The organism is Klebsiella planticola (genome assembly GCF_000783935.2).
Taxonomy (GTDB): Bacteria; Pseudomonadota; Gammaproteobacteria; order Enterobacterales; family Enterobacteriaceae; genus Klebsiella; species Klebsiella planticola.
In genome coordinates, this window is the sequence record NZ_CP026047.1 from 975743 (window position 1) to 1033413 (window position 57671).

54 protein-coding genes, 1 pseudogene and 1 riboswitch (2 of these 56 running past the window's edge) are annotated in these 57671 nt (G+C 56.3%); of the genes and pseudogenes, 24 read left to right on the plus strand and 31 right to left on the minus strand.

All coding sequences use genetic code 11. The features are described from left to right. Both MC50_RS04645 and MC50_RS04650 read left to right on the plus strand, forming a co-directional pair. Positions 1-683: the end of a pyridoxal-phosphate dependent enzyme gene (locus tag MC50_RS04645; protein ID WP_181950508.1), read on the plus strand. The gene continues 694 nt to the left of window position 1, outside the view; only the last 683 of its 1377 coding nucleotides appear in the window; the start codon falls outside the window, past its left edge; the stop codon is at positions 681-683. 9 nt (positions 684-692) lie between these two features. Next, the gene (locus tag MC50_RS04650; RefSeq protein WP_047663505.1) at positions 693-1838 is read left to right on the plus strand and encodes a trans-sulfuration enzyme family protein; all 1146 of its coding nucleotides are present in this window, start codon (positions 693-695) and stop codon (positions 1836-1838) included. A 226-nt stretch (positions 1839-2064) separates the two neighbouring features. Here MC50_RS04650 and MC50_RS04655 read toward each other — a convergent pair whose 3' ends face one another. Next, a complete protein-coding gene (locus MC50_RS04655; RefSeq protein WP_046853448.1) occupies positions 2065-2955 on the minus strand; it encodes a LysR family transcriptional regulator in 891 nt (296 codons plus the stop codon). Positions 2956-3054: 99 nt separating this feature from the next. Between MC50_RS04655 and MC50_RS04660 the strand changes: the two genes are divergently transcribed. Then, positions 3055-3657, plus strand: a complete 603-nt coding sequence (locus tag MC50_RS04660; protein ID WP_032690716.1) for a short chain dehydrogenase — start codon at positions 3055-3057, stop codon at positions 3655-3657. Positions 3658-4335: 678 nt separating this feature from the next. Further along, complete coding sequence (locus MC50_RS04665; protein ID WP_032697571.1) at positions 4336-5739, plus strand: purine-cytosine permease family protein; 1404 nt, start codon at positions 4336-4338, stop codon at positions 5737-5739. A gap of 180 nt (positions 5740-5919) precedes the next feature. Here MC50_RS04665 and argE read toward each other — a convergent pair whose 3' ends face one another. The 5 genes from argE to MC50_RS04690 all read right to left on the minus strand — a co-directional run bounded on the left by argE (position 5920) and on the right by MC50_RS04690 (position 10739). Continuing rightward, positions 5920-7071: an acetylornithine deacetylase gene (argE, locus tag MC50_RS04670; protein ID WP_047663506.1), complete on the minus strand. Its 1152-nt coding sequence runs from the start codon at positions 7069-7071 to the stop codon at positions 5920-5922. Next, positions 7064-7738, minus strand: a complete 675-nt coding sequence (locus MC50_RS04675; protein ID WP_032690712.1) for a DUF1028 domain-containing protein — start codon at positions 7736-7738, stop codon at positions 7064-7066. Before MC50_RS04675 ends, argE begins: the two co-directional genes overlap by 8 nt. 9 nt (positions 7739-7747) lie before the next feature. Then, entirely contained in the window at positions 7748-8170 is a 423-nt protein-coding gene (locus MC50_RS04680; RefSeq protein WP_004867660.1) for a RidA family protein, read from the minus strand. 29 nt (positions 8171-8199) lie between these two features. Further along, complete coding sequence (locus tag MC50_RS04685) at positions 8200-9465, minus strand: flavin-containing monooxygenase (RefSeq protein WP_032698775.1); 1266 nt, start codon at positions 9463-9465, stop codon at positions 8200-8202. Positions 9466-9809: 344 nt separating this feature from the next. Then, positions 9810-10739 (minus strand): LysR family transcriptional regulator, encoded by a 930-nt coding sequence (locus MC50_RS04690; protein ID WP_047663507.1) that lies wholly within the window; start codon positions 10737-10739, stop codon positions 9810-9812. Positions 10740-11277: 538 nt separating this feature from the next. Here MC50_RS04690 and MC50_RS04695 point away from each other — a divergent pair. The 4 genes from MC50_RS04695 (at position 11278) to MC50_RS04710 (ending at position 15038) form a co-directional block, all read left to right on the plus strand. After that, positions 11278-12768 carry an aldehyde dehydrogenase gene (locus MC50_RS04695; protein WP_047665416.1) on the plus strand — a complete coding sequence of 497 codons (1491 nt, stop codon included), beginning with the start codon at positions 11278-11280 and terminating at the stop codon, positions 12766-12768. A gap of 48 nt (positions 12769-12816) precedes the next feature. Further along, a complete protein-coding gene (locus tag MC50_RS04700) occupies positions 12817-14199 on the plus strand; it encodes an aspartate aminotransferase family protein (protein WP_046853446.1) in 1383 nt (460 codons plus the stop codon). 135 nt (positions 14200-14334) lie between these two features. Further along, complete coding sequence (locus MC50_RS04705) at positions 14335-14667, plus strand: hypothetical protein (protein WP_032698771.1); 333 nt, start codon at positions 14335-14337, stop codon at positions 14665-14667. A gap of 182 nt (positions 14668-14849) precedes the next feature. Then, on the plus strand, positions 14850-15038 hold the full coding sequence (locus MC50_RS04710) for a hypothetical protein (RefSeq protein WP_032690707.1): 189 nt from the start codon (positions 14850-14852) through the stop codon (positions 15036-15038). A 163-nt stretch (positions 15039-15201) separates the two neighbouring features. Here MC50_RS04710 and MC50_RS04715 read toward each other — a convergent pair whose 3' ends face one another. The 3 genes from MC50_RS04715 to MC50_RS29115 form a co-directional block, all read right to left on the minus strand. Beyond that, positions 15202-16383: an aminotransferase-like domain-containing protein gene (locus MC50_RS04715; protein ID WP_032690706.1), complete on the minus strand. Its 1182-nt coding sequence runs from the start codon at positions 16381-16383 to the stop codon at positions 15202-15204. 100 nt (positions 16384-16483) lie between these two features. After that, positions 16484-18355, minus strand: coding sequence for a bifunctional glutathionylspermidine amidase/synthase (gene gss, locus MC50_RS04720; RefSeq protein ID WP_032690705.1), 1872 nt, complete (start codon positions 18353-18355; stop codon positions 16484-16486). 75 nt (positions 18356-18430) lie between these two features. Beyond that, positions 18431-18565 carry a hypothetical protein gene (locus MC50_RS29115; protein ID WP_306417341.1) on the minus strand — a complete coding sequence of 45 codons (135 nt, stop codon included), beginning with the start codon at positions 18563-18565 and terminating at the stop codon, positions 18431-18433. 69 nt (positions 18566-18634) lie between these two features. On the opposite strand from MC50_RS29115, the gene MC50_RS04725 reads away from it, so the two are divergent. Next, a complete protein-coding gene (locus MC50_RS04725; RefSeq protein ID WP_004867687.1) occupies positions 18635-19195 on the plus strand; it encodes a DsbA family protein in 561 nt (186 codons plus the stop codon). A gap of 116 nt (positions 19196-19311) precedes the next feature. Continuing rightward, positions 19312-20178, plus strand: a complete 867-nt coding sequence (yghU, locus tag MC50_RS04730; protein WP_032690704.1) for a glutathione-dependent disulfide-bond oxidoreductase — start codon at positions 19312-19314, stop codon at positions 20176-20178. Positions 20179-20212: 34 nt separating this feature from the next. On the opposite strand, the gene MC50_RS04735 is transcribed toward yghU, so the two are convergent. Continuing rightward, complete coding sequence (locus tag MC50_RS04735; protein WP_032690703.1) at positions 20213-20500, minus strand: DUF2623 family protein; 288 nt, start codon at positions 20498-20500, stop codon at positions 20213-20215. A gap of 77 nt (positions 20501-20577) precedes the next feature. Beyond that, the gene (gene yghX / locus MC50_RS04740) at positions 20578-21465 is read right to left on the minus strand and encodes a YghX family hydrolase (protein ID WP_047665418.1); all 888 of its coding nucleotides are present in this window, start codon (positions 21463-21465) and stop codon (positions 20578-20580) included. A gap of 147 nt (positions 21466-21612) precedes the next feature. On the opposite strand from yghX, the gene mgrA reads away from it, so the two are divergent. Continuing rightward, complete coding sequence (gene mgrA, locus MC50_RS04745; RefSeq protein WP_032697563.1) at positions 21613-22653, plus strand: L-glyceraldehyde 3-phosphate reductase; 1041 nt, start codon at positions 21613-21615, stop codon at positions 22651-22653. Positions 22654-22692: 39 nt separating this feature from the next. Here the strand turns inward: mgrA and MC50_RS04750 are convergent, their stop codons facing one another. The 3 genes from MC50_RS04750 to exbB all read right to left on the minus strand — a co-directional run bounded on the left by MC50_RS04750 (position 22693) and on the right by exbB (position 24485). Then, positions 22693-23187, minus strand: coding sequence for a TIGR00645 family protein (locus tag MC50_RS04750; RefSeq protein WP_032690698.1), 495 nt, complete (start codon positions 23185-23187; stop codon positions 22693-22695). A 134-nt stretch (positions 23188-23321) separates the two neighbouring features. Beyond that, positions 23322-23747: a TonB system transport protein ExbD gene (gene exbD / locus MC50_RS04755; protein ID WP_032690697.1), complete on the minus strand. Its 426-nt coding sequence runs from the start codon at positions 23745-23747 to the stop codon at positions 23322-23324. Positions 23748-23753: 6 nt separating this feature from the next. Beyond that, positions 23754-24485, minus strand: coding sequence for a tol-pal system-associated acyl-CoA thioesterase (gene exbB, locus MC50_RS04760; RefSeq protein ID WP_032690696.1), 732 nt, complete (start codon positions 24483-24485; stop codon positions 23754-23756). Between the two features lie 251 nt (positions 24486-24736). Here exbB and metC point away from each other — a divergent pair, with 251 nt between their 5' ends. Together metC and yghB are read left to right on the plus strand one after the other, a co-directional pair. After that, positions 24737-25924, plus strand: a complete 1188-nt coding sequence (gene metC, locus MC50_RS04770; RefSeq protein WP_032690695.1) for a cystathionine beta-lyase — start codon at positions 24737-24739, stop codon at positions 25922-25924. Between the two features lie 130 nt (positions 25925-26054). Then, positions 26055-26714, plus strand: a complete 660-nt coding sequence (gene yghB, locus MC50_RS04775; protein ID WP_032690694.1) for a DedA family general envelope maintenance protein YghB — start codon at positions 26055-26057, stop codon at positions 26712-26714. 62 nt (positions 26715-26776) lie between these two features. Here yghB and MC50_RS04780 read toward each other — a convergent pair whose 3' ends face one another. Then, positions 26777-27676, minus strand: a complete 900-nt coding sequence (locus tag MC50_RS04780) for an AraC family transcriptional regulator (protein WP_032690693.1) — start codon at positions 27674-27676, stop codon at positions 26777-26779. A 196-nt stretch (positions 27677-27872) separates the two neighbouring features. Between MC50_RS04780 and yqhD the strand changes: the two genes are divergently transcribed. Continuing rightward, complete coding sequence (gene yqhD / locus MC50_RS04785; RefSeq protein ID WP_032690692.1) at positions 27873-29036, plus strand: alcohol dehydrogenase; 1164 nt, start codon at positions 27873-27875, stop codon at positions 29034-29036. Between the two features lie 144 nt (positions 29037-29180). Continuing rightward, on the plus strand, positions 29181-30008 hold the full coding sequence (gene dkgA, locus MC50_RS04790) for a 2,5-didehydrogluconate reductase DkgA (protein WP_032698769.1): 828 nt from the start codon (positions 29181-29183) through the stop codon (positions 30006-30008). 114 nt (positions 30009-30122) lie between these two features. Here dkgA and MC50_RS04795 read toward each other — a convergent pair. The 6 genes and pseudogenes from MC50_RS04795 to MC50_RS04820 all read right to left on the minus strand — a co-directional run. Beyond that, positions 30123-32374, minus strand: a pseudogene (locus tag MC50_RS04795) (YgiQ family radical SAM protein); the annotation flags it as partial. A 33-nt stretch (positions 32375-32407) separates the two neighbouring features. Next, positions 32408-33820, minus strand: coding sequence for a cell division protein FtsP (ftsP, locus tag MC50_RS04800; protein ID WP_047663508.1), 1413 nt, complete (start codon positions 33818-33820; stop codon positions 32408-32410). 85 nt (positions 33821-33905) lie between these two features. Next, positions 33906-34643, minus strand: a complete 738-nt coding sequence (gene plsC, locus MC50_RS04805) for a 1-acylglycerol-3-phosphate O-acyltransferase (protein ID WP_004867743.1) — start codon at positions 34641-34643, stop codon at positions 33906-33908. Between the two features lie 321 nt (positions 34644-34964). Beyond that, complete coding sequence (gene parC / locus MC50_RS04810) at positions 34965-37226, minus strand: DNA topoisomerase IV subunit A (protein ID WP_032690689.1); 2262 nt, start codon at positions 37224-37226, stop codon at positions 34965-34967. 121 nt (positions 37227-37347) lie between these two features. Beyond that, complete coding sequence (locus MC50_RS04815) at positions 37348-38217, minus strand: AraC family transcriptional regulator (protein WP_047663509.1); 870 nt, start codon at positions 38215-38217, stop codon at positions 37348-37350. Between the two features lie 72 nt (positions 38218-38289). Beyond that, positions 38290-38697, minus strand: coding sequence for a YgiW/YdeI family stress tolerance OB fold protein (locus MC50_RS04820; protein ID WP_032690687.1), 408 nt, complete (start codon positions 38695-38697; stop codon positions 38290-38292). 151 nt (positions 38698-38848) lie between these two features. On the opposite strand from MC50_RS04820, the gene qseB reads away from it, so the two are divergent. The 4 genes from qseB (at position 38849) to MC50_RS04840 (ending at position 41881) form a co-directional block, all read left to right on the plus strand. After that, on the plus strand, positions 38849-39508 hold the full coding sequence (qseB, locus tag MC50_RS04825; protein WP_032690686.1) for a quorum sensing response regulator transcription factor QseB: 660 nt from the start codon (positions 38849-38851) through the stop codon (positions 39506-39508). Then, positions 39505-40845, plus strand: a complete 1341-nt coding sequence (gene qseC / locus MC50_RS04830; RefSeq protein ID WP_032698766.1) for a quorum sensing histidine kinase QseC — start codon at positions 39505-39507, stop codon at positions 40843-40845. Before qseB ends, qseC begins: the two co-directional genes overlap by 4 nt. 104 nt (positions 40846-40949) lie before the next feature. Continuing rightward, positions 40950-41531 carry an NAD(P)H-dependent oxidoreductase gene (locus MC50_RS04835; protein ID WP_032690684.1) on the plus strand — a complete coding sequence of 194 codons (582 nt, stop codon included), beginning with the start codon at positions 40950-40952 and terminating at the stop codon, positions 41529-41531. A gap of 35 nt (positions 41532-41566) precedes the next feature. Next, positions 41567-41881, plus strand: a complete 315-nt coding sequence (locus tag MC50_RS04840; protein WP_004867760.1) for a putative quinol monooxygenase — start codon at positions 41567-41569, stop codon at positions 41879-41881. A 70-nt stretch (positions 41882-41951) separates the two neighbouring features. Here MC50_RS04840 and parE read toward each other — a convergent pair whose 3' ends face one another. From parE to nudF, 5 genes are read right to left on the minus strand one after another with little or no spacing between them, the layout of a single operon-like run. Then, the gene (parE, locus tag MC50_RS04845) at positions 41952-43847 is read right to left on the minus strand and encodes a DNA topoisomerase IV subunit B (protein ID WP_004867763.1); all 1896 of its coding nucleotides are present in this window, start codon (positions 43845-43847) and stop codon (positions 41952-41954) included. A gap of 30 nt (positions 43848-43877) precedes the next feature. Further along, positions 43878-44453, minus strand: coding sequence for an esterase YqiA (yqiA, locus tag MC50_RS04850; RefSeq protein ID WP_004867764.1), 576 nt, complete (start codon positions 44451-44453; stop codon positions 43878-43880). After that, positions 44453-45280, minus strand: a complete 828-nt coding sequence (gene cpdA, locus MC50_RS04855) for a 3',5'-cyclic-AMP phosphodiesterase (RefSeq protein ID WP_032697553.1) — start codon at positions 45278-45280, stop codon at positions 44453-44455. Before cpdA ends, yqiA begins: the two co-directional genes overlap by 1 nt. Before the next feature lie 24 nt (positions 45281-45304). After that, positions 45305-45727: a DUF1249 family protein gene (locus MC50_RS04860; protein ID WP_004867771.1), complete on the minus strand. Its 423-nt coding sequence runs from the start codon at positions 45725-45727 to the stop codon at positions 45305-45307. Further along, complete coding sequence (nudF, locus tag MC50_RS04865) at positions 45724-46356, minus strand: ADP-ribose diphosphatase (protein WP_032690681.1); 633 nt, start codon at positions 46354-46356, stop codon at positions 45724-45726. The genes MC50_RS04860 and nudF overlap by 4 nt, the downstream gene beginning before the upstream one ends. Positions 46357-46551: 195 nt before the next feature. Between nudF and tolC the strand changes: the two genes are divergently transcribed. The 3 genes from tolC to MC50_RS04880 all read left to right on the plus strand — a co-directional run bounded on the left by tolC (position 46552) and on the right by MC50_RS04880 (position 50033). Further along, positions 46552-48024 carry an outer membrane channel protein TolC gene (gene tolC / locus MC50_RS04870; RefSeq protein WP_032690679.1) on the plus strand — a complete coding sequence of 491 codons (1473 nt, stop codon included), beginning with the start codon at positions 46552-46554 and terminating at the stop codon, positions 48022-48024. Between the two features lie 171 nt (positions 48025-48195). Then, entirely contained in the window at positions 48196-48867 is a 672-nt protein-coding gene (locus MC50_RS04875; RefSeq protein ID WP_004867777.1) for a DUF1190 family protein, read from the plus strand. 5 nt (positions 48868-48872) lie between these two features. Next, complete coding sequence (locus MC50_RS04880; protein ID WP_032690677.1) at positions 48873-50033, plus strand: glutathionylspermidine synthase family protein; 1161 nt, start codon at positions 48873-48875, stop codon at positions 50031-50033. Positions 50034-50081: 48 nt separating this feature from the next. Here the strand turns inward: MC50_RS04880 and ygiD are convergent, their stop codons facing one another. Then, positions 50082-50873, minus strand: coding sequence for a 4,5-DOPA-extradiol-dioxygenase (ygiD, locus tag MC50_RS04885; RefSeq protein ID WP_032690676.1), 792 nt, complete (start codon positions 50871-50873; stop codon positions 50082-50084). A 194-nt stretch (positions 50874-51067) separates the two neighbouring features. Between ygiD and zupT the strand changes: the two genes are divergently transcribed. Further along, positions 51068-51838 carry a zinc transporter ZupT gene (gene zupT, locus MC50_RS04890; protein ID WP_032697551.1) on the plus strand — a complete coding sequence of 257 codons (771 nt, stop codon included), beginning with the start codon at positions 51068-51070 and terminating at the stop codon, positions 51836-51838. Positions 51839-51895: 57 nt separating this feature from the next. On the opposite strand, the gene ribB is transcribed toward zupT, so the two are convergent. Beyond that, complete coding sequence (gene ribB / locus MC50_RS04895) at positions 51896-52549, minus strand: 3,4-dihydroxy-2-butanone-4-phosphate synthase (protein WP_032690674.1); 654 nt, start codon at positions 52547-52549, stop codon at positions 51896-51898. Positions 52550-52654: 105 nt separating this feature from the next. Next, a riboswitch (FMN riboswitch) is annotated at positions 52655-52806 on the minus strand. A gap of 120 nt (positions 52807-52926) precedes the next feature. On the opposite strand from ribB, the gene ubiK reads away from it, so the two are divergent. Then, a complete protein-coding gene (gene ubiK / locus MC50_RS04900; protein ID WP_004867791.1) occupies positions 52927-53196 on the plus strand; it encodes a ubiquinone biosynthesis accessory factor UbiK in 270 nt (89 codons plus the stop codon). A 31-nt stretch (positions 53197-53227) separates the two neighbouring features. On the opposite strand, the gene glgS is transcribed toward ubiK, so the two are convergent. The 3 genes from glgS to glnE form a co-directional block, all read right to left on the minus strand. Then, positions 53228-53437, minus strand: coding sequence for a cell surface composition regulator GlgS (gene glgS / locus MC50_RS04905; RefSeq protein WP_046853439.1), 210 nt, complete (start codon positions 53435-53437; stop codon positions 53228-53230). 262 nt (positions 53438-53699) lie between these two features. Next, entirely contained in the window at positions 53700-55133 is a 1434-nt protein-coding gene (hldE, locus tag MC50_RS04910; RefSeq protein ID WP_015585701.1) for a bifunctional D-glycero-beta-D-manno-heptose-7-phosphate kinase/D-glycero-beta-D-manno-heptose 1-phosphate adenylyltransferase HldE, read from the minus strand. A 58-nt stretch (positions 55134-55191) separates the two neighbouring features. Continuing rightward, positions 55192-57671: the 3' portion of a bifunctional [glutamate--ammonia ligase]-adenylyl-L-tyrosine phosphorylase/[glutamate--ammonia-ligase] adenylyltransferase gene (gene glnE / locus MC50_RS04915; RefSeq protein WP_165457258.1), read on the minus strand. It continues 358 nt past the right edge of the window; 2480 of the gene's 2838 nt are visible here — the last part of the coding sequence; its start codon lies off the right edge, out of view; the stop codon is at positions 55192-55194.

Here is a 57671-nt window from a genome sequence, read left to right on the forward strand (position 1 = left end):
GGATTGGCGAAGACTTCATTCCACCGCTGGCCCATCTGGACGGCGTCAGAGCGGCCTATCGCATCAGCGATAGCGAAGCGTTCGCGACCGCCCGCCAGCTCTTACAAAGCGAGGGCGTGCTTGCCGGTTCGTCAACCGGCACCTTACTGAGTGCCGCGCTGCGCTACTGCCGGGCGCAGACCACCGCGAAACGAGTGCTCACCTTCGCCTGCGACAGCGGCAACAAATACCTCTCCAAAATGTTTAACGACGACTGGATGCGCCAGCAGGGCCTGTTGAGCCGGCCGACACGCGGCGATTTAAGCGATTTTATCGCCCTGCGCCACGATGAGGGAGCCACCGTTACCGCCGCCCCGGATGACACCCTCGCCGCCATTCTCGCTCGCATGCGTCTGTATGACATTTCACAGCTGCCGGTACTGGAAAACGGCCGCGTCGTCGGCATCGTCGACGAGTGGGATCTGATCAGCCACGTCGGGGGTGACAGCCGGCGCTTTTCACTGCCCGTTGGCGAGGCGATGACCCGCAACGTAGAAACGCTGGATAAACACGCGCCGGAAAGCGCATTGAAAGCCATTTTCGATCGCGGCCTGGTGGCCGTTATCGCTGACAACGAACGCTTTTTGGGTCTCATCACCCGCAGCGACGTGCTGACGACCTGGCGCAACCGACTTGAACACTAAGGACGAAAGATGAAAAATTTGCATACGTTGAGCGTACATAGCGGCATCTTTAACGACGGGCACGGCGCCGTTATGCCGCCGATTTACGCCACTTCCACCTTTGCCCAACCCGCGCCGGGGCAACATACCGGCTATGAATACTCGCGCAGCGGCAACCCGACCCGCCACGCGCTGGAGACGGCGATTGCCGAGCTGGAGAGCGGCGCCCGCGGCTACGCGTTTGCATCAGGGCTGGCGGCGATTTCCACCGTCCTCGAGCTGCTGGATAAAGACAGCCATCTGGTGGCCGTCGATGATGTCTACGGCGGCACCTGGCGGCTGCTCGAAAATGTCCGCCGTCACAGCGCGGGGCTGCGGGTCAGCTGGGTCAAGCCCGACGATCTGGCCGGCATTGAAGCGGCCATTCGGCCGGATACGCGCATGATCTGGGTCGAAACCCCGACCAACCCGCTGCTGAAGCTGGCGGATCTCAGCGCCATCGCGGCGATTGCCCGTCGGCACAATATTATCAGCGTCACCGATAACACCTTTGCCTCGCCGGTCATCCACCGTCCCCTCGAGCTGGGCTTCGATATCGTGGTCCATTCGGCGACCAAGTACCTGAACGGCCACTCCGACGTTGTCGCCGGGCTGGCGGTCGTCGGTGACAATCGCGATCTGGCGGAGAAGCTGGGCTATCTGCAAAATGCGGTGGGCGGCGTACTTGACCCGTTCAGCAGCTTCCTGACGTTACGCGGTATCCGGACACTCGCGCTGCGTATGGAGCGTCACAGCAGCAATGCGCTGGCCCTCGCCGAATGGCTTGAACAGCAGCCGCAGGTGGAAAAAGTCTGGTTCCCGTGGCTGGCATCGCACCCCCACCATCAGCTGGCGCGCCGGCAGATGGCCCTCCCCGGCGGGATGATTTCCGTGGTGGTGAAAGGCGATGATACCTATGCGCAGCAGGTCATCAGCAGGCTGAAGCTGTTTACGCTGGCAGAGAGTCTGGGGGGCGTGGAGAGCCTGGTCAGCCAACCGTTCAGCATGACCCATGCTTCGATTCCGCTGGAACAACGGCTGGCCAATGGCATCACGCCTCAGTTGATCCGTCTCTCCGTCGGGATTGAAGATCCGCAGGATCTGATCGCCGACTGGCAGCACGCTTTAGGCGACTGAAAAAAAATCCGCCGCCGGAATCATGCTGGCCACCGCAGGCCAGCAGATTTTTCACGGCGTATTGGGGATTTGCCGAGACATGCCGATGTCGGTCACGGTAGTTTGGGAGAAGGAACGTTTTCTGGCGCGGGTTCTGCGGAACGTGCCAACGTGGCCTGACAGGCCGCACGCAGGTGCGCCAGCTTTCGCCAGGCGGCCTTAAAATAGCCGTCTCGCTGACCGCCGTTCATAAATAGCGTTTTCCCTCTTTCAGCACATGCTCTACGAAGCGGGTCAGCTTCGGCAGCGGGCGAAGATCCTGACGCCAGAGTAAATGTACCGGACGCGGATGGGGGGTATAGGCCTCCAGCACCCGCACCAGTTTGCCGCTGGCCAGCGCCTCGCTCAGTAAAACCTCCGGCTGGAGCAGCAGCCCGGCTCCGGCTATCGCCGCCATGCGCAGGCCGTAACCATCATTGCAGCGCAGAATCGCATCGCGCTTCCAGCGCACCGTGTCTTGCGCGCCCGGCAATGTCCACTCATTGCGCGCCGTCCACACCGTATGGGACAGACAACGGTGATCGACCAAATCCGCCGGTACGACTGGCGTACCGTGACGAGCCAGGTAAGCGGGCGCGGCGCAAATCACCATCCGATAAGGACAGAGATATTTCGCCACCAGATCGGTGTGGTGAATATCACCAATACGGATCGCCAGATCGAAGCCCTCATCGACGAGATCGATCATCCGGTTAGTCAGATCCAGTTCGATGCGAACATCCGGCCACGCCTGTAAAAACGAGGCGGTCAGCGGCGCAATCACGCAGGCGCCAAAAGAGGTCGGCGCGCTGATGCGCAGCGTCCCGGCCGGCGCCAGTCGCAATCGTTCAACCGAGCTTTCGGCAATCGCGACCTGTTCAAGTACCCGTTTGGCCTCTTCATAATAGACGCGCCCGGCATCAGTCAAACTCTGGCGCCGGGTGTTGCGCTCAAGCAGTCGGGTGCCAAGCTCTCGCTCCGTCAGGGCGATATATTTACCGACCATGACCGCCGACATCTCCAGCCGCGATGCCGCGTCGGTAAAACTGCCGCACTCCACCACGGCAATAAACGTCTCCATTCCACGTAGCTTATCCATATTACAAACCTCTGGTTAGCAATCATCTAACTTTTAGCCAGTTTATCCGATAACTGTTTCATTAAAGAATAGAGGCTCACAACCGATCAGGAGTCAGCCATGAAAATCGTCGTTATTGGTGCCAGCGGTACCGTCGGGCGCGCCGTCGCCGAAGAACTGAGCCGTCAACATCAAGTCATTCGCGTAGGTCGCACTCAGGGCGATCTTCAGGTGGATATCACCTCTCAGCCGAGCGTCGAAGCTCTCTTCGAAAAAGTCGGCCGGGTCGATGCGATTGTCTCGGCTACCGGCAATCTGTTCTTTGGCCCGCTGGCGTCCATGACGGACCGGGATTTCAACCAGGGCCTGCAGGACAAACTGCTGGGGCAAATCCGCCTGGCGCTAACCGGGCAGCATTATCTCAATGAAGGCGGTTCGATTACGCTTATCAGCGGCATAGTGGCCCATGAACCGATTGCCCAGGGCGTCAACGCCACAACGGTGAATGCCGGGCTGGAGGGCTTTGTCCGCGCCGCCGCCTGCGAACTGCCGCGTGGGATCCGTATCAACCTGATAAGCCCCACCGTACTGGCGGAGTCGCTCGCCGCTTATGGCGGTTTCTTCCCCGGCTTCACCAGCGTCCCCGCTGCCGCCGTTGCTCAGGCCTATCGCCGCAGCGTGGAAGGGATACAGAGCGGCCGGGTGTACACCGTCGGCTACTGACCGCTGAGAGCACAGACAGCCTCTGCCCGGTCAGAGGCTGTTATCCCCGGCACAATAGCGGGGGACGATAGCCGTTTCCAGCCGCGATATTCGCGACAAAATAAAGAGAAAAGAGAGTACCAGGTGTTGTAAATATTGATCTGCTGCACACTCCCGATAAATGCATTTCATTGTGAAGCGCCACGGACAATTTATTGCCCTGGGCCATCCTTTCAACACCTCAATCACTGTATACCACGGTGTAACAGACTGATTTTCAGAGTGTAAGTACTATTCCCTCATAAATATCATTGCTTAATACCAGGATGATCGCTTTTCCACATATTTAGCAGGCCTTTCTCATTCAACTGTACAACCAATCATTCCAGGCAATGGCCATCGCTACGGAGTTTTATCTGTCTGAAAATAACCTTCCAGCGGGTTAATTATTAAATATCAATTAAAGCAGCATAAATCGCTAAAAAATAGATTTAACGGTTTATTCAGCGCGTTGATTCAGGATCGAGGACGCAGGTAAAGCATTTTTTTTATATCGACGTTCGACATTTTTAATAATTTATAAAATGATGCGAGATTGTGACAATAGTAAACGAAATGTTATGATGAGTAGATTAGCTGTACTCCTCATTGGAATATCCATCTAACGCTGATTTAGCCCTACAGTGATGAGAGAGCACCATGACTAAACCTCAATCCGTTCATGTTGAAAACCTCGAAAGTAATACCATAAGACCTATTCCTCTTAATATGCGACACGGTAAACCTGGCGATCTTTTTACCATTTGGTTCGGCTCGAATATCATGTTATTAACCGTGATCACCGGTGCCATGTCGGTGACCATTTTCCACCTTTCTTTTTTCTGGTCCGTGATTGCCCTGCTGATCGGCAGCCTGGTTGGCGGTCTTTTTATGGCATTACATTCGGCGCAGGGTCCGAGGCTCGGCGTGCCGCAAATGGTGCAAACTAAGGGACAGTTTGGCTCCTACGGGTCGGTACTGGTGGTATCGATCGTGGTATTAATGTATATCGGATTTACCGCCTCCAGCCTGGTATTAGGCGGGCAGTCAATGCACGCTATCTATAAGCCGATGAACGCCGACGTCGGGATTATTATCGTCGGGGCGCTCAGTTTATTCGCCACCATCTTTGGCTATAAAATCATCCACTCCTACGCCAGAATTATGTCGTGGATTTCCGGTATTGTACTGGCCGCCACATTTCTGTGGATCGTGTTTGTGCATGGCCTGCCGGTTGATTTCCTCGATCGCGGCGGCTTTAACAAAGTTGGCTTCCTCGGCGCGGTATCCATAGCGGCGCTGTGGCAACTGGCCTATGCCCCCTATGTCTCTGACTATTCACGCTATATGCCCTACAGCACCAACGATAAAAGCGTTTTTTATGCCAGCTATTTTGGCTGCATTTTAGGATCCTACCTGCCGATGGTCCTCGGCGTGCTGGTGGCTATCTGTATTAGTAATGATGATATTATTCAAGGCATTATAGATCTGACCGGTGGAATGGGCGCCCTGGTCATTGTGGTACTGGCACTGGGGATCGCCGCCACGAACTCCATGATGTTGTACTGCGGGGTTCTCTGCACCTTGACCCTGGGCCAGACTTTTATTGATGGCTGGTCGCCGATGGCCCGCGCCAGAATAATTACCGCCATCCTGACGATGATTCTCGAAATATCGCTGGCGATCTATGGTCAGGAAAACTTTTTATTAATCTACACCAACTTTATCACCGTGCTGTTATACGTGCTGGTGCCGTGGACGGCGATTAATCTGGTGGATTACTATCTGGTCGCTCATGGCGAATATGAAGTTGAGTCCTTTTTTAAACGCGATGGCGGAATCTACGGTTATTTTAATACCACGGCTATTTTCTGTTATTTACTGGGAATCGCCGTGGAGGTGCCGTTTATGTCGACGGCGATCTACAGCGGACCTGTTGCGCTGTCATTTGGCGGCGCTGACTTATCATGGATTATTGGTTTGCTGGTTGTTTCTCCTGTCTATTATTATCTCTCCAGAGCGAAGACGGTCAAGAAGATGGCCTTTGTGAAAGAGAAAATTTAAAGCCACAGATTCCCTCAGTAATCATTTAGCTCCGGACAGATTCCGGAGCTTTTTTTATTGCTGGCGGGCAACAGGAAACGACCGCGGAGAATTAAAGAACGGCCTGAGCGAAAATAGAGAGCGGAAAAAATGCGGGAACAGAGGATGACGGAAATGCGCCCGGCCCCGGGCGCAAAAGATTCAGGAGGCCGCCATCCAGCGGCGCAGGTTATCCAGCATCGCCAGACATTGATCCAGCTGCGTCAGGGCAATAAATTCATCCGGCTTGTGCCCCTGCTCCATACTTCCCGGCCCACAAATCAAGGTTGCCACACCCGCTTCGTCAAACAGCCCGCCTTCAGTGCCAAAGGCGACGGTGGAGAACGTATCATTTCCCGCCCATTGCGCCAGCCAACCGGCAAAGGCCGACTGCGGATCGCTCAGCAGGCCGGGATACTGGCTGAGCGGCTGAAAGCGGATCGTTGCCTCCTCCGCCACCGCGCGCATCGCCTGCTCCAGTTCATCTTCGGCATACGCCTGCAGTCCGGAGAGCGTCTCAGCGAGCGACACATCCGGCAAATGGCGGATTTCAAAATCGAACTGGCAGCGCTCAGGCACAATATTGAGCGCCGCGCCGCCCGTAATCAGCCCCACCTGTACGGTGCTGTACGGCGGGTCGAAGCGCGCATCCTGCCTGAGCGCCAGCTTTTCACCCAATACGCCTAAGCGGGTAATCAGCTTCGCCGCATACTCAATGGCATTCACGCCATCGGGAGCATAGGCCGAATGGCAGGCCTTACCGTGAATATGGCAGCGCATGGCTAGTTTGCCTTTATGGCCGTAGACCGGGCGCATCTCCGTCGGCTCACCGATAATGCACAGCGCAGGCTTATCCTTTGAGGCTTTGAGATGGTTCACCAGACTGCGGACGCCGAGACATCCCACCTCCTCATCATAGGAAAAGGCCAGATGCAGAGGCATGCTTAACGGTTGTGCGAGGAAGGCGGGAACAGAGGCCAGCACGCAGGCAATAAAGCCCTTCATGTCGGTGCTGCCGCGCCCGTAGCACAGGCCATCGCGGAGGGTAAGTGCAAAAGGAGGGACCGTCCAGCGCTGGCCGTCAACCGGCACCACATCGGTATGGCCGGAGAGCATTACCCCCCCTGGCCCCGGCGGCCCCAGGCGGGCGTAAAGATTGGCTTTTTTGCCGTCGTCATCGTAGAACAGCCGGCATTCAATGCCAAAACCGCTCAGAAAGCGGTTTATGTAATCGATCATCTCGAGATTGGATTCGCGACTGGTGGTATCAAAAGCCAGTAGCGTTGCCAGTATCGACTGCAGCTCATTATTCATCGCCCGGTACTCCGTAACTGGGGGCCTCCCGCGGGTCGAGCGCGCGCGTGATATAGGCCTGCATCTGCGGCTCATAGGCCTGCCAGAGCGCGGCCAGCTCGCCGATGGGATCGTCCTCGCTCCAGTCAATGCGCAAATCCACCAGCGGCCACGAATAATCATCCACGACCTTCACCGCCGCAGAGTGGACCGGACCGGCCTCACCGCCGCAGGCCAGACCGGCCTGTAGCGCGGCCAGCAGGCGCAGCGCCATTTCGCCTTCGCTCTGTTGAAACCCCGCCACCATCGCCTCAATAACCGCCGTGCTGGCCAGCATATTTCCAGCGGCAATACAGTTTTCTCCTTCGGCAACATGATAGATACCGAGGGTTTTATCGCCGCTGAAGGCGGCGGTTTGTCCATTGGCGTCGATGGCGATAATCTGCCGGTAGCGGCTGAAATCATCCTCCGCCAGCGCCCTGCGCAACGCGATATCCGGCGCTAGTCCCTGTTCCAGCTGCGCTAACGCCAGCTGACCCAGCGCCGGTAAGGTGATGTTCTGACTGGATACCGCCCCCACCCCGGCCTGTAGCCAGGGACAGCGGGCGCCGACGGCAATGCTGGAGGAGCTGAGCGCAATCCCAAACTGCCCGCTTTCCGGGCAATATGCTGCGATAGAAAAGGTCATCGTCGCTCCTTACTTCACGAAATCATCGGGAATGACGGCAATCACATCGATCTCCATCAGCCATTGCGGCTGCGCCAGCGCGGAAATCACCAGCCCCGTGGAGATCGGGAAAACCCCCTTCAGCCATTTCCCCACCTCCTGATACACCGGCTCACGATAACGCGGGTCAATGATATAGGTCGTGGTTTTCACGATGTGCGACAGGTCGCTTCCGGCCTCTTCCAGCAGCTGTTTGACGTTTTTCATCGCCTGCTCGGCCTGAGCCTGCGGGTCGCCCAAACCGACCAGGTTACCGGCAAAATCGGTTCCCACCTGACCGCGCACGTAGACGGTATTCCCGGCGCGAACCGCCTGACATAAATCGTTATCCAGGCTCTGATTGGGGTAAGTCTCTTTAGTATTAAACATGCGAATACGGGTATGCGTTGGCATCTTTTTTATCCTGTTTAGTGGGCGAACGTTCAGCGCCGATCGGCGGCCTGGTACTGGCTGTACTTACGCTGGGTGGCAATATGGTCAGCAATGTGTTTCGCGTCATGCCAGACGCCCCAGATGAAGGTAGATCCCCGGCGTGACAGCCACGGCAGTCCGAGAAAATAGACCCCGGGTTCACTGGAGACGCCGCGTTGATGCTGCGGACGGCGTTGCTCATTAAAAGCATTCACGTTGAGCCAGCTGTAATCCACGGCGTAGCCGGTCGCCCAGATAATGGTGGTGATCCCCGCCTCCGCGAGATTCAGAGAGAGGATCGGCGAAGTCATACACGACGGGTCAGGTAAAAACTCGCGGGCGGCAGGTTCTTCCGGCAGATCCAGACCATTGGCCGCAATGTAGGCATCTGCGGCATCCAGCAGCGCCAGGTAGTTCTCATCTCCGCGTCGGATGTTGTCGCACAGGTCCGGCTGAAAGGTCGCCGTCCCGGATTCAAAGGCTTTCGTCAGCCCGACCAGGGTGATGCCACGATGCGCCAGCTCGCGGAAGTCCACGGTGTGCCCGCCATGAGCGCCGCTGACGGCGATAGTGACATGCTCTTTGCCCGGGGCGCTGGCGGGGGCATCCCACATGCCCAGCACTCCCAACCACCAGCAGAAGTCCCGGTTGCGATATGCGCGCGGCGGGCGGTCGTGCGCGCCGACGGATAAATAGACCCGACGGCCGGCACGCTGAAGCTCGTCGGCAATCTGCACGCCGGAAGAGCCCGCGCCAACGACCAGCACGGCGCCCTCAGGAAGCTGCTGCGGGTTGTAGTATCGGGCGGAGTGGATTTGATGAATGCTGCCCTCTTGCGGCGCAATCGGAGGAATGACCGGTTTTTGAAACGGCCCGGTCGCGGCAACAATACGCTGGGCCTCAATGACGCCCTCCGTGGTCTCAATGGTAAACCCCGGTCGCCCGCTGTTGCGCACCGCGCTTTTGACTTCAACGCCGGTACGCACCGGCAGATTGAAGGCCCTGACGTAATCTTCAAAGTATTCCGCCACATCGTCTTTGGGAATGAAGCTGTCGGGATTTCCCCCTTTAAATTCCATCCCCGGAAAACGGTCATGCCACGCCGGACCATTTGCCACCAGCGAGTCCCAGCGCCCGGTTCGCCAGGCTTCGGCGATGCGGTTTTTCTCGATAACCAGATGTGAGATCCCCAGCGTTGTCAGATGCTCACTCATGGCAATACCGGCCTGACCCCCGCCAACAATCAACGTATCAATGTTCGTTTTTTCTACGGTCATAAATGTGTCCTTCGAATGGTGTTCAATCGCCAGGAATAAACCACTGCGCAGGACCGAGGTTAATAAACCGTAACAAGCAGGTAAATTATTATAAATTTAGAACCTGAGAATAAAATAGTGATGCAGAACGCAGTATCTTGAATCTACTGAATAAAAATATTATTCCCGGTAGATTACCGATAAAAGATAATCCGGCGAGCGCCTGATTATTCATAAAAAATAAATCGCAAGCCATCAAGCCTATTAAAAATATATTCAGAGGCTCGTTTTTTTATATTTAACATCACCGGCAGAGACTGATACGGCCCGCAACAGGGCGAGCCGTCTCTTATTCTCCGCTGAATTTACGCCACCCGCGTATCAATGTCCGCCGGGCTGAGCACCGCATGGCGACAATATTCCATAAACAGTTTAGTCGGTTTGGTCGGCTCGCTACTGCGCAAGTGTGCCATCACCAGCGTCGAGTTCGTCATCTCGTCCTGAATTTCCACGCAGCGCACCTGCTGGCCATCGTAGGTCATGTCGGAAACCGGGCGGGTTACCAGCACGGAAAAACCCAGCCCCTGGCCGACCATACAGCGCACCATCTCAATAGACGGCGAGCTATAGGCAACCTGAGGGTTATACCCTTTATCTTTGAAAATACTGATGAAATAGTTTCGACTTGGCACCACGTCCAACAGGACCATCGGCAGGTTATTGAGCTCGGAGAGTTTCACCGTCGCCCGCTGCGCCAGCGGATGATGTGCCGGCAGCAGGGCATAAGGCTTCTGCGGCGCATTGAGGCTTTCGGTGTGAATCGCGCTATCCAGCTCAAGATCATAGAGAAACGCCAGATCGAAACGACCGCGGTGCAGACCGTGAGTAATTTCATGCTGCTCCCCATCGCAAATTTTGAGGGTTATATCGGGATAGATTTTTTTAAATCCGGCGATCAGCGAAGGTAAATAGAGCGGCGCCGCCGTTTCAAAACAGCCTAATGAAATAATGCCGGAGACCAGTTCATTATCCGCTTTTGAATTTTGCTCAAACTGATACGAAAGCCGCAGCAGCTCTTTCGCTTTTTCATAAAAGCGTTGTCCGCTGGGGGTCAGCGAAACCCCTTGCGCATGGTGGCGAATAAAGAACTGCTGTTCAAACATATCTTCCAGGGTTTTAACCGCAATGGAAATTGACGGCTGGGCGATATGTAACTGTCTGGAGGCTTCCGCAATACTCTCTGCTTCGACAACGGCAACAAAGTATTTGAGCTGCTTCAGGGTGAAATGGGGCATGGGACACCTTATTTTTTATTCTCAGAGAGATAAGCTAAATAGCTTTAAACGATGCTCCCCGTCGCCGGCAACCCCGCCAGCGGAAAAAGATCAACAATCCGACTCGGGTCGTATTTTTACAGAAAATTAACAGGCAAAGCGCAGGAAAGCTGCGAGCCAACGACAAGCATGCGGCATCCGATCGCAAGGAATGAGGGTCATTCATCTTTTTTTCATTGCCTGTTATTAAATCAAACAATATTTAATGTATTTAAAAGGCAGCGGGTGCTGTGCTCATAAAAGCGAAGCATAAAAATAATATCCTTTTAAATACAAAACATTAAAAATTCATCCGCGTAAATTTTATGAATACCGTCACAGAAATAACCGCGCCTCACGCCCCGGAGAATTATCCCCTTTCCGGGACTAGCTACGTTTTTTATAGAGGTTAGCTAGATTTTTAGTCCTTTCTCGTCGCTGCCCCCTCCTGCATCATGAATCAATAGCAACAAATCAATAACAAATAAGCAACACATCAAGGGAGAGGCGCATGTCTGGTATGTCTGATCGAAATTTTTGGCAGGACAAACTGCGGGAGCAACGCTTTATCAGCCACGCGATCGTTGATGGTCGTCCCTACCTCGCCATCAGCCGTAAAGTCTGTCCGGCCATCAACCCGGCAACCAATAACGTGCTCGCCGGGGTGACGGCGCTGCAAGCAGACGATATTGATATTGCAGTAAAATCATCCCGCGCCAGCTTCGCCTCCGGCGTGTGGTCCGCTCTGGCGCCGCAGGAGCGTAAAACCGTACTGCTCAGGCTCTCCGCGCTGATTCTCGAACACCGTGAAGAGCTGGCGCTGCTTGAAAGTGCCAGCATGGGCAAACCGGTCAACGATGCGCTGCATGTTGATATTCCCGGCGCGGCGCACGTCCTGGCCTGGTACGCTGAAAGCGTCGATAAAATTTACGCCGAGGTCGCCCCCACGCGTAACGGGTCGCTCGCTACCCTCACTCGTGAAGCGGTCGGCGTGGTGGCGGCAATCGTACCGTGGAACTTTCCGCTCGATCTGGCCTGCTGGAAACTCGGGCCGGCGCTGGCCGCCGGGAACAGCGTGATCCTCAAACCCTCAGAAAACTCGCCTTTTTCGGCACTGCGCCTGGGTGAACTGGCGCTCGAAGCGGGTCTCCCGCCAGGCGTGCTGAACGTGGTGACCGGTCTCGGCACCGAAACGGGCGCCGCGCTTGGGCTGCATAACGATATTGATGTCATCACCTTTACAGGTTCGACCGCCGTCGGCAAGGCCTTCATGACCTACTCCGCGCAGTCAAACCTGAAACAGGTCTGGCTGGAGTGCGGCGGTAAAAGCGCCAATATCGTCTTTGCTGACTGCCAGGATCTCGACCTGGCGGCGGAGAAAGCCGCTTTCGGTATCTGTTTTAACCAGGGCGAAGTCTGTTCCGCCAACTCACGGCTGCTGGTAGAACGCGCGATTTATGCCGACTTTATCACCCGGGTAGAGGCCAAAATGAAAGCCTGGGCACCGTCTCACCCCTTTGATCCAGCAGCCAAAATGGGCGCGATGGTCAGCGCGGCGCATGCGCAAAAGGTCATACGCGCGATCCGTTCTGCCGAACAGGCCGGCGCACGCGTGCTGACCGGCGGCCGTGAGGTCGAGATTGAAGGGATCGCCAACTACGTTCAGCCCACGCTGCTGGATGGGGTGCACGAAGAGATGTCGCTGTGGAAAGATGAAATTTTCGGCCCGGTGCTTGCCGCTATCCCTTTTGATGATGAACAGCAGGCCATCGAGCTGGCTAATAACCATATTTATGCCCTCGCCGCGTCGATCTGGACAGACGATCTGCACCGCGCGCACCGCGTAGCCGGACGGCTTAACGCCGGCACGGTATCGGTCAATACCGTGGATGCGCTGGACGTCACCGTGCCGTTTGGCGGCAATAAACAGTCTGGTTTTGGTCGGGATTTGTCGCTGCATGCCTTCGACAAATTCACCACCCTTAAAACGACCTGGTTCCAGTTTCGCTAGCAGGCAACGGCCTTGCCTTGCCCTGATTCCGCTTACAGGAGAGATAACATGACTTACCCGATTCACCCGACGCGATCCACCACCGAGTATCAAAGCGGGGATGCCGCACACCATATCCACGCGTTTCTCGACCAGAAAGCGCTGAACGCTGAAGGACCGCGCGTCATGGTACGCGGCGAAGGCCTGTACCTGTGGGACAATGACGGCAACAAGTATCTGGACGGTATGTCAGGACTGTGGTGTACCCAGCTGGGCTACAGCCGCCAGGATCTGGCGGATGCCGCGGCGGCGCAGTTCGCGAAGCTGCCCTATTACAATATGTTCTTCCACACCACGCACCCGACGGTGATTGAGCTGTCCGAACTCCTTTTCAGCCTGCTGCCCGGGCACTACAGCCACGCCATTTACACCAACTCCGGTTCTGAATCGAATGAAGTGCTGATCCGCACCGTGCGTCGCTACTGGCAGATTCTCGATAAGCCGCAGAAAAAGGTGATGATTGGCCGCTGGAACGGCTACCACGGCTCTACCCTCGCCGCCACCGCGCTCGGGGGCATGAAAGCCATGCATGCCATGGGGGGGATGATTCCCGACGTGGCGCATATTGATGAGCCCTACTGGTATATGCACGGCGGCAACCTGACGCCACAGGAGTTTGGCCTGCGCTGCGCCCGCCAGCTGGAAGAGAAGATCCTGGAGCTCGGCGCGGAGAACGTCGCGGGCTTTATCGCCGAACCGTTCCAGGGGGCGGGCGGGATGATCTTCCCGCCGGAGAGCTACTGGCCGGAGATTCAACGCATTTGCCGCAAATACGACGTGCTGCTGTGCGCCGATGAGGTGATTGGCGGCTTTGGCAGAACCGGCGAATGGTTTGCGCACCAGTATTTTGGCTTTGAGCCGGATACGCTCTCCATCGCCAAAGGGCTGACCTCCGGCTATGTTCCGATGGGCGGCCTGGTGCTGAGCAAACGGATGGCCGAGGTGCTGGTTGAGAAAGGCGGCGTCTTTGCCCACGGTCTGACCTATTCCGGCCACCCCGTCGCTGCGGCCGTCGCCATTGCCAACCTGAAAGCACTGCGCGATGAAAACCGGGTCACCACCGTACGTGACGATACCGGCCCGTATCTGCAAAAAACGCTGCGTGAAGTGTTTAGCCACCACCCGATGATTGGCGAAATCCAGGGCACAGGCCTCGTGGCCGCTCTGCAGTTCGCCGAAGATAAGTCGACCCGCAAACGCTTTGCGAATGAAAACGATCTGGCCTGGCGCTGCCGGACTATCGGCTTTGAAGAGGGGGTCATTATCCGCTCTACGCTGGGGCGTATGATTATGGCTCCCGCGCTGATTGCCAGCCACAGCGAACTGGATGAGCTGGTCGAGAAGACCAAACGCGCTATCGACCGGACCGCAAAAGAGAGCGGTCTGTTATAGCTCTTTTACCGTTAGCGCATAACCGCGCTAACGGGACCTGTCCCGCTCGCCCGGAGGTAAAAAAGACCTCCGGGATGTCATCCCGTTTGCGCAGCAGGTACACTACGCCCCCTGTTTCCTCTCCCTGACTAATCCATGCTGAAGAAATTACCGCTTATTATTCCGCTGCTGGCGCTCATCGCGCTGCTTGTCTGGTGGTTTACGCCCCGCTACTCCGAAGAAGAGATGGCCTGGTACCGTTCGGTTTTCTGTGTCATCGACCACCGGGATAGCCAGGCGTTTCTTCGCGATATGGAAAATATTGTCGAAGGCGGCAATGCCGATTACGCGCTGCACAAAAACCACTATATCCCGGCACTTGGCGAACGTATGCGTCAGACCTGGCTGCAGCTCAGCCAACAAGAACAAGAGAGTATTGGTCAGGATCAGCAGCGCTGCCGCCAGCTGATGAGCGAAAAACAGCGTTAACGCTGCTTTTGAAATCACAGGCCAGACGGCAATGGGCGGCACCCTGTCCCGCAATGGTATTCTGCCCGCGCTGTCCCTTTAAAAAATAAGGAAAACAGATCTTACCGGTGGCGATAAAAAAGAGTTGATCTGATATGCACAAGCTCTTACTTTGCTAACCAGTTTTCACACGAGATAAGACGATGCCGACAATAACAGCAAGTAGTATGCAAGAAGCGAAAGAGTTAATTCACTGCGGGAAATACAGGGAAATCGTGCTGAATTTTGATATTGATGCTGATGATTTCTTCACGCTCGCCACCTCCCAGTCCGCGACGAAAGTCACGATGATCAACAGAAACAATCACTCACCGGTAAAAGCAGAAAAATAATAAAAAACCTCTGAGGTATTCTTTATGTGGCTATTTATTGGCACACTCGGCGTTGCATTTCTCTCCTCACTGATGCTGATTTGGCTCGATGACCGCATCGCCGAAAGCGATTAAACCAGATTAACACTCCGTGCCGCCCGGCGGCGCGGAGTGATTTATATAGCTACAGCGATTTCGCCAGACGTTCAACGGCCGTCATCAGCCCTTCTTCCGAGACCGTAGAGTAGGACAGACGCAGCGTACGGGTATCCGGATTATCGTGATAGAACGCTTCGCCAGGGACAAACACCACGCCGTTTGCCAGCGTTTTCTTCATCCATTCCATGGTATCGAACGAATAGCGGAAGCGAGCCCACAGGAACATCCCGCCTTTTGGTCGGCTGAAGGCAATGTGCTCCCCGAGTCGCGACTCCAGCGCATCCGCCAGCGCCACACACTTCTTACGATAATCCTCACGGATCAGCGCGATCTGGTTATCCAGGCGATTCATCGCCAGATATTCCGCCGTGATCACCTGCGACAGCATGTTGGTATGCAGATCCGCCGCCTGCTTGACGATCACCGTCTGCTGCGCCAGCCAGTCCGGCATCACAATCCAGCCGATACGCATCCCCGGAGCGAGAATTTTGGAGAAGGTGGAGGTGTAGACCACCTGATCTTCACAGCCTAGCTCAACCGCGTGCTGATACAGCGGACGGCGGACTTCATCGGTAAAGCTGATTTCGCCATAGGGGTCGTCTTCGATGATGACAAAATCATGCTGCTTCGCCAGTTCCACCAGACGGCGGCGGCGATCTTCGCTCAGGGTTTTTCCGCCGGGGTTGCCGAAGGTGGGCACCAGATAAACCGCTTTGACGCGGGTCGTTTCCAGCAGGTCGGCCAGCTGTTCGACCAGCATCCCGTTATCATCAGTATCCACGCTGAGAATATTGGCCTGCGCTAACTGGAATACCTGCAGCGCCGCCAGGTAGGTCGGGCGCTCAACCACCACCGCATCGCCCGGATCGAGCAGCGTACGGGCGACAATATCCAACGATTGCTGAGAACCGGAGGTGATATAAACATGGCTGGCCTGGCAGTCAACGCCGCGCGCCTGACACAGTTCGCTCACGGCCTGACGCAGCGGCGGGTAGCCTTCGGTCAAACCATACTGAAATGCATCGTTGAAGCGCCCGCTCATCACCTGTTGCACAGCCAGATTCAGACCTTCGGTATCAAACAGCTCCGGAGCCGGAATCCCGCCGCCCAGAGAGATAACGCCGGGCAGTTTACTGTGCTTAAGAAGTTCGCGGACGGCGGAGGGCTTGAGTTCACCCGCGCGGGCGGCGAGTCGCCTGTCGTGCATATTATTTTCCTTTTCTGTCTTGTTGTTGTCTTTGTGACTTATCGTGTTTGCAGGATTTGTTGCCCGGACAGGTCGTTTACGGCGCTGTCCGGGCTGCCGGCTACCGGCCGTCGCTGTCTTTCAGCACAATTAACGGTTCGATATCACTCTCTTTTTTGACTACCAGCGAATCATCGCCGCGCAGACAAGTACCGCCGTAGTTGCCGCCGACGGTAAACGTACACACCTGAATGTATTTACCATCCACTTTCGGCAGGCACCAGAGCTGCTGGTAAATATTTTTACGATCGACAAACTGCCCGCTGGTTTTATCCAGCACTTCGTCTTTCGGACCAATCAAATCAATGTTGCTGCCGCAGCGGCCAGAGATAGGTTTCACCGCGTAACCGGTTTTCGCCAGCTCGTCGTTGACCACAAAATCGGTATCCAGCAGATAGCGGTGGTTCGGGAACAGCGACCACAGTACCGGCAGAATGGCCTTGTTACCGGGGATCACCGTCCACAGCGGTTCGAAGACCAGCACTTCCGGACGCAGCAGCACGTCGATCAGCCGCACGGCGTTTTGCGGATGTCCGGTACGGATCGGCACGGCGGCGTACTCATCGGCGCTGACTTCACGCACCTGCTCGATGGCGGTTTCCCAGGCCCAGGTTTTCCAGACGCAGTTCACCAGACGCCCGTCGCCGTCGATCAGCTGCCCGGCGGCATCCCAGTGCAGCTCATCAAGGCCAAAGAGGATCTTACTTTCGAACCCCGCCTGCGTGAGCGAGCGCTGGATAAACAGCGCGTGGTAGTTCTCCTCCAGATCCTTGTCCTGCATGATATGCACGAAAGGACGGGCGCGGCTGTGTTTCCAGGCGCCCGCCAGCTCATCAAGCAGATTTTCCGCCGGGTTGTGTCCGCTGCCGTAGTAGCCCTGCTTCAGCCACTGTTCGAGGATCAGCCCGCCTTCGGTATGACAAGAGGCGGAGTCGGCGTTGTATTCATAGACCTTCAGCCCGCGCTCATCCATACAGAAATCCATGCGGCCGGTAATCATATGATGACGGCGTCGCTGCCACGAGAGGCGCAGGCGCGGCCAGAGAATTTTAGGGATATCAAACAGCGCCAGCAGGTTGTCATCTTTCATCACCTTATCGGTGGCATGCAGGTACATCAAATGCAGCTCGTTGGTCGCTTTGATTAGCTCCTGCTCGGCGCTTTCGGTAATGGTGAAGTACTGATAGGGATCTTGATTGATGAAGTGACCGTTGGCGGCCACGTAGGCTTTCTGCAGCGAATCTTTCTCGTTCAGCCAGTTACCGCGGAACTGGCCTTTATTCGGCAATCTCGCGCCCTGAATCGCCATCGCTTCACCCGGCAGCACCGGCTGCGGCAGGCTGTGCTCGGTATCGGCGGTCTGAATCATCCAGCCTAATATTTCCGTATCGGCAAAGGTATCTTTGATGGTGTAGAAACCGTCTTTCACTTCCAGCGTTAATTCGCGGGTCCATTGCTGGCCCTGCGGCAGCGGAGCGTGAATCACGTTTTGCTCGGCGATGCGGACCTTATTGCCGACCAGCTGCGTAATCACCGCAACATGGCCGGTATGCTTGAACTCACCGCCCTTTTGCCAAATCAGCAGCGAACCGGCCATCGGCGGACGGCGGGCGCCGTTTGCGAAAGCCTGCAGCGGCAGAATATTGTCATTGACCACTTCACGCAGAAAACGCAGGGAGAAGATTTCATAGGCCATGCCGACATCGGTAAAGACAAAGCCGTAGGTGAGAAACAAAAAGCGGCGCGCGAATTCAACGCACTGCCATTTATGCCCCATATACTCACTGCCGATGTAGCTGCGGAACGTCGCGTCATCCGGATAGTCGCGCGGATTTAAACTGCTGTAATTCGATGAATAAATTGCTACGCCCCCCGGCGCGTAGCCTAACAATGTACCAAAAGGGGCATCACTACTTGTCGATCCTTTGCTCATTAGCCTGACCTCAAATTAATGCAGCCCGGGCAGTTGGCGGAACAAAACTCCCTCTTCTTATCCTGCCACAGGCACTTACCAGACAGAGGTGAAATGATGATACCACTCATTGGATTCAGCGATCGTGCCCTGCGGGAAAATAACCCGGCGCCTTTGGGTAAAAGTGATATCGTTATTTGTAATATCTCCCCGTAATACTTCAGGTTGCATTGCCGTTGACAACAGCCCGGGTGATTCAGGGAATCATAACGAAGAATGAGACAACGTCAGGAGTTGATTATGAGCGCACAACCGCATCTGCAGGCTCAACCGCTGGTCTGGGGCCACGGCCCACGTACTTTTGAGGTTTTCCTTGAGCCAACCTGCCCGTTTTCCGTCCGGGCATTCAATAAGCTCGACGAGCTACTGGACGAAGTCGGCGCGGATAATGTGACCATCAAGATTCGTCTGCAGTCGCAGCCATGGCATCTTTTCTCCGGCGTCATCGTGCGCTGCATTCTTGCCGCCTCGACGCTCCCGCACGGCAGAGAGCAGGCGCACAGGGTGTTAAAAGCCGTCGCCGACCATCGCGAAGAGTTTGAATTTACCGACCATTGCAGCGGGCCGAATATGGAGACCACGCCGCAGCAGATTATCCAGCGCATTGAGCGCTATAGCCAGGTTCTGCTCTCTACGGCCTTCGCCCGCCCTGAGCTGCAGGCTGAAATTAAATGGCATTGCAAATACGCGCGACAGAACGGTATTCATGTCTCGCCTACCTTTATGGTCAACGGTCTGGTGCAGCCGGACCTTGGCAGCAGCGACGATATCAGCGTATGGGCCGCGCGGATTATGGCCTGAGTCCCTCTCGCCCCGGTTGCGCGACGCTGACCGGGGCCAATAAGCCTCACACGGTTAAACCTGCTTAGCATCTCCTGCTACACTCCCTCAACGGCTCACTAAAAAGGCAGGTCCTCATGTCAGAGAATAACTACCAACCACCTAAAGTGTGGGAGTGGAAGCAAAACAACGGCGGCGCGTTCGCCAACATCAACCGTCCCGTCTCCGGCGCAACCCATGAAAAAGCGCTACCGGTCGGCTCACATCCGCTGCAGCTCTACTCCCTGGGCACGCCAAACGGCCAGAAGGTGACTATCCTGCTGGAAGAACTGCTGGCGCTCGGCGTGAGCGGCGCGGAATACGATGCCTGGCTGATTCGCATTGGCGAAGGCGATCAGTTCTCCAGCGGTTTTGTTGAGGTGAACCCCAACTCAAAAATTCCCGCCCTGAGCGACCACTCCACCACCCCGCCGACGCGCGTATTTGAGTCCGGCAGCATCCTGCTGTACCTCGCTGAGAAGTTTGGTTTCTTCCTGCCTAAAGATCCCGCCGGGCGGACCGAAACCCTTAACTGGCTGTTCTGGTTACAGGGCGCAGCCCCGTTCCTCGGCGGCGGTTTTGGCCACTTCTTTAACTATGCGCCGGTGAAAATCGAGTACGCGATTGACCGCTTCACGATGGAAGCCAAACGTCAGCTCGACGTGCTGGATAAACAGCTCGCCCGCAACCGCTATGTTTCCGGGGAAGAGTACACGATCGCTGATATGGCTATCTGGCCGTGGTACGGCAATGTGGTGCTGGGCGGGGTGTATAACGCCGCTGAATTCCTTGACGCCGGCAGCTATAAAAACGTCCTGCGCTGGGCGCAGGACATCGGCAATCGTCCGGCAGTCAAACGCGGGCGTATCGTCAACCGGACCAACGGCCCGCTTAACGAGCAACTGCATGAACGCCACAGCGCCAGCGACTTCGATACCCTGACCGAAGACAAACGCCAGGCATAACGCCTCACCTACCGGAGGCCTCGGCCTTCGGTAGTTAACTTTCCAGCCGGTATCCCGCCATAAAGTAACGCATTGCGGTACAGGAATGTCCCTCCCTGAAGAAGTCCATGACCATGTTTCTGTCCAGGCCATAACGGCGGGTGAGGATCCCGGCCTCCCAGGCGCTAAGCTGACGATCGCCGGTTTGTTCAAACATCCGCTGAGAATAACCGAGGACAAACCCACGTTTATAATCCGCGCAAAAACCGGCTGCGTTGCTGGCGCTTTCAGCCTGAGAAGCCTTCAACCCCGCCATTAAACCTTTGCCAAAATGGTTATCCATCGCTTTCACCCCCAATCGTTATATATAAAATTATATAGCGATTTTTTGAGCGAGTGCCAGCGCTATTTCCGCCCTTTTTAGCCGAGATATTTGGCAAACCACGCCAGCGTTCGCTGCCAGGCAAGTTCAGCGGCGGCCCGGTCGTAACGCGGCGTAGAATCGTTGTGAAAACCGTGGTTCACCTGAGGATAGATATAGGCCTCAAACACTTTATGCTGCGCCTTCAGCGCCTGTTCATAGGCGGGCCAACCGTCCGTGATGGGCTTATCCAGCTCCGCATAGTGCAGCAGCAGCGGCGCACGGATTTTTTCGACATCCGCGATCGGCGGCTGGCGGCCATAAAACGGCACCGCGCAGGCCAGTTCCGGGATCGCCACGGCGGCAGCATTGCACACACCGCCGCCGTAACAAAAACCGGTTATTCCCACTTTGCCGCTCGTCTGCGGATGCTTTTCCATAAAGGCGACGGCGGCAAAAAAGTCGTTCATCAGCTTCTGCGGATCGACTTTCTGCTGAAGCTCGCGCCCTTCGTCATCATTGCCGGGATAGCCGCCCACCGAACTCAGGCCATCCGGTGCCAGCGCGATGTAACCGGCTTTGGCCACTCGCCGGGCGACATCTTCGATATAGGGATTCAGCCCGCGATTCTCATGCACGACGATCACCGACGCCGGTTTTACGGTGGGTTTCGTCGGCATCACCAGATAGCCGCGCACCTCTCCGTGCCCTTCGGGCGAAGGATAGCGAATATATTCCGCATGAATATCCGGGTCGGTAAACGAGACCTGCCCGGCAAGCGCATAGTTGGGTTTCAGCAGATTAAACAGTGCCAGGGCGGTCATGCCACCGACGGCGTACTTCCCGGCCATCTGTAAAAACTCCCTCTTGCTGATTTTGCCGTGTGCGTAATAGTCGTAGTACTCCAGCAGCTCTTGCGGAAAATCTTTCGCCGTCAGTCGCGTCATCATCTCTTCTCCGTAAATTAACCCCTTTTAAGCAAAGCATAAGCTCGCGGTGACGCCAGCAATCTTACGCATTGTGATCCAGCAAACGCTGCCGGCGTGCCATACCAGTTAAAATGGAAACGACGTTTTAATTTATAAGGAGAGATCATGTCCTGGTTAGCTGACGCCACCCGCTACGATCGCATGCAGTACCGCTACTGCGGTAAAAGCGGCCTGCAATTGCCCCTCTTGTCGCTGGGACTGTGGCACAACTTTAGCCACGGTCACGCGCTGGATGACCAACGCGCCCTGCTGCGCAAGGCCTTTGACCTGGGCATTACCCATTTCGATCTGGCGAATAACTACGGGCCGCCGCCCGGCAGCGCAGAGGAAAATTTTGGCCGCCTGCTGCGCGAGGATTTTGCCGCCTATCGCGACGAGCTGATTGTAGCGACGAAAGCAGGCTACTCCATGTGGCCAGGCCCCTATGGCAACGGTAGTTCGCGAAAATATCTGCTCGCCAGCCTCGATCAGAGCCTGCAGCGGATGGGACTGGATTACGTCGATATTTTCTATTCGCATCGCGTCGATGAAAATACGCCGATGGAAGAGACTGCCGCAGCGCTGGCGCAGGCGGTACAGAGCGGTAAAGCCTTGTATGTCGGCATCTCCTCCTATTCGCCGGAACGTACGCAGCAAATGGCCGCCCTTTTGCGCGACTGGAAGATCCCGCTGCTTATTCACCAGCCGTCTTATAACCTGCTCAACCGCTGGGTCGACACCAGCGGACTGCTGGATACGCTGGAGGAGAACGGCGTCGGCTGCATCGCCTTTACACCGCTGGCGCAGGGCCTGCTGACCGGTAAATATCTCCAGCAGATCCCGGAGGGTTCGCGGATGTTCTACGAAGGCAAAAGAGCGCGCGGCCTGACGGAAAATATGCTCAGTGAGTCAAATCTGAACAGTCTGCGTTTATTGCAGGAGATGGCCCACCGCCGCGGGCAGAGCATGGCGCAGATGGCGCTGAGCTGGCTGCTGAAAGACCGCCGTGTGACCTCGGTGCTGATTGGCGCCAGCCGCCCGCAGCAGCTGGAGGAGAACGTACAGGCGCTGAAAAATCTGACGTTTAGCGCAGAAGAGCTGGCGCAGATTGACCAGCACGTCGCGGATGGTCAGCTCAATTTATGGCAAACCTCGTCGGATAAATAAGTCACCAGCCCGGCGGCTCTGCCCCGCCGGGCTGGTGTATCAGTGCTTAACCTTGGTCAGACGATCGAGATAGCCCATCACAAACGCCGACAGCACAAAGGTCAGATGGATAATGACGTACCACATCAGCTTGTTGTCCGGTACGTTTTTCGCGTCCATAAACACCCGCAGCAGATGGATAGAGGAGATGGCGACAATCGACGCCGCCACTTTATTTTTCAGGGAGGTAGCATCCATTTTACCCAGCCAGCTGAGCTTTTCTTTACCTTCATTGATATCCAGCTGGGAGACAAAATTTTCGTAGCCGGAGAACATCACCATCACCAGCAGGCCGCCCACCAGCGTCATATCGACCAGCGACAGCAGCGTCAGAATCAGCTCCGACTCGCCCACGCTAAAGATGTGCGGCAGTACGTGGAAAATCTCCTGAAAAAATTTGATCGACAGCGCAATCAGCCCGAGCGAAAGACCAAAATAAACCGGCGCCAACAACCAGCGTGAGGCATACATAGCATTTTCCAGAAAGCGTTCCATAAGATCCTGTGAGTTAACAAAAAACGTTCGGCATTATATCGCAACCCGCCATGGCGATTGCAACCTCCCGCCGCGGCGTATCAGGCATAAAAAAGGCTGGCGCATGGCCAGCCTGAGGAGCGTCGTCGGGAGGGTTATTTCGCTTTTACGGTTTCTTCACCCACCAGACCAATCTTCAGATAACCCGCCTGGTGCAGGGTATCCATGACCTTCATCATCGTCTCATAATCCACGGTTTTGTCCGCGCGGAAGAAGACGGTGGTGTCTTTCTTCCCTTCAGTCAGCGTATCCAGCGCGCCGATCATGCTCTCTTCGGTAATGGCATCGTTGCCGAGGAACATCGTTTTATCCGCTTTCACCGACAGATAAATCGGCTTTTCCGGACGCGGCTGCGGCTGACTTGAGGAGGCCGGAAGGTTGACCTTCACATCCACGGTCGCCAGCGGCGCCGCCACCATAAAGATGATCAACAGCACCAGCATGACGTCAATAAACGGCGTGACGTTAATGTCATGCATTTCGCCGTTATCATCGAGGTTTTCGTTAAAATGCATTGCCATAAAGCATTAACCTACTCGTAATTTTTGCGCGGTACGGACCGGTTTTACGCCGCTGGCGCTCAGATCCAGGTCACGGCTTTGCAGCAGCAGCACCTGCGCGGCGACATCGCCGAGCGACGCTTTGTAGCTGCCGATCATACGGGCAAAAATGTTATAGATAACCACGGCAGGAATCGCCGCAAACAGGCCGATGGCGGTCGCCAGCAGCGCTTCAGCGATGCCCGGTGCAACTACCGCAAGGTTAGTCGTCTGCGTCTGCGCAATGCCGATAAAGCTGTTCATGATACCCCAGACGGTACCAAACAGGCCGACGAACGGGGAAATCGCCCCGATGGTCGCCAGATAGCCGTTGCCGCGGCCCATATAACGGCCGACGAACGCCACGCGACGCTCAAGGCGGAAACCGGTACGCTCTTTAATCCCTTCGTTATCTTCGACGCCTTCAGAGAGCACCAGCTCGTTCTGCGCTTCGTTGATAAGCTGGGTGCTTAAGCTTTTCGGGTGGAAACTGTTTGCGATATCGCTGGCCTGATCGAGGGAACGAGCATCGCTGAGCTGCTGCTGTTCGCGCTTGAGGCGGCGCTTACTGGAGAGGATTTCAGCACCTTTGCCGAAAAAGATAGCCCAAGTGACTATCGACGCCAAAATCAGGCCAATCATCACGACCTTAACGACAATATCGGCATGATGATACATACCCCAAACGGACAGGTCCGCCTGCATCAAATTATTACCCACGCTGAATCTCCAGGACGTCAATCACAAAATCTGAGCACAATAATATCAAAAAAGCATCGAATTGATAGTGGTTCTCATTAGTATTTACACTGTGCAGCAAATCACGTTTAGATTCCTTGCGCTTACGCAGTAAAAAAGTGGCCGACCGCGGATTTCGCAAAATTTTTTCCCGTATCGGCCATTCCCCGGTACAGCTTGAGTCATTCATGCTAGTTTAGACGTCCAGACGTATAAAACCAGGTAAAAAAAACATGGCTGATAAACATCTTGATACCGCGCTGGTCAATGCCGGGCGCAGTAAAAAATATACTCAGGGCTCGGTCAACAGCGTGATTCAGCGGGCTTCATCGCTGGTGTTCGAGACTGTCGAAGCCAAAAAACACGCCACCCGCAACCGGGCAAAAGGCGAGCTGTTTTACGGCCGTCGCGGGACATTGACCCACTTTTCGCTACAGGAAGCCATGTGCGAACTGGAAGGTGGCGCCGGATGCGCGCTGTTTCCCTGCGGCGCCGCAGCCGTTGCCAATACCATTCTGGCCTTCGTTGAACAGGGCGACCATGTCCTGATGACCAACACCGCGTATGAGCCCAGCCAGGACTTTTGCACTAAAATCCTCGCGAAGCTCGGCGTAACCACCAGCTGGTTCGATCCGCTGATTGGCGCCGATATCGCCCGCCAGATTCAGCCGAACACCCGAGTGGTGTTCCTGGAGTCACCCGGTTCTATCACCATGGAAGTGCACGACGTTCCGGCAATCGTTGCGGCCGTACGCCGCGTTGCCCCGCAGGCGATTATCATGATCGACAACACCTGGGCCGCCGGCGTGCTGTTTAAAGCGCTGGATTTTGGCGTCGATATCTCCATCCAGGCCGGGACGAAATACCTGATAGGCCACTCTGATGCGATGGTCGGCACCGCGGTATCCAACGCGCGCTGTTGGGATCAGCTGCGGGAAAATGCCTACCTGATGGGACAAATGGTCGATGCGGATACCGCCTATATGACCAGCCGCGGCCTGCGCACCCTGGGCGTCCGCCTGCGTCAGCATCACGAAAGCAGCCTGCGTATCGCCGAATGGCTGGCGCAACATCCGCAGGTCGCGCGCGTCAACCACCCTGCGCTACCGGGCAGCAAGGGCCATGAGTTCTGGAAGCGCGATTTTACCGGCAGCAGCGGCCTGTTCTCTTTTGTCCTCAATAAGCGCCTGACCGACGCCGAGCTTGCTGCATATCTCGACAACTTCAGCTTGTTCAGCATGGCCTACTCCTGGGGCGGCTTTGAATCGCTGATTCTGGCTAATCAGCCGGAACAAATCGCCTCAATTCGTCCGGAAGCTGAAGTCGATTTCAGCGGCACGCTGATTCGCGTCCATATCGGTTTAGAAAATGTTGACGATCTGCTGGCGGATTTAGCGGCAGGCTTCTCCCGTATCGTGTAAAGTGACAGCGAGTGGCAACAATAGCGGACGTTCTGCGTAAGGCGGCCGCTGTTGTTGCGCCCGAGATCAAGGTGTTCGGGGCTCTTCAGGAGTACACTAATCAAAAATACGGTACCACTTAGGAAAGTCCATGGTTGTCATTCAAGAGATTGTCGCCGCCCTGTGGCAACATGATTTTGCCGCGCTGGCAAACCCCCAGGTCGTGGGCGTTGTATATCTGGTCATGTTCATGACATTGTTTCTGGAAAACGGTCTGCTACCCGCTTCATTTTTACCCGGGGACAGCCTGCTGCTGCTCGCCGGCGCGCTCATAGCCAAAGGCGTCATGGACTTTGTGCCGACTCTTGCCATCCTTACCGCCGCTGCCAGCCTTGGCTGCTGGCTGAGCTATCTGCAAGGGCGCTGGCTTGGCAATACCGAAACCGTCAAAGGCTGGCTCGCCCATCTGCCGCAGAAGTACCATCAGCGCGCGACCTGTATGTTTGATAAACATGGTCTTCTGGCGCTGCTGGCCGGTCGTTTCCTCGCCTTCGTGCGCACCCTGCTGCCAACGATGGCCGGCATTTCCGGGCTCTCCAACCGCCGCTTTCAGTTCTTCAACTGGCTCAGCGCGCTGCTGTGGGTCGGCGTGGTTACCGGTCTGGGCTATGCGCTCAGCATGATCCCGTTCGTGAAGCGACATGAAGACCAGGTCATGACCTGCCTGATGATTCTGCCAATCGCGCTGCTGGTGGCCGGGCTGGTGGGTACCGTGGTCGTGGTTATCAAGAAAAAATTCTGTAACGCCTGACAGAACCTTCCCGGGAGCGGCGCTGCCCGCCTTCCCGGGAATGAAACCCCGGCCCTTCTCCGTCACAGTCCCTGAATCATTCTGATCCGCGCCGCATCTTCTCCCGGCGTCATGCCAAAGTAGCGTTTAAACTCACGGCTGAACTGCGACGCGCTCTCGTAGCCGACGCGCATCGCCGCGGCACTGGCTTTCATCCCGTCATGAATCATCAGCATCCGCGCCTTATGTAAGCGATAGCTTTTGAGATACTGCAGTGGCGAGGTGCTGGTCACCGATTTGAAATTATGATGAAACGCCGAGACGCTCATATTGGCTTCCGCCGCCAGCTGATCGACGCTGAGGTTTTCGGTGTACTGGCTTTCAATGCGCTTCAGAACACGGCTAATCAGGCTGAAGTGGGTTTGTCGGCTGACCAGCGCCAGCAGCGCCCCGCCGCATGGCCCGGTGAGCACGTGATAGAGGATCTCGCGGATAATCTGTTTGCCGAGGATACGCGCATCCAGCGGACGTTCCATCACATCCAGCAGCCTTTCCGCCGCGCACAGGATCTCCTCCGATAAGGCTGCCGAGTTGATGCCGCTGGAGGCCATCGCCGGCTGAAACAGCTCATCCTCGCCTATGTCCATCAGCAGCTCCTGCAGCTGGAGAATATCCACATTCAGGCGCAATCCCGCCAGCGGCACCTCTGGCGTCGCAAAGGTCTCGCACTCAAACGGCAGCGGTACCGTCAACAGCAGATATTCATTGGTGTCATAGCGAAAAGTCCGCTCATTGATGTAGCCAATTTTATGACCTGAAAAGAGAAAAACAATGCCTGGCTGGTACATCACCGGCGTACGGGTACCCGGCTGCGTACCGTACAACAGACGAATATCTGGCAGCAGCAAGCTAAGATTTTCTTCGTTATCTTTCAGTGCATTAACCTTTTCTGTCAACAGCTGGCATATCTCGGCGCGGTTCATTTTCGGTGCTTCTCCAGACGTTTTTTCACCTCTGCATTGTGCGCATATTTCTGCCTTTTCTCCAGCTCAGTGGAGAAATGGGCAAGACAACGGCAGGAATGTGCATTGAGAGGAACCGGCGACAGGACCACAATGACCGTCATCTGGCCGAGGCATCCTCTCAGTCGGCAGTTTTCTTTTTTTGAGGGCACGAATAATGAACAATTTCGATCTACATACCCCAACCCGCATCCTGTTTGGTAAAGGCGCCATCGATAACCTGCGCGATCAAATCCCGGCGGATGCCCGGATTCTGGTGACCTACGGCGGCGGCAGCGTGAAGAAAACCGGCGTGCTCGATCAGGTCCTCAACGCCCTGAACGGCTTCGACGTTCTGGAGTTTGGCGGGATTGAACCAAACCCCTCTTACGAAACGCTGATGAACGCGGTGAAAATCGCCCGTGAACAAAACGTCACCTTCCTGCTCGCCGTCGGCGGTGGTTCGGTACTGGATGGCACGAAATTCATCGCCGCAGCGGCGCACTATGACGAAAACGTCGATCCGTGGGAAATTCTCGAAACCTACGGCAGCCATGTGAAAAGTGCGATCCCGATGGGCTCCGTGCTGACGCTGCCGGCAACCGGTTCCGAATCCAATAAAGGTGCCGTGGTTTCACGTAAAACCACCGGCGACAAACGCGCCTTCATGTCTGCTCATGTCCAGCCGGTGTTTGCGATCCTCGATCCGGTTTACACCTATACCCTGCCGCCGCGTCAGGTGGCCAACGGCGTGGTTGACGCATTTGTCCATACCGTTGAGCAGTACGTTACCTATCCGGTTGATGGCAAAATTCAGGATCGCTTTGCCGAAGGCATTCTGCTGACCCTGATTGAAGAGGGTCCGAAAGCGCTGAAGGAGCCGGAAAATTACGACGTTCGCGCCAATATTATGTGGGCCGCGACCCAGGCGTTAAACGGCCTGATCGGCGCTGGCGTTCCCCAGGACTGGGCAACGCACATGCTGGGTCACGAGTTGACCGCGATGCATGGCCTCGATCATGCCCAGACGCTGGCCATCGTGCTGCCAGTATTGTGGAATGAAAAACGCGATACTAAACGCGCGAAACTGCTGCAATATGCCGCTCGCGTCTGGAATATTACCGAGGGTTCTGAAGACGAACGTATCGATGCCGCTATCGCCGCGACGCGTAACTTCTTCGAACAGCTTGGCGTACCGACCCGTCTTTCCGACTACGGTCTGGACGGTAGCTCTATCCCGGCGTTACTGGCTAAACTGGAAGAACACGGCATGACGGCGCTGGGTGAAAATCAGGATATCACCCTTGAGGTCAGCCGTCGGATTTACGAGGCCGCACGCTAAGTTTCCCTTTATCCCTCTCTTCTTCTTGCCGCGAACTTGCGGGAAGGAGAAGAGTTTTACTACCGTTTTTAGCTATTTCGTCCAGACTTAATGCTACCCCTTAGCGGAATGTACACCGCTGAGTTTCATTAACAGGAGGAAGGCATGACACATCCAACCGTTATAAAACTGCACGACGGCAACCTGATGCCACAACTGGGTCTCGGCGTGTGGAAAGCAGGCAACGAGGAAGTCGTCTCCGCCATTCATAAGGCGCTGGAAGTCGGTTATCGCTCTATTGACACCGCCGCCGCATACCAAAATGAGACCGGTGTCGGCAATGCGTTGCGCAGCGCAGGCATCCCCCGCGATGAGCTGTTTATCACCACTAAACTGTGGAACGACGACCAAAAACGCCCTCGTGAAGCGCTGCAAGAGAGCCTGCGCAAGCTGCAGCTCGATTATGTCGATCTCTATCTTATGCACTGGCCGGTTCCGGCAATTGACCACTATGTTGACGCCTGGAAAGGCATGGTTGAGCTGCAAAAAGAGGGGCTGGTCAAAAGCATCGGCGTCTGTAACTTCCAGGTGCATCATCTCCAGCGGCTGCTGGATGAAACCGGCGTCGTGCCGGTGATAAACCAGGTAGAGCTTCATCCTTTACTCCAGCAACGTCAGCTTCATGCCTGGAACGCCACGCATAAAATTCAGACGGAATCCTGGAGTCCGCTGGCGCAAGGGGGAGAAGGCGTTTTCGATCGAAAAATCGTTCACCAACTCGCGGATAAATACGGTAAAACGCCCGCGCAGATTGTTATCCGCTGGCACCTGGACAACGGGCTGGTGGTGATTCCGAAATCGGTAACGCCGGCACGTATTGCGGAGAACTTCAACGTCTGGGATTTCCGTCTCGATAAAGACGAACTGGGTGAGATGGCAAAACTGGACCAGAACAAACGTCTGGGGCCGGATCCTGATCAGTTCGGCGGATAGAACGTAAACAGGCCGGATGGCGCTAACGCCGATCCGGCCTGTGGTTCACCGTTTTTACCGGCCCGCTAAGCGCCACCGGGCCATACAACAGACTTAACGGCTGGCAACCTTGCCACGTTTTACGGGCTTCTTCGCCGTCTCCCCGGCGTTCGAACGCTGATGCACAATGGGCGTATGTTTGGTTAACGCCGGGCGGGTGTTGCGGTTCTGACGACGCGCTTCGCGCATCTCATCCAGCGTTGGTGCAGGAACCAGACAGTCACGGCGCGATCCAATCAGATGCTTCTTGCCCATGCTCTCCAGCGCCTGACGAATCAGCGGCCAGTTCGCCGGATCGTGGTAACGCAGCAGCGCTTTATGCAGACGGCGCTGTTTGTCGCCTTTCGGCACCACAACCTCTTCACTCTTATAGCCAATCTTACCCAGCGGATTCTTGCCGGTGTAATACATGGTGGTCGAGTTGGCCAGCGGCGACGGATAGAAGTTCTGCACCTGGTCGAGACGGAAACGGTTTTTTTTCAGCCACAGGGCCAGGTTCACCATATCTTCGTCGCGAGTGCCCGGGTGCGCAGAGATAAAGTACGGAATCAGGTACTGCTCTTTACCCGCCTGCTTCGAATAGGTATCGAACAGCTCTTTAAAGCGGTCATAGCTTCCCATACCCGGCTTCATCATTTTTGACAGCGGGCCTTCTTCCGTATGTTCCGGGGCAATCTTCAGATAGCCGCCAACGTGGTGAGTCGCCAGCTCTTTGATATAGCGCGGATCCTCGACGGCGATGTCATAGCGCACACCAGAGGCGATAAGGATTTTTTTAATCCCTTTCAGATCGCGGGCGCGACGATACAGATTGATCGTTGGCTCATGGTTGGTATCCATGTGCGGGCAGATATCCGGATAGACGCAGGATAAACGGCGACAGGTTTGTTCCGCACGCGGCGACTTGCAGCGCAGCATATACATGTTGGCTGTCGGACCGCCAAGATCGGAGATAACACCAGTAAAGCCGGGAACCGTGTCGCGAATCGCTTCGATCTCGTTGATGATAGAATCTTCGGAACGGCTCTGAATGATGCGACCTTCATGCTCGGTGATGGAGCAGAAAGAACAGCCGCCGAAACAGCCGCGCATAATGTTTATCGAGAAACGAATCATTTCGTAAGCCGGAATACGGCTGTCGCCATATGCCGGGTGCGGGACGCGCTTATACGGCAGCGCAAAAACGCTGTCCATCTCTTCCGTCGACAGCGGGATCGCCGGTGGGTTAACCCAGATATAACGCTCGCCGTGCTTTTGCATCAACGCGCGCGCGCAGCCCGGGTTGGTCTCATGATGCAGAATACGTGACGCGTGGGCGTACAGCACCTTGTCCCCTTTCACCTTCTCAAAGGAAGGCAGCAGGACATACGTTTTTTCCCACGGCTTCGGACGCGGCGGTTGAACGGTGACGCGTTTGGCTTCTTGTTTTGGCGGCGCGACGGTTTTGTTATCCGCGCACGGCAGGTCTTCGCCATACGGGTGCGGGATCGGGTCAATTTTACCCGGGGTATCCAGACGGGTAGAGTCCACGCCGCTCCAGCCCGGCAGCGCCTCTTTGACCATAATGGCGGTATTACGCACGTCGCGAATTTGACCAATCGGCTCGCCGGCAGCCAGACGATGCGCTACTTCAACCAGCGGACGCTCGCCGTTGCCGAACATCAGCATATCGGCCTTCGAGTCCACCAGCACCGAACGGCGCACGGTATCAGACCAGTAATCATAATGCGCGGTACGACGCAGGCTGGCCTCGATCCCCCCGAGGATAACCGGGACATCCTTCCACGCTTCTTTACAGCGCTGGGTATAGACCAGCGTGGCGCGGTCAGGACGTTTACCGGCAACATTGCCCGCGGTATAAGCATCATCGTGGCGCAGCTTACGGTCAGCGGTGTAGCGGTTGATCATCGAGTCCATATTGCCGGCGGTGACCCCGAAGAACAGATTCGGTTTGCCGAGGCGCATAAAGTCATTTTTATTGTTCCAGTCAGGCTGGGAAATAATCCCGACGCGGAATCCCTGCGCTTCCAGCATGCGTCCGCAGATCGCCATTCCGAAGCTTGGATGGTCGACATACGCATCGCCGGTGACCAGGATAATGTCGCAGCTATCCCAGCCAAGTTGATCCATCTCTTCGCGTGACATTGGTAAAAATGGCGCCGGGCCAAAGCAGGCGGCCCAGTACTGCGGCCAGGAAAAAAGGTCACGATCCGGTTGGATCAGGGATATTGCGCTCATATTGCTTCCGGAAAAAATGATAAAAAAATAATCAAAGGGCGGCGATTATAAGCCGGATCGATGATCGAAATGAAGGGAGATTTTCTTATACCCTGACCGCGATTCAGTCAGGGTATGAGGCATTACGGCGCCGGATTGACCAGCATCTGGCCAATTGAACCCCGGTCGGCAAGCTCCAGCGTCTGGCTCAGGAACTGGAACGGGAAATGCGGCCAGGAAGGCTGCGCGTAGTACACCAGGAGTTCCACCTGCCCGTCGACCCAGACGGTATCTTTCCAGCCGCGATCCTCCGGGAACGGTGCGGACCCGTTCACGTTACGCACCTGGAACATCACCCCTTCGATATGGAACGACTGCGGCCGATCGGCGCGCACCGTCCAGCGCTCCCAGGTGCCCTGCTGGGCGGTGATATCAATACGCTGCGGATCCCACAGATTACCGTTAATGCCCGGATCGTCGCCCAGAGAGATATCCCGTGAGCGAAGCGGCGTGCCGGACAAGAACTCCGTCGGCAGCAAACGCACCGGCAGACTATCGGTGACCAGCGGCAGCAGGCCCGTTGGACGCAACGTTAATAGCAGCGTAGAAATCAGGATACTCGACGGTTCGAAGAAGCCACGGATACGATCAACGATGCTCGCCGCTTCGCCGCAGGTAATCGACACCTCATCGCCGTTGGTCATATCCACCAGAATTTCTCGCCGCTCGCCGGGGGCCAGCGACAGCTGTTTCAGCGACACCGGCGCGGGTAAAAAGCCCTGGTCGCCGGAGATGACATGTATCAGCCGGCCATCGCTCATCTGCAGCTGATAGCGGCGGGAGTTAGAGGCGTTCAGCAGACGCAGGCGCACCCAGCCGCGTGACACTTCGACATACGGACTCTGTACGCCGTTTACCAGCAGCGTATCGCCGACAAAACCGCCGCTGCCGGGCTCGCTGTATTCCGGCGAACCGAAATTATCCAGCCGCTTGTCCTGAATAATCACCGGGAAGTCATCCACGCCATAGTGATTAGGAACCGGGAGGTTTTTGCTGATTTCATCTTCCACCAGCCACATACCCGCCAGACCGTTATAGACCTGTCTGGACATATGGTTCGGGGTATTCGCCTGATACCACAGCGTGGCGGCACTCTGGCGAATCGGCAGCACCGGCGCCCAGTCAGCGTTCGGCGACATCATTCGCGCCGCGCCGCCAATCAGCGGACCGGGAACCTGCAGGCCCCGAATGGTCATGGCGACGTTTTCCGTCAGGCGGTTGCTGTAAATGAGCTTAACATCATCGCCATTCCACACGCGGATCGTCGGCCCGAGATAGCGGCCGTTCACACCCCATACCGAGGCGCGCGTTCCCGGGGTAAATGACCAGTGCGCCCGCTGCAGAGTTAAAAACAGCGGCTGACCGCGGCGGGATTCCAGCAGCGGTGGAACCGGCAAGGCTGGCTGCTGGCCGGCGGCATGTGCGTTCAGCGGCACGGCTCCCGCGCACAGCGCTACGCCTGAAGCCTTAATAAACTGACGCCGACTGAGTGACATATTAACTCCATGGAATACTAACTCATCAAAAAGGGAATTCGTTTCCCGCTAGCCCTGTGCTCGCGCTATCGCGGCAGTTCCTGGTTTATTTCTTTGCCGCCGCTTCGCGCTCAGCAACTTCGCGATCCAGCTCTTCAATCTTCGCCGCCATCAGCTCGCGGCAGTGCGTTGCCAGCGCACGTACGCCCTCTTTACCAAACTGGCTGGTATCGACCGGCGGCAGCATTTCGACAATCACCAAACCATTGTTCAGGCGATTGAGGTTAATTTTATTCGATGTATTGGAAACGCACACCGGAATAATCGGTACGCCAGCGGCAATAGCCGCGTGGAAAGCGCCGGTTTTAAAGGGGAGCAAACCGCGGCCGCGGCTGCGCGTACCTTCCGGGAACATCCAGAAAGAGATTTTGCGTTTTTTAAACGTATTGACGACCTGCGAGATAGTGCCATGCGCTTTCGCCCGGTTATTTCGGTCAATCAGCAGGTTCCCCGTCAACCAGTAGAGCAGACCAAAAAACGGGATCCACACCAGGCTCTTTTTACCCACGGTCACGGTCGGCGGCTGTACGATATTTGATGCCGTCACCATATCATAGTTGTTCTGATGGTTAGCGATGTAGATCGCATTGCCATAGCTCTCTGCATCAGCAGGCTTACGCGTTTCTACCTTCAGGCCGAATAGCGGAGAGAGTCGGCCAAACAGATGCCCGAAGGTGGCCACGTGTTTAGGATTACGCGGGCTGAACAAGCAGTAAATACAGCCAAATATGCACACAAAGAGACAATAAATAACAACAACAATTAGTCGAAAAATAAATAGCATAGCTACCTCTAAAACCCAAACCGCTTAGAATGATACCCGTTAAACTTCAGCTCGTATGCGCGCGAACGGCAATATCGCCCGGTACATCGTGACCGCACGTGCACGACACGCCTGACACGCTCGCCGTGGCATTTAAGCGCCGCTCACGTGTATAGGGTACTGACTCGCTGTTTAGCAGATTGCAGGCGTCGGGGGTCATTTGCTGGCCGCCCCGACGTATCTTGAATGATTTTGCGCCTATTGTTAATCGCAACACCTGAATAAACAACGATTTTGCGGCAAAATTTAGCCTCCCCTACCGGATAGCAGGGGAGGCTCATCTTACTCTTCGCTATCGCCCGCCGACGATGCCCGACGCGGTGAATCGATTTCCACACGATCGATTTTCTGCAGTCCGCGCATCAGCGAGCCGCGACGACCGCGCTCACCGGTGACTTTTTGCAGCTCTTCGGGACGCAGTTTAATCTTGCGCTTCCCGACGTGGATAGTCAGCGTGCTCTGCGGCGGCAGCACGAACAAGTGCGCCAGGCCATCCTGACCGGAAGCCGCTTCCGCCGACGGAATATTGATAATCTTATTCCCCTTACCTTTCGACAGCTGCGGTAAGTCGCTGACCGGGAACATCAGCATGCGTCCGGCAGCGGTGATCGCCAGCAGCATGTCTGAATCATCTTCAATCACCAGCGGCGCCATGACGCGCGCGTTATCTGGCAACGTAATCAGCGCCTTGCCTGCGCGGTTGCGCGCTACCAGATCGTTAAAGGTACAGACGAAACCGTAGCCGGCGTCGGAGGCCATCAGCAGCTTGCGATCGTCGCTTTCCATCAGCATATGTTCAACGCTGGCGCCCGGCGGTAGCGTCAGTTTGCCGGTAATCGGCTCGCCCTGACCGCGTGCCGACGGCAGCGTAATAGGATCGATGGCGTAGCTACGCCCGGTGGTATCAATAAACACCACCGGCTGGTTGCTCTTGCCTTTCGACGACGCCTTCCAGCTATCGCCCGCTTTATAGCTCAGGCCCTGCGCGTCAATATCGTGGCCTTTGGCGCTTCGCACCCAGCCCATTTGCGACAGTACGATGGTCACCGGTTCAGACGGCAGCATGTCGTGCTCGCTCATCGCTTTTGCTTCTTCGCGCTCGCGCAGCGGTGAACGACGATCGTCGCCGAAGGTTTCGGCATCGGCCTGCAGCTCTTTCTTCAGCAGGTTGTTCATCTTCCGTTCAGAGGCCAGAATCGCCTGCAGCTGATCGCGCTCTTTTTCCAGATCGCTCTGCTCGCCGCGGATCTTCATCTCTTCCAGTCGGGCGAGGTGACGCAGTTTCAGCTCAAGGATCGCTTCCGCCTGGGTTTCGCTGATGCCAAAACGCGACATCAGGGCCGGCTTCGGTTCATCCTCGTGGCGGATAATTTCAATCACTTCATCGATGTTGAGGAACGCGACCAGCAAACCTTCGAGGATGTGCAGACGCTTGAGCACTTTCTCCAGGCGGTAGTTCAGACGACGACGCACGGTGTCGCGGCGGAAGGTCAGCCACTCCGCGAGGATCTCCAGCAGGTTTTTCACCGCCGGACGGTTGTCGAGGCCGATCATGTTCAGGTTGATGCGATAGCTTTTTTCAAGATCGGTGGTCGCGAACAGATGATTCATCACCTGTTCCATATCCACGCGATTCGAACGCGGGACGATCACCAGGCGAGTCGGGTTTTCGTGGTCCGACTCATCGCGCAGATCGTCAACCATCGGCAGCTTTTTGTTGCGCATCTGAGCGGCAATTTGCTCCAGCACGCGGGCACCGGAAACCTGATGCGGCAACGCCGTAATCACGACCGCGCCGTCCTCTTTTTTCCATACCGCGCGCATCCGCACCGAACCGCGGCCGTTCTGGTAGATTTTGCGGATCTCCGCGCGTGGAGTAATGATTTCGGCTTCGGTCGGGTAGTCGGGTCCGTGAACGATATCCAGCAGTTCGTCGAGCGAGGTCTGCGGTTTTTCGATCAGGGTAATCGCCGCCTGCGCCACTTCACGCAGGTTGTGCGGAGGAATATCGGTTGCCATACCGACGGCGATGCCGGTAGTGCCGTTCAGCAGAATATTCGGCAGACGCGCAGGCAGCATTTTCGGCTCCTGCATCGTCCCGTCGAAGTTCGGCACCCAGTCGACGGTTCCCTGCCCCAGTTCGCCCAGCAGCAGTTCCGCATACTTCGACAAACGGGATTCGGTATAACGCATCGCGGCGAAGGATTTAGGATCGTCCGGCGCCCCCCAGTTCCCCTGCCCATCCACCAGCGGGTAGCGGTAGGAGAATGGCTGCGCCATCAGCACCATAGCTTCATAGCATGCGCTATCGCCGTGCGGGTGATATTTACCCAGCACATCACCCACGGTGCGGGCGGACTTTTTGAACTTCGCGCTGGCGTTCAGCCCCAGCTCAGACATCGCATAAACGATGCGACGCTGGACCGGCTTCAGACCATCGCCAATAAACGGCAACGCCCTGTCCATGATGACGTACATGGAATAGTTCAGGTAAGCATTTTCCGTAAATTCATGCAGCGCAAGGCGCTCTGCCATATCGCTCATTAATCGTGAATCCTCAATCTGCGTACCGACCGTGCGGGCGGCAAAACTACCGGCGATAATACCCGATCTCACGCCCTGAGTCACAGGCCGTGAGATCGGCTGAGGATTCCGCTGGCGCTAATCAGCGTAACGGCAGATAAATATCGGTCTGTAGCTCGTGTTCGCCGACTTCATGGACAAAGTTGAGGTAACGAAAAAACAGCGGAAAATCGCGTGGCGTTTCACCCGACGTCGGTAGCCAGTCGCGGTAGAGAGACCAGATGCTTTGCGCGAGCGTATCCAGAGAGCCGTGGTGGCGCGCCACTGCGCATCGCCCGCCCGGAATAGTGCCATTCACCACGCCAAAGGTGTTTTCCGCTATCGGTTCACTGACTGACCCGCAGATATCAAAACGGAAATCGTCAGCGGGGGTGGTCGCGGGATCGTCCCACGACACGCCCCAGGTCGCGCTGGTGGCGATCGGCGATAACCCGCTCGCCTTACGCCAGGCAATAAACTGCGCCGCCGTAGCATTGACCAAATCAGGACTGCCGCGGTGGCGCAACATCGCCACCTGCGTCTCAGGGAACTGGACTATTTTAACCACCATCGGATGTTGCTCCTGTAACGTATGTTTCGGAACGCGTCGGTGCCACTCCTGCCAGTCCGGCTGTTGACGGAACTGGCTGGGGCTTTGAGCGAACGCGGCACGGAAAGCACGACTGAACGATTCCGGATTCTGAAAGCCGGCATCAAGGGCAATATCGATGATTTTATCCTGCGGCCTGAACGCCAGTCGCCAGCAAGCGCGGCGCAGACGTAGCCACTGGATATAGCGATATAGCGGTACGCCGCTACAGGCAGTGAATTGCCGGTGAAAGTGATACGGCGAGCTGTGCGCGATCGCGCTCAGCGTCTCCAGCGACAGGGGTTCATCGAGATGACGCTCAATGTATAAACACACTCGCTGGAAACGCCCGGCGTACGCCGGGCTGGTTCTGGTCTCGTTCATCGTCTCCTCCTGCGGACATACTCTGGCAGAGCGAGGATAGCGATTCCTGACCGATCTTGCGCGATGTCGAGATTACGGCGCGACTTTCGTGATTTGCTTCACATCGATTTCAACCGAGTTCCAGTCTTTGTCGACCTCCCCCTGGATCTCAACGGTGTCCTGCGGTGTGACGGTCAGGCCGTTCCAGCGCTTATGGTCAATATCCACATTCACCGTCCCGGAAGCATCCTGGAATTTATACAGATCGTCGGAAATCCGCTGCACGATTTTACCGCGCAGGGTCACCCAGGTGTCATCACGCAAGGATTTGGCGTTTTCCACCGTCGTTACGCTCCCGCTCGGGCCAATAAAACCGCCTTTTTGCGTAGACGTCTGGCTGGTTTGCGTCGCGCCCGGTCCGTTAAAACCACCTTGTTCAGCAGCCAGCACCGGCATAGAAATTAAAGCGACGATCGCGGTCATTGCAGCCATTTTCTTCATAAGATGTTCTCCCTTGTCTGGTTATATGACCATGATTACATCAGGCAAAACTTAACGACTTCTTAAGCAGAAAAAAGAAATTTTATTACTGTACAGCGCCTGCCGCAACGCGGTTTACTGCGCGTACACATGACAGCCACAGGAGCGGCCAATGCGCATTTTACTGGTGGAAGACGACAAGCTCATCGGCGATGGCATTAAAGTCGGGCTGACGAAAATGGGCTTCAGCATCGACTGGTTTACCCGTGGCGAAGAGGGCAAAGCCGCGCTCTATACGGCGCCCTATGACGCGGCGATCCTCGACCTGACGCTGCCCGGTATCGACGGGCTGGATATCCTGCGTGAATGGCGCCATCAGGGCCGCCACGAGCCGGTACTGATCCTCACGGCCCGCGATGCGCTCAGCCAGCGGGTTGAAGGGCTGCGCCTCGGCGCCGATGACTATCTGTGTAAACCTTTCGCGCTGATTGAAGTTGCCGCTCGTCTGGAGGCCCTGATTCGTCGCGCCCACGGCCAGAGCAGCAGCGAGCTGCGCCATGGCCACGTTGCGCTCGATCCCATTGGCCTGACCGTGACGGTGAACGGCGACAACCTGGCGCTGAAACCAAAAGAGTTCGCCTTGCTGGAGCTGCTGATGCGCAATGCCGGACGCGTTCTGCCGCGCAAGCTCATTGAAGAGAAACTCTATACCTGGGACGACGATGTCTCCAGCAACGCGGTCGAGGTGCACGTTCATCACCTGCGCCGCAAGCTCGGCAGTGAATTTATTCGTACCGTTCACGGTATCGGCTATACCCTCGGTGATGCATGAAACGACTTAGCCTGCGCGTCCGCCTGACGCTCCTTTTTTTCCTGCTGACCAGTGCAGCCTGGGGCATCGCCTGTTTGATTGCCTGGCAACAAACCACGGAAAAGCTGGATAAGCTCTTTGATACCCAACAGCTGCTGTTTGCCCGCCGACTGAGCGCCATGAATTTCGACGAGCTGCATACGCTCACGGCGCCGGTGCGGACAAAAAAGAAGATCAAACACGGCCACCTCGATGACGACGCGCTGGCGTTCGCGATTTTCACGGCCGACGGCAAGCGTCTGCTTCACGACGGCGAGAATGGTCAGGACATCCCGTGGCAAAATCGTCGGGAAGGCTTCAGCGATGGCTATCTGAATAACGATGATGATGAATGGCGCTTCCTGCAGTTAACCACCGGCGATGGCCGCTACCGTATTGTCGTGGGTCAGGAGTGGGACTACCGGCGGGAAATGGCGCTGGATATCGTCACCTCCCAGCTGACCCCCTGGCTGGTGGCGCTGCCGCTGATGTTCCTGCTGCTGATTGTGCTGCTGAGCCGGGAGCTGGCGCCGTTAAAACAGCTGACCAGAACGCTGCGTCTGCGCGCGCCGGACTCGGCTGAATCGCTTAACGTCGACAAGGTACCCAGTGAAGTCCGGCCGCTGGTCGATGCCCTGAATCAGCTGTTTGCCCGTACCCATGACACCATGATACGCGAGCGCCGGTTTACCTCCGATGCCGCACACGAGCTGCGCAGCCCGCTTGCGGCCCTGAAGGTGCAGACCGAAGTCGCGCAGCTGTCAATGGACGACCCGCAGGGGCGGGAGAAAGCGCTGGCGCAGCTGCATGAAGGGATTGACCGCGCAACCCGGCTGGTAGACCAGCTTTTAACGTTGTCGCGTCTCGATTCTCTGGCGCAGCTTGATGATGTGCATACGATTGCCATCGATGAGCTACTGCAATCGTCGGTCATGGAGATGTACCACTCTGCGCAGCAGGCGGGCATTGAGCTTCGCCTGCATCTGAACGCAACTCAGGTCATGCAGCCTGGCCAGCCGCTGCTGCTGAGTCTGCTGGTGCGTAATCTGCTGGATAACGCCGTACGCTACAGCCCTCCCGGCAGCCAGGTCGATATCACTCTTGATGCACGTGAGTTTTCCGTACGCGATAATGGCCCGGGCGTCAGCCCCGAAGCGCTGGCGCGGATCGGCGAACGATTCTATCGCCCTCCCGGTCAGGATGAGCCCGGCAGCGGGCTGGGATTATCTATCGTCCGCCGCATTGCCGCGCTGCACCGGATGACGGTAGACTTCAGCAACGCGCCCGGAGGCGGTTTCGCGGCGCGCGTGCGCTGGTAGCAATTATTGCAATTAACGCAAAAGACTTTGCACATTTTGCTCATTTTACCGCCCCGCCTCGCGGGGTAAAATCAGTGACAAACTCGAAACCTGAAGGGTAAAAAATGAGCAACATCCTGATTATCAACGGCGCGAAGAAATTCGCCCATTCAAACGGCCAGTTGAATGACACCCTGACCGAGGTCGCGGATGGTTATCTGCGCGACGCCGGGCATGATGTTAAAATCGTTCGTGCGGAAAGCGATTACGACGTCCAGCAGGAAGTACAGAATTTCCTCTGGGCCGACGTGGTTATCTGGCAAATGCCGGGCTGGTGGATGGGCGCGCCGTGGACCGTGAAGAAATATATTGATGACGTCTTCACCGAAGGGCATGGCTCGCTGTATGCCAGCGACGGGCGCACCCGCTCCGACGCCAGCAAGAAATATGGTTCCGGCGGCTTGATTCAGGGCAAGCAGTACATGCTCTCCCTGACCTGGAACGCACCGATGGATGCCTTTACCGATAAAGATCAGTTCTTCCACGGCGTGGGCGTTGACGGCGTTTATCTGCCGTTCCATAAAGCCAACCAGTTCCTCGGCATGACCCCTCTGCCGACCTTTATCGCCAACGACGTCATTAAAATGCCGGATGTTCCGCGTGACATAGCAGAATATCGCAAGCATCTGGCGCAGATTTTTGGTTAACTAAAGGTCTACATACAGAAGGAGTTGAGTTAATCATGTTAACAGTGATCGCAGAAATTCGTACACGCCCTGGCCAACATCATCGCCAGGCGGTACTTGATCAGTTTGCAAAACTTGTTCCGGTGGTTTTACAGGAAGAGGGCTGCCACGGCTATGCGCCGCTGGTTGACCACGCTGCCGGCGTGAGTTTCCAGAGCACTTCCCCGGATTCGATCGTCATGGTTGAACAGTGGGAAAGCGTTGCCCATCTTGAAGCGCATCTGCAAACTCCGCATATGAAAGCCTACGCTGAAGCGGTGAAAGGCGACGTGCTGGAGACCAGTATCCGTATTCTGCAGTCCGGCATTTAAGCCTGCGCGCGAAGAAAAAATAAGAAGTGAGTCAGAACTGGCGGAGCGCCAGTTCTGCTTAAACAGTAGGTCAGGCTTCCAGATCCGCCATATCCCCTTTCTCCTGCAGCCAGTTACGACGGTCTTCCGAACGTTTCTTGGCTAACAGCATATCCATCATCGCTGTGGTCTGCTGCTCATCCTCATCACTGATAATCAGCTGAACCAGACGGCGGGTATTCGGGTCAAGCGTGGTTTCACGCAGCTGCATCGGGTTCATCTCACCCAGCCCTTTAAAGCGCTGTACGTTCGGTTTGCCCTTCTTACGTTTGAGCTGCTCCAGCACGCCGGCTTTCTCTTCTTCCGTCAGCGCGTAGTAAACCTCTTTGCCGAGATCGATACGGTACAAAGGCGGCAGCGCAACGTGGACGTGCCCGTGTTTCACCAGCGTGCGGAAATGCTTCACAAACAGCGCGCACAGCAGCGTGGCAATGTGCAGGCCGTCGGAGTCCGCATCCGCGAGAATACAAATCTTGCCGTAGCGCAGCTGACTTAAGTCGTCGCTATCCGGATCGATGCCGATAGCCACCGAAATGTCGTGGACCTCTTGCGACGCCAGCACTTCATCAGATGAGACTTCCCAGGTATTCAGGATTTTACCCTTCAGCGGCATAATCGCCTGATATTCCCGGTCGCGCGCCTGCTTGGCAGAGCCGCCCGCCGAGTCCCCTTCGACCAGGAACAGCTCGGTACGGTTCAGATCCTGGGCGGTACAGTCTGCCAGCTTGCCCGGCAGCGCGGGGCCGCTGGTCAGCTTTTTACGCACCACTTTTTTCGCCGCGCGCATCCGGCGCTGAGCGCTGGAAATGGCCATCTCGGCGAGCAGCTCCGCCGCCTGCACGTTCTGATTCAGCCACAGGCTGAAGGCATCTTTCACCACGCCGGAGACAAATGCCGCGCACTGACGCGAAGAGAGACGTTCTTTAGTCTGACCAGCAAACTGCGGATCCTGCATTTTCACCGACAGCACGTAGGCACAGCGATCCCAGATATCTTCCGCAGACAGCTTCACGCCGCGCGGCAGGATATTGCGATATTCACAGAACTCGCGCATCGCTTCGAGCAGACCCTGGCGCAGGCCGTTAACGTGGGTACCGCCCTGCATGGTCGGGATCAGGTTAACGTAGCTTTCGGTCAGCAGTTCCCCACCTTCCGGTAGCCACAGCAGCGCCCAGTCGACCGCTTCGGTTTCGCCGGAGAAGTTACCGACGAACGGTTTTTCCGGCAGCAGCGGCAGGCCGTTCACCGCTTCACACAGATAGTCGGTCAGGCCGTCCTGGTAACACCAGCGCTGTTCGCTGTTGTTTACCTGGTCACGGAAGACAATCTCGACCCCAGGGCAGAGTACGGCTTTGGCTTTGAGTACGTGCGTCAGGCGCGAGACGGAAAAGCGCGGACTATCAAAGAAGCTCTCATCCGGCCAGAAATGCACGCTGGTTCCGGTATTGCGTTTACCGCAGGTACCGGTGACGTGGAGATCTTCAACTTTATCGCCGTTCTCGAAGGCGATGCTGTAGATCTGGCCATCGCGGCGCACGTTCACTTCCACGCGCTTTGACAAGGCGTTGACCACCGAAATACCCACCCCGTGCAGGCCACCCGAGAACTGGTAGTTCTTGCTGGAGAATTTGCCGCCCGCATGCAGCCGGCACAGGATCAGCTCAACCGCCGGAACCCCTTCTTCCGGGTGGATATCAACCGGCATCCCGCGCCCATCGTCAATCACTTCCAGCGATTGATCGGCATGAAGAATGACCTCCACGCGTTTGGCATGGCCAGCCAGTGCTTCATCCACACTGTTATCAATAACTTCCTGACCGAGATGGTTAGGACGTGTTGTGTCAGTGTACATCCCCGGACGGCGGCGAACCGGCTCTAGCCCGGTGAGTACCTCAATGGCATCAGCGTTATATGAAGATTGCGTCATGGTGTGTATTCGTAGGTCATCCAGGGCCGCTTAACGCAGACCCAGAAAATCGATAATCTGAGTGAAATGATCTTCAAAGCCGACAAATGCGTGATTGCCGCCCTCCTCTACCGTCTGCCGGCATGAGGCGTAGTAAGCAACGGCCTGGCGGTAATCAAGCACTTCATCGCCCGTTTGCTGCAGCAGCCAGATTAAATCAGGCGCTTCCAGCGGGTCGATTTGCATGACTTTGAGATCGTAAATATGGCGTGACTCTAGCACATATTGCTGCCCCGTGTACGGATTCTCATTGGGGCCAAGGAAATTGTTCAGCAGTTCAAACGGGCGTACCGCCGGGTTAACCACCACCGTCGGCAGCATAAAACACTGCGATAGCCAGGTGGCATAGTAGCCACCCAGCGAGGAGCCTACCACCCCCAGCGGTTCCCCGCCGCGTTCCAGCACAATGGCTTCCAGCATCTCCGCCGCTTCTGCCGGATAGGCGGGTAGCTCAGGCACCACCATCGTAATCTCGGGAAAGGTCTGCGTCAGCCAGTCCTTCAACGCCGTCGCTTTTGCCGATCGCGGTGAGCTGTTAAAACCATGCAGATAAAGGAGCGTAGCCATCAGTATCCTTCTGAAGCGATATCCGGGTGAAACTTCACGCCGTTAAGGCGACAAACTTCCGTGGTCAAGGTACCGTCGGCGTGCAGTTCCAGCCAGCGCCAGCCGGGAGAAATGGTATCCAGGGTAAAATTGGCGCAATGCGGCTTAAACTGTACACAGGTCGAGGGAGTTGCCATCATCCGCCGCCCGTTCCAGTTGAGGTCCAGTTCCTGGTGAATATGGCCACAGAGTAAATGCCTTACGCGCGGAAAAGCGGCCAGCGCACGATCCAGGGCCCCGGCATTACGCAGGCTGTGTTGATCCAACCAGCTACAACCCGAAGGGAGCGGATGATGATGCAACAGCAGCAGCGTATAACGCTCAGGCTCTTCCGCCAGCCTCTGCTCCAGCCACTCAAGCTGAAAGTCGCTCAGCTCGCCGTGGGGAACGCCAAACACCTGGCTGTCCAACAGCAATATTTGCCAATGATCGCCCAGCAAAACCCTTTTGGCCGGGGAAATACCTGATTCCTGCAGCGTGCTGTACATCGCCGGCTGGAAGTCATGATTGCCCGGCAACCAGACGCAGGGCGCGGCAAAACTCGCGATACCTTCAGCAAAGTGCTGGTAGGCCGCGGCTGAATGGTCCTGCGCCAGATCGCCTGTTGCTACTATAAGATCGCATGGACGCTGTGAGGCATGGATGGCATCCAGCACGGCCTGGTAGCTTTCCCAGGTATTGATACCTAACAGCGTTTCATGTTTTTCAGCAAACAGGTGAGTATCAGTAATTTGTAATATCCTGACTCTGGTCTCACCAGCCAGAGGCAGATTCAACAGGCTTTCCAAATGGTGTCCTTAGGTTTCACGACGCTAACAAACCGGAATCGCCATCGCTCCATGTGCTAAACAGTATCTCAGCCAGTCCGCCAGGAACTGATTAATTTGATGCTTTTCGTCGCGTTGATGCAACTTTTTATTAGGATAATCATACTTTGCTTTGAAGCGAAAGATCTGCTGAGTCGAACACACTTCAGCGACCATCGCATCATGATACAGACGTACCGTCATTGACGGTAAACTCCAGTAACTTACCGCCGGAACCGTCTGCTCAATTGACACTAATGTAGTGTAGCGGGTCGACTCGACGATAGTTAATCGATATTGCGCATTGCCCACCTGATAGCCCGCGACATCGCCGGCTGCATCGGTTCGAGGCAACAAGCGGCGCAACTGAGCAAAATTGGTTTCACACAGGCGCATCATTTCCGGGAAGTCAGGTGTATAACGCTTCATTTTGTCCACTCATTACGTAAATTGTGATAATGCAATTGCAGCCATTGCAGGGCGATGACAGAGGCCGCGTTGTCGATTTTCCCCTCTTCAACCCACTGATAAGCCTGCTCCCGGCTTACCACATGCACCCGGATGTCTTCATTTTCATCCGCCAGACCGTGAATCCCCTTTGCCGTCGTTGCATCGACTTCACCGACCAAAATCGACAGCCTTTCGCTGGTGCCGCCCGGGCTTGCCAGGTAGCTCAGGACCGGTTTTGTCCGCCCGACGATCAGCCCGGCTTCTTCTACCGCTTCACGGCGGGCAACGTCCTCGGGGGTCTCGCCGTCTTCAATCATACCGGCGACCATTTCAAGCAGCCACGGGCTCTCGCTAGTATCATACGCGGCGATGCGGATTTGCTCGACCAGCACCACTTCATCACGTATCGGGTCAAAGGGTAGCAAGACTGCGGCATGCCCGCGCTCAAAAATTTCGCGCGTCACCTCGCCGCTCATCCCACCGTTAAACAGGCGATGGCGAAAACGGTATAAATCCAGCGAAAAAAAACCACGATAAAGCGTTTCGCGTGCAATAATTTCTACATCGTTTTTAGAGAAGGTAATTCCTTGCTGATTGGGCTTGCTCATTGTCTCTGTCCTGCGCATCCGAAAGTAAGGATTTATAAGCCGTTTGGCTATCGTTTTACAGTCTGTATGTTAGATTGGTGCAAATTACCGCCGGATGGCACGTAACGCCAACTTTTTACCGCGGCAGACTCGATACAATCAGCAAATATATTTAGAATTTGGGCAGCGCTTTATGCTTCACAACAAGGAATGCAAATGAAGAAACTTTTCCCCATCCTCATCGGTCTGGGCCTGACTGGCTTCAGCGCCATGAGCCAGGCAGAAAACCTGATGCAGGTTTATCAGCAGGCGCGCGTCAGCAACCCTGACCTGCGTAAATCAGCAGCCGATCGTGATGCTGCATTCGAGAAGATCAATGAAGCACGTAGCCCGTTACTGCCTCAGCTTGGTCTGGGCGCAGATTATACTTACACCAATGGCTATCGCGACAGCAACGGCGTGAACTCGAACGTCACCAGCGGCTCGCTGCAGTTAACGCAGACCCTGTTTGATATGTCGAAGTGGCGCGCCCTGACGCTGCAGGAAAAAGCGGCCGGTATTCAGGATGTCACCTATCAGACCGATCAGCAAACGCTGATTCTGAACACCGCGACAGCTTACTTTAATGTCCTCAGCGCGATTGATACGCTTTCCTATACCGAAGCGCAAAAGCAGGCAATCTACCGCCAGTTGGATCAGACCACACAGCGCTTTAACGTTGGCCTTGTGGCAATCACCGACGTGCAGAACGCCCGTTCACAGTATGATTCAGTGCTGGCAAACGAAGTAACCGCGCGCAACAACCTCGACAACGCGGTAGAAGCGCTGCGCCAGGTCACCGGCAACTACTATCCGGAGCTGGCATCGCTGAACGTAGACGGCTTTAAAACCAACAAACCGCAGACGGTAAATGCGCTGCTGAAGGAAGCGGAAAACCGTAACCTGTCGCTGCTGCAGGCGCGTCTGAACCAGGATCTCGCCCGCGAACAGATTCGTCAGGCGCAGGACGGCCATCTGCCGACCCTGGATTTAACCGCCTCGACCGGGGTCTCAAACACCTCCTACAGCGGTTCCAAAACCCACAACAGCACCCAATATAACGACAACGATGCCGGACAGAACAAAATCGGTCTGAGCTTCTCGCTGCCGCTGTATCAGGGCGGGATGGTTAACTCGCAGGTGAAACAGGCGCAGTACAACTTCGTTGGCGCCAGCGAACAGCTGGAAAGCTCGCATCGCAGCGTGGTTCAGACCGTTCGTTCTTCCTTTAATAACATCAATGCCTCTATCAGCAGCATCAATGCCTACAAACAGGCGGTGGTCTCTGCGCAGAGCTCCCTTGATGCCATGGAAGCCGGCTATTCCGTGGGGACGCGTACCATCGTCGACGTCCTGGATGCCACCACCACCCTGTACAACGCGAAGCAGCAGCTCTCCAGCGCACGTTATAACTACCTGATTAACCAGCTGAACATTAAATCTGCGCTCGGTACTCTGAACGAGCAGGATCTGGTTGCGCTGAACAACACGCTGGGCAAACCGGTCTCAACATCACCAGATAGCGTCGCACCGGAAACCCCGCAGCAGGATGCTAACGCTGATGGCTACAGCAGCAATGCAGCCCCGGCGGCAACACCGGCTTCGACCCGCACCACGAAAACCAGCGGCGCGAATCCTTTCCGCCAGTAATCGTCGTTGCGTCATGGCGCTTCGCTTAACGAATTCCGCTAAGCGAAGCGCTAAACGTAAGGCAACGTAAAGATCCCCTCCTTTCCCTCCCTCTTCGCTTCATTTTCCACCACTCATCCTCTATCCTGAGCGTTAACAAACCGCAATACCACTGGGTCCTGGAAGACAAATATGAAACGGACAAAAAATATCAATCATGCCTCGTTCCGTAAAAGCTGGAGCGCGCGCCATCTGACGCCGGTCGCCCTTGCCGTTACGGCCGTATTTATGCTTGCCGGTTGTGAAAAAACCGACGAGACGGTTTCTCTGTACCAAAACGCCGATGACTGCTCTGCAGCCAACCCGGGAAAAAGCGCTGAATGCACCACCGCTTTCAACAACGCACAGAAGGAAGCGGTACGTACCGCGCCGAAATATGCCACGCGTGAAGATTGCGTCGCTGAATTCGGCGAAGGCCAGTGCCAGCAAACGCCGGCTCAGGCAGGCGTCGCGCCAGAAAACCAGGCGCAGGCACAAAGCAGCGGCAGCTTCTGGATGCCGTTGATGGCAGGCTACATGATGGGCCGTATGATGGGTGGCGGCATGGGTGCACAGCAGCCGCTGTTCAGCTCGAAAAACCCGGCCAGCCCAGCTTATGGCCAGTACACCGATGCCGGCGGTAAGAGCTACGGCGCCGCACAGCCGGGCCGGACGATGAACGTACCGAAAACGGCGATGGCGCCAAAACCCGCCACCACCAGCACCGTCACCCGCGGCGGCTTTGGTGAATCGGTCGCGAAGCAATCTGCTATGCAGCGCAGCGCGGCAGGCACCAGTTCGACTAAACGCTCAATGGGCGGCTAAATCACATGGAAAGAATCAGCATCACGGAGCGCCCGGACTGGCGTGAGAAGGCGACCGAATACGGCTTCAACTTTCATACCATGTATGGCGAGCCGTACTGGAGCGAAGAAGCCTATTACAAACTGACGCTGGCGCAGGTTGAAAAGCTTGAAGAGGTCACCGCCGGGCTGCACCAGATGTGTCTGCAGGCGGTGGAAAAAGTCGTCGCCAGCGATGAACTGATGGCGAAGTTCCGCATTCCGAAACACACCTGGGGCTTCGTTCGCCAGTCGTGGAAAACCAACCAGCCGTCGCTCTACTCGCGTCTCGATCTGGCATGGGACGGCGTGGGCGAGCCGAAGCTGCTGGAGAACAACGCCGACACCCCGACCTCGCTGTATGAAGCCGCCTTTTTCCAGTGGATTTGGCTGGAAGATCAGATCAACGCCGGCCAGCTGCCAGCAGGCAGCGACCAGTTCAACAGCCTGCAGGAAAAGTTGATCGAGCGTTTTTCCGAGCTGCGCGAACAGTTTGGCTTCCAGCTGCTGCATATGGCCTGCTGTCGCGATACCGAAGAAGATCGCGGTACCGTTCAGTATCTGCAGGACTGTGCCGCAGAAGCGGGTGTGGCCACCGAGTTTCTGTATATCGAAGATATCGGCCTGGGTGAAAAAGGTCAGTTTACCGACCTGCAGGATCAGGTGATTGGCAACCTGTTCAAGCTCTACCCGTGGGAGTATATGCTGCGCGAGATGTTCTCTACCAAACTGGAAGACGCGGGCGTACGCTGGCTCGAACCGGCGTGGAAGAGCATCATCTCGAACAAAGCTCTGCTTCCGCTGCTGTGGGAGATGTTCCCGAACCACCCTAACCTGCTGGCGGCTTACTTCAGCGAAGATGCGCATCCGGAGATGGAGAAGTACGTCATTAAGCCGATCTTCTCCCGTGAAGGGGCCAACGTGTCGATCGTGGAAAACGGCAAAGTGCTGGAAGCGGTAGAGGGTCCATACGGAGAAGAAGGCACCATCGTGCAGGAGTTCTATCCGCTGCCGAAGTTTGGCGACAGCTATACGCTGATCGGCAGCTGGCTCATCAACGATCGGCCAGCCGGGATCGGCGTACGCGAGGATCGGGCGCTGATCACCCAGGATCTGTCGCGTTTCTATCCGCACATTTTCGTCGAATAAGATTTGCCCCGGCAGCGCTGACGCCTGCCGGGGTTTTTCCGCTATCTTCTACGCCCCAATCAGCACCGACAGCATGCTCAGCGATCCCATCTCCATCCCTTCCACCGGAATAGATATCGGCTCTTCGCCGTCCCAGGTACCCAGAACGTAGAGCAGCGGCAGGAAGTGCTCCGCCGTCGGATTAGAAAGCGATCCGCCCTCATGCGCCAGATAGTTCACCAGCGGATGCTCTGCAGCCGGTCCCTTCCAGCTCAGGTTGGTTTTGACGTAGTCATTAAATGATTCCGCCCACGGGTAAGGCGTGCTCTCGCCATGCCAGCGTGCCGTTCTCAGGTTATGCACCACGTTACCGCTCGCCACCAGCATGATGCCTTCATCACGTAGCGCGGTCAGCTTGCGCCCCATCTCCAGATGCCAGGCTGCCGGTTTGGTGCTGTCGATGCTCAACTGCACCATCGGGATGTCCGCATCGGGATACATTTTTATCAGCACGCCCCATGATCCATGATCGAAGCCCCAGGCTTCTTTATCCAGGGTCACAGGCACCGGCGCCAGCAGCTCAACCAGACGCTGCGCCAGTTCAGGTGAACCAGGAGCCGGGTAATGCGTATCGTACAGCGCCTGCGGGAAGCCGCCAAAATCGTGGATCGTCTTCGGCGTTTCCATGGCCGTTACCCCGGTACCGCGAGTAAACCAGTGCGCAGAAACCACAACGATAGCTTTTGGCCGCGGCAATGTTTCGCCCAGCTGCCGCCAGGCGCGGGTATAGATGTTATCTTCCAGCACGTTCATCGGGCTGCCGTGGCCTAAAAACAACGCTGGCATTCGGGTACGGGACATGGTGATATCCTTAAACAGAGGAATTGTGATGCCTTCACATTACGCGTTTTTGCGTCAGGATAAACTCAGATAAGCATGATGATGATCGTCAGAAAATTTGAATGTAATTCGCTGTAAAGGGTCGCATCTCCCTCTCGTCGTGAGCTGATAATCTGGATATCATTAATGATAATCATTATCAAAGGAAATGAATAATGTCGTCACCCTTAATATTGACGCTGCTGGCGGGTAGCGCCACATTCATCGGGGCTATTTTTGGCGTGCTGGGCCAGAAGCCATCCAACCGGCTGCTGGGATTCTCCCTGGGCTTTGCCGCGGGCATCATGCTGCTTATCTCACTGATGGAGATGCTGCCCGCTGCGCTGAACGCGGAGGGCATGTCGCCGCTGCTCGGTTACGGTATGTTTGTCATCGGCCTGCTGGGCTACTTTGCGCTCGACCGTATGCTGCCCCACGCGCATCCACAGGATCTCATGTCGCCAGGTATGCCGCGTCCGCGTAACCTCCGCCGAACCGCAATGTTATTGACTCTGGGCATCAGCCTGCACAACTTCCCGGAAGGGATCGCCACCTTTGTAACGGCCAGTAATAACCTTGAGCTGGGCATGGGCGTCGCGCTGGCGGTCGCTTTACACAATATTCCCGAGGGGCTGGCGGTGGCCGGCCCGGTTTATGCCGCCACCGGTTCACGGTATAAGGCCGTACTCTGGGCCGGGCTTTCCGGTATGGCGGAGATTCTCGGCGGCCTGCTGGCCTGGCTGATCCTCGGAAGCCTGGTGTCACCCGTCATGATGGGCGCCATCATGGCAGCCGTTGCCGGGATCATGGTGGCGCTGTCGGTCGATGAGCTAATGCCGCTGGCAAAAGAGATCGATCCGCAGAGCAACCCAAGCTATGGCGTACTGTGCGGCATGTCGGTGATGGGATTAAGTCTGGTTGCGCTGCAGGCAATGGGCATTGGCTGATGGCAAAAACAACAAAGCCCACGCAGAGGTGGGCTTTGCTATGACGCGGGGCCAGAATCAGCTGGCTTTGCGCTCATGTTCGCGGCGATAGGCCACCAGATCTTCAATGGTCACCACGGCCATATTATGCTTCTGCGCGAACGCAATGCACTCCGGCGCGCGCGCCATCGTACCATCGTCGTTGGTCAGTTCACACAGCACGCCAGCCGGCTTAAAGCCCGCCAGCGTCACCAGATCGATGGTCGCTTCAGTATGACCACCGCGGGTCAGCACGCCGCCCGGCTGCGCACGCAGCGGGAAGACATGGCCTGGACGGTTGAGATCAGAAGGTTTAGCGCCGTCGGCAATGGCCGCGCGCACGGTGGTCACGCGGTCAGCGGCGGAAACACCGGTGGTGACGCCTGCTGCAGCTTCGATGGTCACGGTAAAGCCGGTGCCGTATGCGCTGGTGTTGTTTTCCACCATCATCGGCAGGTCAAGCTGCTTACGGCGTTCATCGGTCAGGCACAGGCAGACAATGCCGCTGCCGTGGCGAATGGTCAGCGCCATCTGCTCAACGGTCATGGTTTCGGCGGCGAAAATCATGTCGCCTTCGTTTTCACGGTCTTCATCATCAAGCACCATCACACCGCGGCCTTCGCGCAGTGCATTTAAAGCGTGTTCCACACGTTCAAAAGCGGTACCAAAAGAGGAAAGGAGCGTCTGATTCATGGTAAATAAACCTCATTAAAATTATGGTTACCAGAATCAGGGCAGTCTTAGGAGCGCCGGTTTAGCGGCAAAAGTCAACGCAAGCGGATCGAAACCCGACTGAGCCGTTACTCTCTCCCATCCGGACTTTAACCGTCGGCCCCGGAATTACACCGGATCTGCTGACCTTTCTGCTTTCACAGAAAGCGCTCGCGGGCTTTCAACGCTATGGTTGATTTACCGCCGGTGGGGAATTTCGCCCCGCCCTGAGAATAAGCGAGATCACTATAACGCTATTGATTATCATCGGCAATGCATAAGCTTCAAACATTTCTGGTTTATAGGTAGCGTCGATCGCACTACAATGAGCGATAAATCGACCAGAGCAGGAAACCACCATGATTGACCCGAAAAAAATTGAACAAATCGCCCGCCAGGTCCATGAATCGATGCCGAAAGGCCTTCGCGATCTTGGGGAAGATGTCGAGAAAAAGATCCGTCAGGTACTCCAGTCGCAGCTGACCCGCCTGGATTTGGTCAGTCGCGAAGAGTTTGATGTGCAGACGCAGGTGCTGCTGCGCACCCGCGAAAAACTGGCGCTGCTGGAGCAGCGAATCAGCGATCTGGAAAGCCGCGCGGCCGCCCCGACCGTCGAAGAAAAGCAGTAAAAAACAACGGGCCGTCAGGCCCGTTGTTGTATCAGTGTTCCAGCTCTGGCTCCGACGCCGCCTCTTCACTGACCTGACGGCAGTAGAGCTCATACCGTTGGCAAAACCATTCACGCTGAGCTTCATCCATATTGCCGACAATGGCCTGCAGATCAACGGCATGACCTTGTGCATACATTCTGGCGAAACTCAGGGCCAGAAAATCAAAGTTCTTCATTGAATACAGTTCGTGATGATTCATCCGCATACTCCTTCAGCCGTGTGTGTTCTGATTGGTCATATGCTTTCTACTGACTTCAGTATTTATACTTACGCTAACGCTTTCTGTACGAAAAATGCGCTCAGATCGCCTGTTTATTGCGCTGAATCATCTCTGTCATCAATAAATAAGAAAAGCCGGCGATCTTACGATCGTCGGCTTTCTTTGTCGGGCGTTATCCGGGGTTCTTCAGCCGCACGATACGCAGCCCCGATCTCCCAGAACGCCCGCCCGGCGTCACAAATTACTTCCCGCTGTCTTTCTGGATCTTCTTAATGATGTTGGTCGTAGAGCAACCATCTTCAAAGTTCAGCACCAGAACGTCGCCGCCGTTCGCCCAGACTTCCTCGCTACCCGCGATATCTTCCGGCTTATAGTCGCCGCCTTTGACCAACAGGTCCGGCAGAATGCCGGCGATGAGGCGCTGCGGCGTATCCTCTTCAAATGAGACGACCCAGTCGACGGCTTCCAGCGCGCCGAGCACAATCATGCGCTGCTCCAGCGGGTTAACCGGACGAGACTCGCCTTTCAGACGTTTGGTCGACGCATCGCTGTTGACCGCAACGATCAGCCGATCGCCGAGCTTACGCGCATTAGCCAGATAAGAAACGTGGCCCGCATGCAGAATGTCAAACACGCCGTTGGTCATCACCACTTTCTCGCCGCGCTTACGCGCCGCCGCAACGGCCTGTTTCAGCTCGTCTTCGTTCATCACGCCGAACCCGGTCTCCGCGCGCCCGCGCACGGCGTTTTCCAGCTCGATAGGTGACACGGTGGATGTCCCCAGCTTGCCGACCACCACGCCAGCCGCCGCGTTGGCAAAGTAGCACGCCTCTTCCAGAGTGTTGCCGGAGGCGAGCGTCGCCGCCAGCACGCCAATCACCGTATCGCCGGCACCGGTGACGTCATACACTTCTTGCGCCTGAGTCGGCATATGCAGCGGCGGACGGCCCGGCTGCAACAACGTCATCCCCTGCTCGGAGCGGGTCACCAGCAGTGCGGAGAGTTCGAAATCCGCAATAATTTTCAGGCCGCGTTCGACAATGTCGGCTTCGTCTTTGCACTTACCTGCTACGGCTTCGAATTCGGAGAGGTTCGGCGTCAGCAGCGTGGCGCCGCGATAGCGTTCAAAATCGGTGCCTTTCGGATCAATCAGCACCGGTACGCCGGCATCGCGCGCCAGCTTAATCATGGTCTGCACGCTAGCCAGCGCGCCTTTTGCATAATCGGACAACACCAGCGCCCCAATGGTACCCAGCGCCTGCTGAATACGGTCATGCATCGGCTGCGGATCGACGCCGGAGAATCCCTCTTCGAAATCCAGGCGAATCAGCTGCTGGTTGCGCGACAGCACGCGCAGCTTGGTGATGGTCGGGTGAGTCGGCACGGAGACGAAATCGCACTTCACGTTGACATCCGCCAGCGCCTTACTGAGCGCACGCGCGGCGTCATCAATCCCGGTCAGGCCGACCAGACGGGAAGTCGCACCGAGAGAGGCGATGTTCATCGCCACGTTTGCCGCACCGCCGGGACGCTCTTCGATATTTTCCACCTTGACCACCGGTACCGGGGCTTCGGGGGAAATACGGCTGGTGGGACCATACCAGTAGCGGTCCAGCATGACATCGCCAACCACCAACACTCCTGCACGTTCAAACTCCGGCAGCGTTACTTTCATGACTCTCTCCTGCGAGATACAAACTTTGCGCGCGATAATAGCACACCCGGTTTTTTAGTTAAGCCATCAACCACTTCTGCCAGCTGGCGCTCACCTGCTGACGTTCATGGGTAAAGGCGTCCGGGGCGACGTTCCCCGGCTGTTCCTGCAAGGCCAGATGATGCAGCGCATCGCGCAGCGTGGTGTACGCATGGGTCAACGCCCGCGCTTCTTCATCATCCATAATGTCGTTTTGCGCCAGCAGTTCCAGAATGCGCACGTTATCAGACCAGCGCGTCAGCTTCGGTTTATCGTGCGCATAGCGTAGGACCAGATACTGGGTAATAAATTCAATGTCGGTAATGCCCCCGGCATCGGCTTTAATATCAAAGCGATCCCGGTGCTTATTGCCGAGATGCGCGCGCATCTTCTCCCGCATTTCCCGTACTTCGGTCTGCAGCGTCTCCCCTTCACGCGGGGTGCTGAGAATATCGCGCCGGATAGTATCAAAACGCACCTGCAGCTCAGGATCGCCATAGACCACGCGGGCGCGCACCAGGGCCTGATGTTCCCAGGTCCAGGCTTCATTTTTCTGATAATCGGCAAACGCATCGGTCGTGGTGACCAGCATACCCGCGGCGCCGGAGGGACGTAAGCGAGCATCCACTTCGTACAGAATCCCCGAGGACGTGCGGGTGCTGAAGAGGTGCATAATGCGCTGAGCCAGGCGCAGATAGAACTGGCGCCCGTCGATTTCGCGCTCCCCGTCGGTCATCACCTCCATCGGACAGTCATGCAGGAACACCAGGTCAAGGTCAGAACTGTAGCCCAGCTCCCAGCCCCCCAGTTTACCGTAGCCGACGACCGCAAAACCACGCCCCTGACGGTCATGCAGGTGCGTCGGCTGGCCATAACGCGCCACCATCTGCATCCACGCCTGCTGGACCACCGCATCAATCATCGCTTCGGCCAACCAGGTTAAGTGATCGCTCACTTTCATCACCGGCAGCGTACCGGCGATATCGGCAGCGGCAATATGCAGCAGCTGTGCCTGCTTAAACTGGCGCAGCGCCTCCAGCTGCTGCTCTTCGTCCTCTTCCGGCACGCGCAGCAGATACTGGCGCAGCTCATCGCGATAGGCATCGGTCGCCGTCGGTTGATAGAGGGTATTGGGATCCAGCAGTTCATCCAGCAGCAGCGGATGGCGCGCCAGCTGACTGGCAACCATCGGCGAGGCGGCGCAGAGGCTAATCAGATGTTTCAACGCGCCGGGAAACTCGCTGAGCAATTCCAGATAGGTGGTTCGGGTGACGATACCGGTCAACAGCGGCGTAATCCGCGCCAACGGCACCGGCGCATCGGCCCGCGAGCACACCTCGCTGAGCAGATGCGGCATCAGTTGATCCAGCACCTGGCGCCCGCGCGGGCCGATAGTGCGTTTATCCAGCTCTTTACGGAAATCGGCAATCAGCGCCAGCACGCTGCGACGGTCGTCATCCGCAAGATGGGCCAGCGCCGGGCTGGCGTCATCCTCTTCCAGCGCATCCTGCCACAGCTCGCGCCAGTACTCCTCCAGCTGCTCATCCGGTGATTGCGTTTCATCATCGCCAATCAGCTCGTTGAACACCCGCCGTACGCTGGCCATTTTCTCTTCCAGCTGCGCGGTCAGCGTTTCCCAGTCATCAACATGCATCCCCCACGCCAGGCGAGCGCGATTAAGCGCATCCTGTGGCAGAGTTTGCGTCTGCTCGTCATTGATGCTTTGCAGCAGGTTTTCCAGGCGACGTAAGAACAGGTAGGCATCACGCAACCGGGCGGCATCGCCTTCCGGCAGCAGGTGCAGCTCATCGATCGCCGCCAGCGTCGGAAGCAGCGCCCGCAGCTGGAGCGCCGGTTCGCGTCCGCCGCGGATCAGCTGGAAGACCTGTACGATAAATTCGATTTCGCGGATCCCGCCCGCACCGAGCTTGATATTGTCCTTCAGCCCGCGACGACGAACTTCACGGGCAATCATCCCCTTCATGTTACGCAGCGACTGGATCACGCTGAAGTCGATGTAGCGACGGAAGACGAACGGCCGCAGCATGGCGCGCAGTTCGTTGGCGTAGGTGCCTTCGTTATCGCCCATGATCCGCGCTTTGACCATCGCGTAGCGCTCCCAGTCGCGCCCTTGTTCCTGATAGTAATCTTCCAGCGCGGCAAAGCTCAGCACCAGCGGCCCGCTGTCGCCGAAGGGGCGCAGGCGCATATCAACGCGATAAACAAAGCCATCCTGCGTCGGCTGATCGAGAACTTTAATCAGCCGCTGGCCGAGGCGAGTAAAGAACTGCCCGTTATCCAGCTCGCGGCGCCCGCCGCGGGTTGAGCCATGTTCTGGCCAGGCAAAAATCAGATCGATGTCCGACGAGAAATTGAGTTCGCCTCCGCCCAGTTTCCCCATCCCGAGGATCAGCAGCGGCTGCGCTTTACCTTCGGCACTGGAAGGGGTTCCCCACTCGTTACAGCAGGCGCTGTATAGCCAGTCGCGGGCGGCGACAATCAGCGTCTCCGCCAGCGCGC

Coding starts and splice junctions, on each gene's coding strand:
- qseB (WP_032690686.1), top strand. CDS start 38,849: ATGCGCATTTTACTGGTGGAAGACGACAAGCTCATCGGCGATGGCATT.
- ftsP (WP_047663508.1), bottom strand. CDS start 33,820: ATGTCACTCAGTCGGCGTCAGTTTATTAAGGCTTCAGGCGTAGCGCTG.
- MC50_RS04780 (WP_032690693.1), bottom strand. CDS start 27,676: ATGAACCGCGCCGAGATATGCCAGCTGTTGACAGAAAAGGTTAATGCA.
- exbD (WP_032690697.1), bottom strand. CDS start 23,747: ATGGCAATGCATTTTAACGAAAACCTCGATGATAACGGCGAAATGCAT.
- MC50_RS04710 (WP_032690707.1), top strand. CDS start 14,850: ATGCCGACAATAACAGCAAGTAGTATGCAAGAAGCGAAAGAGTTAATT.
- parC (WP_032690689.1), bottom strand. CDS start 37,226: ATGAGCGATATGGCAGAGCGCCTTGCGCTGCATGAATTTACGGAAAAT.
- MC50_RS29115 (WP_306417341.1), bottom strand. CDS start 18,565: ATGCAACCTGAAGTATTACGGGGAGATATTACAAATAACGATATCACT.
- MC50_RS04660 (WP_032690716.1), top strand. CDS start 3,055: ATGAAAATCGTCGTTATTGGTGCCAGCGGTACCGTCGGGCGCGCCGTC.
- dkgA (WP_032698769.1), top strand. CDS start 29,181: ATGACACATCCAACCGTTATAAAACTGCACGACGGCAACCTGATGCCA.
- MC50_RS04685 (WP_032698775.1), bottom strand. CDS start 9,465: ATGACCGTAGAAAAAACGAACATTGATACGTTGATTGTTGGCGGGGGT.
- yqhD (WP_032690692.1), top strand. CDS start 27,873: ATGAACAATTTCGATCTACATACCCCAACCCGCATCCTGTTTGGTAAA.
- yqiA (WP_004867764.1), bottom strand. CDS start 44,453: ATGGCTACGCTCCTTTATCTGCATGGTTTTAACAGCTCACCGCGATCG.
- MC50_RS04875 (WP_004867777.1), top strand. CDS start 48,196: ATGAAACGGACAAAAAATATCAATCATGCCTCGTTCCGTAAAAGCTGG.
- MC50_RS04860 (WP_004867771.1), bottom strand. CDS start 45,727: ATGAAGCGTTATACACCTGACTTCCCGGAAATGATGCGCCTGTGTGAA.
- ribB (WP_032690674.1), bottom strand. CDS start 52,549: ATGAATCAGACGCTCCTTTCCTCTTTTGGTACCGCTTTTGAACGTGTG.
- MC50_RS04735 (WP_032690703.1), bottom strand. CDS start 20,500: ATGGATAACCATTTTGGCAAAGGTTTAATGGCGGGGTTGAAGGCTTCT.
- qseC (WP_032698766.1), top strand. CDS start 39,505: ATGAAACGACTTAGCCTGCGCGTCCGCCTGACGCTCCTTTTTTTCCTG.
- MC50_RS04880 (WP_032690677.1), top strand. CDS start 48,873: ATGGAAAGAATCAGCATCACGGAGCGCCCGGACTGGCGTGAGAAGGCG.
- MC50_RS04690 (WP_047663507.1), bottom strand. CDS start 10,739: ATGCCCCATTTCACCCTGAAGCAGCTCAAATACTTTGTTGCCGTTGTC.
- MC50_RS04655 (WP_046853448.1), bottom strand. CDS start 2,955: ATGGATAAGCTACGTGGAATGGAGACGTTTATTGCCGTGGTGGAGTGC.
- MC50_RS04665 (WP_032697571.1), top strand. CDS start 4,336: ATGACTAAACCTCAATCCGTTCATGTTGAAAACCTCGAAAGTAATACC.
- MC50_RS04725 (WP_004867687.1), top strand. CDS start 18,635: ATGAGCGCACAACCGCATCTGCAGGCTCAACCGCTGGTCTGGGGCCAC.
- parE (WP_004867763.1), bottom strand. CDS start 43,847: ATGACGCAATCTTCATATAACGCTGATGCCATTGAGGTACTCACCGGG.
- hldE (WP_015585701.1), bottom strand. CDS start 55,133: ATGAAAGTAACGCTGCCGGAGTTTGAACGTGCAGGAGTGTTGGTGGTT.
- argE (WP_047663506.1), bottom strand. CDS start 7,071: ATGAATAATGAGCTGCAGTCGATACTGGCAACGCTACTGGCTTTTGAT.
- MC50_RS04675 (WP_032690712.1), bottom strand. CDS start 7,738: ATGACCTTTTCTATCGCAGCATATTGCCCGGAAAGCGGGCAGTTTGGG.
- yghU (WP_032690704.1), top strand. CDS start 19,312: ATGTCAGAGAATAACTACCAACCACCTAAAGTGTGGGAGTGGAAGCAA.
- MC50_RS04650 (WP_047663505.1), top strand. CDS start 693: ATGAAAAATTTGCATACGTTGAGCGTACATAGCGGCATCTTTAACGAC.
- zupT (WP_032697551.1), top strand. CDS start 51,068: ATGTCGTCACCCTTAATATTGACGCTGCTGGCGGGTAGCGCCACATTC.
- yghX (WP_047665418.1), bottom strand. CDS start 21,465: ATGACGCGACTGACGGCGAAAGATTTTCCGCAAGAGCTGCTGGAGTAC.
- nudF (WP_032690681.1), bottom strand. CDS start 46,356: ATGAGCAAGCCCAATCAGCAAGGAATTACCTTCTCTAAAAACGATGTA.
- plsC (WP_004867743.1), bottom strand. CDS start 34,643: ATGCTATTTATTTTTCGACTAATTGTTGTTGTTATTTATTGTCTCTTT.
- metC (WP_032690695.1), top strand. CDS start 24,737: ATGGCTGATAAACATCTTGATACCGCGCTGGTCAATGCCGGGCGCAGT.
- gss (WP_032690705.1), bottom strand. CDS start 18,355: ATGAGCAAAGGATCGACAAGTAGTGATGCCCCTTTTGGTACATTGTTA.
- MC50_RS04695 (WP_047665416.1), top strand. CDS start 11,278: ATGTCTGATCGAAATTTTTGGCAGGACAAACTGCGGGAGCAACGCTTT.
- yghB (WP_032690694.1), top strand. CDS start 26,055: ATGGTTGTCATTCAAGAGATTGTCGCCGCCCTGTGGCAACATGATTTT.
- MC50_RS04840 (WP_004867760.1), top strand. CDS start 41,567: ATGTTAACAGTGATCGCAGAAATTCGTACACGCCCTGGCCAACATCAT.
- ubiK (WP_004867791.1), top strand. CDS start 52,927: ATGATTGACCCGAAAAAAATTGAACAAATCGCCCGCCAGGTCCATGAA.
- MC50_RS04705 (WP_032698771.1), top strand. CDS start 14,335: ATGCTGAAGAAATTACCGCTTATTATTCCGCTGCTGGCGCTCATCGCG.
- MC50_RS04835 (WP_032690684.1), top strand. CDS start 40,950: ATGAGCAACATCCTGATTATCAACGGCGCGAAGAAATTCGCCCATTCA.
- MC50_RS04700 (WP_046853446.1), top strand. CDS start 12,817: ATGACTTACCCGATTCACCCGACGCGATCCACCACCGAGTATCAAAGC.
- tolC (WP_032690679.1), top strand. CDS start 46,552: ATGAAGAAACTTTTCCCCATCCTCATCGGTCTGGGCCTGACTGGCTTC.
- ygiD (WP_032690676.1), bottom strand. CDS start 50,873: ATGTCCCGTACCCGAATGCCAGCGTTGTTTTTAGGCCACGGCAGCCCG.
- mgrA (WP_032697563.1), top strand. CDS start 21,613: ATGTCCTGGTTAGCTGACGCCACCCGCTACGATCGCATGCAGTACCGC.
- MC50_RS04680 (WP_004867660.1), bottom strand. CDS start 8,170: ATGCCAACGCATACCCGTATTCGCATGTTTAATACTAAAGAGACTTAC.
- glgS (WP_046853439.1), bottom strand. CDS start 53,437: ATGAATCATCACGAACTGTATTCAATGAAGAACTTTGATTTTCTGGCC.
- MC50_RS04820 (WP_032690687.1), bottom strand. CDS start 38,697: ATGAAGAAAATGGCTGCAATGACCGCGATCGTCGCTTTAATTTCTATG.
- MC50_RS04715 (WP_032690706.1), bottom strand. CDS start 16,383: ATGCACGACAGGCGACTCGCCGCCCGCGCGGGTGAACTCAAGCCCTCC.
- MC50_RS04815 (WP_047663509.1), bottom strand. CDS start 38,217: ATGAACGAGACCAGAACCAGCCCGGCGTACGCCGGGCGTTTCCAGCGA.
- MC50_RS04750 (WP_032690698.1), bottom strand. CDS start 23,187: ATGGAACGCTTTCTGGAAAATGCTATGTATGCCTCACGCTGGTTGTTG.